General features: G+C 42.9%; 53 protein-coding genes and 1 other RNA gene (2 of these 54 only partly in view). 24 read left to right on the top strand and 30 right to left on the bottom strand.

The window, feature by feature from the left end:
• Positions 1 to 947: the 5' portion of a hypothetical protein gene (locus MCT08_RS11845; protein ID WP_274678472.1), read on the bottom strand. Its footprint begins 937 nt before the window's first position; only the first 947 of its 1,884 coding nucleotides appear in the window; its start codon is at positions 945 to 947; the stop codon falls past the left edge of the window.
• 808 nt (positions 948 to 1,755) lie between these two features.
• Here MCT08_RS11845 and MCT08_RS11840 point away from each other — a divergent pair.
• From MCT08_RS11840 to MCT08_RS11830, 3 genes are all read left to right on the top strand, one after another.
• Positions 1,756 to 1,941 (top strand): hypothetical protein, encoded by a 186-nt coding sequence (locus tag MCT08_RS11840; RefSeq protein ID WP_020197670.1) that lies wholly within the window; start codon positions 1,756 to 1,758, stop codon positions 1,939 to 1,941.
• 154 nt (positions 1,942 to 2,095) lie between these two features.
• On the top strand, positions 2,096 to 2,671 hold the full coding sequence (locus MCT08_RS11835; protein WP_274678471.1) for a recombinase family protein: 576 nt from the start codon (positions 2,096 to 2,098) through the stop codon (positions 2,669 to 2,671).
• Between the two features lie 1,054 nt (positions 2,672 to 3,725).
• Entirely contained in the window at positions 3,726 to 4,013 is a 288-nt protein-coding gene (locus tag MCT08_RS11830) for a hypothetical protein (protein WP_274678470.1), read from the top strand.
• Positions 4,014 to 4,474: 461 nt separating this feature from the next.
• Here the strand turns inward: MCT08_RS11830 and MCT08_RS11825 are convergent, their stop codons facing one another.
• From MCT08_RS11825 to smpB, 9 genes are all read right to left on the bottom strand, one after another.
• Positions 4,475 to 5,176, bottom strand: coding sequence for a YgjP family zinc-dependent metalloprotease (locus tag MCT08_RS11825; RefSeq protein WP_274678469.1), 702 nt, complete (start codon positions 5,174 to 5,176; stop codon positions 4,475 to 4,477).
• 5 nt (positions 5,177 to 5,181) lie between these two features.
• A complete protein-coding gene (locus MCT08_RS11820; RefSeq protein ID WP_274678468.1) occupies positions 5,182 to 8,553 on the bottom strand; it encodes a type I restriction endonuclease subunit R in 3,372 nt (1,123 codons plus the stop codon).
• Between the two features lie 99 nt (positions 8,554 to 8,652).
• A complete protein-coding gene (locus MCT08_RS11815) occupies positions 8,653 to 9,924 on the bottom strand; it encodes a restriction endonuclease subunit S (protein WP_274678467.1) in 1,272 nt (423 codons plus the stop codon).
• A complete protein-coding gene (locus MCT08_RS11810; RefSeq protein ID WP_274678466.1) occupies positions 9,921 to 11,612 on the bottom strand; it encodes a type I restriction-modification system subunit M in 1,692 nt (563 codons plus the stop codon). The genes MCT08_RS11815 and MCT08_RS11810 overlap by 4 nt, the downstream gene beginning before the upstream one ends.
• Positions 11,613 to 11,827: 215 nt before the next feature.
• The gene (locus tag MCT08_RS11805; RefSeq protein WP_274678465.1) at positions 11,828 to 14,239 is read right to left on the bottom strand and encodes a hypothetical protein; all 2,412 of its coding nucleotides are present in this window, start codon (positions 14,237 to 14,239) and stop codon (positions 11,828 to 11,830) included.
• Between the two features lie 138 nt (positions 14,240 to 14,377).
• Positions 14,378 to 14,653 (bottom strand): helix-turn-helix transcriptional regulator, encoded by a 276-nt coding sequence (locus MCT08_RS11800; RefSeq protein WP_263116367.1) that lies wholly within the window; start codon positions 14,651 to 14,653, stop codon positions 14,378 to 14,380.
• Positions 14,654 to 15,259: 606 nt separating this feature from the next.
• Complete coding sequence (locus MCT08_RS11795) at positions 15,260 to 16,489, bottom strand: integrase domain-containing protein (RefSeq protein WP_274678464.1); 1,230 nt, start codon at positions 16,487 to 16,489, stop codon at positions 15,260 to 15,262.
• Positions 16,490 to 16,670: 181 nt separating this feature from the next.
• Positions 16,671 to 17,038, bottom strand: a transfer-messenger RNA (tmRNA) gene (ssrA, locus tag MCT08_RS11790).
• Between the two features lie 67 nt (positions 17,039 to 17,105).
• Positions 17,106 to 17,591 carry an SsrA-binding protein SmpB gene (gene smpB / locus MCT08_RS11785; RefSeq protein ID WP_053310366.1) on the bottom strand — a complete coding sequence of 162 codons (486 nt, stop codon included), beginning with the start codon at positions 17,589 to 17,591 and terminating at the stop codon, positions 17,106 to 17,108.
• Between the two features lie 116 nt (positions 17,592 to 17,707).
• Between smpB and MCT08_RS11780 the strand changes: the two genes are divergently transcribed.
• Positions 17,708 to 18,142: an SRPBCC family protein gene (locus MCT08_RS11780; protein WP_053310365.1), complete on the top strand. Its 435-nt coding sequence runs from the start codon at positions 17,708 to 17,710 to the stop codon at positions 18,140 to 18,142.
• On the top strand, positions 18,139 to 18,438 hold the full coding sequence (locus tag MCT08_RS11775) for an RnfH family protein (RefSeq protein WP_053310364.1): 300 nt from the start codon (positions 18,139 to 18,141) through the stop codon (positions 18,436 to 18,438). The genes MCT08_RS11780 and MCT08_RS11775 overlap by 4 nt, the downstream gene beginning before the upstream one ends.
• 85 nt (positions 18,439 to 18,523) lie before the next feature.
• Here the strand turns inward: MCT08_RS11775 and bamE are convergent, their stop codons facing one another.
• The 3 genes from bamE to nadK all read right to left on the bottom strand — a co-directional run bounded on the left by bamE (position 18,524) and on the right by nadK (position 21,697).
• Positions 18,524 to 18,883: an outer membrane protein assembly factor BamE gene (gene bamE / locus MCT08_RS11770; RefSeq protein WP_261926533.1), complete on the bottom strand. Its 360-nt coding sequence runs from the start codon at positions 18,881 to 18,883 to the stop codon at positions 18,524 to 18,526.
• 141 nt (positions 18,884 to 19,024) lie between these two features.
• A complete protein-coding gene (gene recN, locus MCT08_RS11765) occupies positions 19,025 to 20,689 on the bottom strand; it encodes a DNA repair protein RecN (protein ID WP_274678463.1) in 1,665 nt (554 codons plus the stop codon).
• Between the two features lie 123 nt (positions 20,690 to 20,812).
• A complete protein-coding gene (nadK, locus tag MCT08_RS11760) occupies positions 20,813 to 21,697 on the bottom strand; it encodes an NAD(+) kinase (RefSeq protein WP_168523034.1) in 885 nt (294 codons plus the stop codon).
• A gap of 143 nt (positions 21,698 to 21,840) precedes the next feature.
• Between nadK and grpE the strand changes: the two genes are divergently transcribed.
• From grpE to dnaJ, 3 genes are all read left to right on the top strand, one after another.
• On the top strand, positions 21,841 to 22,440 hold the full coding sequence (grpE, locus tag MCT08_RS11755; RefSeq protein WP_053310360.1) for a nucleotide exchange factor GrpE: 600 nt from the start codon (positions 21,841 to 21,843) through the stop codon (positions 22,438 to 22,440).
• Between the two features lie 395 nt (positions 22,441 to 22,835).
• A complete protein-coding gene (dnaK, locus tag MCT08_RS11750; protein ID WP_053310358.1) occupies positions 22,836 to 24,743 on the top strand; it encodes a molecular chaperone DnaK in 1,908 nt (635 codons plus the stop codon).
• Positions 24,744 to 25,039: 296 nt separating this feature from the next.
• Positions 25,040 to 26,185: a molecular chaperone DnaJ gene (gene dnaJ / locus MCT08_RS11745; RefSeq protein ID WP_274678462.1), complete on the top strand. Its 1,146-nt coding sequence runs from the start codon at positions 25,040 to 25,042 to the stop codon at positions 26,183 to 26,185.
• Positions 26,186 to 26,261: 76 nt separating this feature from the next.
• On the opposite strand, the gene MCT08_RS11740 is transcribed toward dnaJ, so the two are convergent.
• The gene (locus MCT08_RS11740) at positions 26,262 to 26,693 is read right to left on the bottom strand and encodes a type IV pilin protein (RefSeq protein ID WP_274678680.1); all 432 of its coding nucleotides are present in this window, start codon (positions 26,691 to 26,693) and stop codon (positions 26,262 to 26,264) included.
• Positions 26,694 to 26,795: 102 nt separating this feature from the next.
• Between MCT08_RS11740 and MCT08_RS11735 the strand changes: the two genes are divergently transcribed.
• From MCT08_RS11735 to MCT08_RS11715, 5 genes are all read left to right on the top strand, one after another.
• Positions 26,796 to 27,296, top strand: coding sequence for a GspH/FimT family pseudopilin (locus MCT08_RS11735; protein ID WP_053310355.1), 501 nt, complete (start codon positions 26,796 to 26,798; stop codon positions 27,294 to 27,296).
• Positions 27,274 to 27,894 (top strand): PilW family protein, encoded by a 621-nt coding sequence (locus MCT08_RS11730; protein ID WP_254068132.1) that lies wholly within the window; start codon positions 27,274 to 27,276, stop codon positions 27,892 to 27,894. The genes MCT08_RS11735 and MCT08_RS11730 overlap by 23 nt, the downstream gene beginning before the upstream one ends.
• Positions 27,891 to 29,144, top strand: a complete 1,254-nt coding sequence (locus tag MCT08_RS11725) for a hypothetical protein (protein WP_274678461.1) — start codon at positions 27,891 to 27,893, stop codon at positions 29,142 to 29,144. Before MCT08_RS11730 ends, MCT08_RS11725 begins: the two co-directional genes overlap by 4 nt.
• On the top strand, positions 29,134 to 29,547 hold the full coding sequence (locus MCT08_RS11720) for a type IV pilus modification PilV family protein (RefSeq protein WP_261926535.1): 414 nt from the start codon (positions 29,134 to 29,136) through the stop codon (positions 29,545 to 29,547). The genes MCT08_RS11725 and MCT08_RS11720 overlap by 11 nt, the downstream gene beginning before the upstream one ends.
• A 345-nt stretch (positions 29,548 to 29,892) precedes the next feature.
• Positions 29,893 to 31,452: an AbgT family transporter gene (locus MCT08_RS11715; protein ID WP_168780629.1), complete on the top strand. Its 1,560-nt coding sequence runs from the start codon at positions 29,893 to 29,895 to the stop codon at positions 31,450 to 31,452.
• Between the two features lie 70 nt (positions 31,453 to 31,522).
• On the opposite strand, the gene fghA is transcribed toward MCT08_RS11715, so the two are convergent.
• Together fghA and MCT08_RS11705 are read right to left on the bottom strand one after the other, a co-directional pair.
• The gene (gene fghA, locus MCT08_RS11710; RefSeq protein WP_274678460.1) at positions 31,523 to 32,365 is read right to left on the bottom strand and encodes an S-formylglutathione hydrolase; all 843 of its coding nucleotides are present in this window, start codon (positions 32,363 to 32,365) and stop codon (positions 31,523 to 31,525) included.
• 63 nt (positions 32,366 to 32,428) lie between these two features.
• Positions 32,429 to 33,562: an S-(hydroxymethyl)glutathione dehydrogenase/class III alcohol dehydrogenase gene (locus tag MCT08_RS11705; protein WP_053310349.1), complete on the bottom strand. Its 1,134-nt coding sequence runs from the start codon at positions 33,560 to 33,562 to the stop codon at positions 32,429 to 32,431.
• 199 nt (positions 33,563 to 33,761) lie between these two features.
• Here MCT08_RS11705 and MCT08_RS11700 point away from each other — a divergent pair, with 199 nt between their 5' ends.
• Both MCT08_RS11700 and tadA read left to right on the top strand, forming a co-directional pair.
• The gene (locus MCT08_RS11700; RefSeq protein WP_274678459.1) at positions 33,762 to 34,628 is read left to right on the top strand and encodes a LysR family transcriptional regulator; all 867 of its coding nucleotides are present in this window, start codon (positions 33,762 to 33,764) and stop codon (positions 34,626 to 34,628) included.
• Between the two features lie 33 nt (positions 34,629 to 34,661).
• Positions 34,662 to 35,174, top strand: a complete 513-nt coding sequence (tadA, locus tag MCT08_RS11695) for a tRNA adenosine(34) deaminase TadA (RefSeq protein ID WP_053310347.1) — start codon at positions 34,662 to 34,664, stop codon at positions 35,172 to 35,174.
• A gap of 43 nt (positions 35,175 to 35,217) precedes the next feature.
• On the opposite strand, the gene MCT08_RS11690 is transcribed toward tadA, so the two are convergent.
• A complete protein-coding gene (locus MCT08_RS11690; RefSeq protein WP_255091331.1) occupies positions 35,218 to 35,352 on the bottom strand; it encodes a hypothetical protein in 135 nt (44 codons plus the stop codon).
• A gap of 203 nt (positions 35,353 to 35,555) precedes the next feature.
• A complete protein-coding gene (mltF, locus tag MCT08_RS11685) occupies positions 35,556 to 37,088 on the bottom strand; it encodes a membrane-bound lytic murein transglycosylase MltF (RefSeq protein ID WP_172532286.1) in 1,533 nt (510 codons plus the stop codon).
• A gap of 313 nt (positions 37,089 to 37,401) precedes the next feature.
• Here mltF and purL point away from each other — a divergent pair, with 313 nt between their 5' ends.
• Together purL and MCT08_RS11675 are read left to right on the top strand one after the other, a co-directional pair.
• The gene (gene purL, locus MCT08_RS11680; RefSeq protein ID WP_274678458.1) at positions 37,402 to 41,298 is read left to right on the top strand and encodes a phosphoribosylformylglycinamidine synthase; all 3,897 of its coding nucleotides are present in this window, start codon (positions 37,402 to 37,404) and stop codon (positions 41,296 to 41,298) included.
• Between the two features lie 266 nt (positions 41,299 to 41,564).
• Positions 41,565 to 41,798: a DUF3622 domain-containing protein gene (locus MCT08_RS11675; protein ID WP_053310344.1), complete on the top strand. Its 234-nt coding sequence runs from the start codon at positions 41,565 to 41,567 to the stop codon at positions 41,796 to 41,798.
• A 101-nt stretch (positions 41,799 to 41,899) separates the two neighbouring features.
• On the opposite strand, the gene MCT08_RS11670 is transcribed toward MCT08_RS11675, so the two are convergent.
• From MCT08_RS11670 to tsaA, 5 genes are all read right to left on the bottom strand, one after another.
• Positions 41,900 to 42,091 (bottom strand): DUF4250 domain-containing protein, encoded by a 192-nt coding sequence (locus tag MCT08_RS11670; RefSeq protein ID WP_171980241.1) that lies wholly within the window; start codon positions 42,089 to 42,091, stop codon positions 41,900 to 41,902.
• On the bottom strand, positions 42,091 to 42,297 hold the full coding sequence (locus MCT08_RS11665; RefSeq protein WP_053310342.1) for a YaeP family protein: 207 nt from the start codon (positions 42,295 to 42,297) through the stop codon (positions 42,091 to 42,093). Before MCT08_RS11665 ends, MCT08_RS11670 begins: the two co-directional genes overlap by 1 nt.
• A 108-nt stretch (positions 42,298 to 42,405) precedes the next feature.
• On the bottom strand, positions 42,406 to 43,047 hold the full coding sequence (locus tag MCT08_RS11660; protein WP_053310341.1) for a tellurite resistance TerB family protein: 642 nt from the start codon (positions 43,045 to 43,047) through the stop codon (positions 42,406 to 42,408).
• Positions 43,048 to 43,293: 246 nt separating this feature from the next.
• Positions 43,294 to 45,009 (bottom strand): proline--tRNA ligase, encoded by a 1,716-nt coding sequence (locus tag MCT08_RS11655; protein WP_274678457.1) that lies wholly within the window; start codon positions 45,007 to 45,009, stop codon positions 43,294 to 43,296.
• A gap of 123 nt (positions 45,010 to 45,132) precedes the next feature.
• Complete coding sequence (gene tsaA, locus MCT08_RS11650; RefSeq protein ID WP_172532289.1) at positions 45,133 to 45,828, bottom strand: tRNA (N6-threonylcarbamoyladenosine(37)-N6)-methyltransferase TrmO; 696 nt, start codon at positions 45,826 to 45,828, stop codon at positions 45,133 to 45,135.
• Positions 45,829 to 46,036: 208 nt separating this feature from the next.
• Here tsaA and ykgO point away from each other — a divergent pair, with 208 nt between their 5' ends.
• Both ykgO and MCT08_RS11640 read left to right on the top strand, forming a co-directional pair.
• A complete protein-coding gene (gene ykgO, locus MCT08_RS11645; protein WP_053310338.1) occupies positions 46,037 to 46,162 on the top strand; it encodes a type B 50S ribosomal protein L36 in 126 nt (41 codons plus the stop codon).
• 240 nt (positions 46,163 to 46,402) lie between these two features.
• Positions 46,403 to 47,989, top strand: a complete 1,587-nt coding sequence (locus MCT08_RS11640; RefSeq protein ID WP_168523002.1) for an AbgT family transporter — start codon at positions 46,403 to 46,405, stop codon at positions 47,987 to 47,989.
• A gap of 54 nt (positions 47,990 to 48,043) precedes the next feature.
• Here the strand turns inward: MCT08_RS11640 and MCT08_RS11635 are convergent, their stop codons facing one another.
• Both MCT08_RS11635 and MCT08_RS11630 read right to left on the bottom strand, forming a co-directional pair.
• Positions 48,044 to 48,487, bottom strand: coding sequence for a YaiI/YqxD family protein (locus MCT08_RS11635; protein ID WP_053310461.1), 444 nt, complete (start codon positions 48,485 to 48,487; stop codon positions 48,044 to 48,046).
• Between the two features lie 6 nt (positions 48,488 to 48,493).
• A complete protein-coding gene (locus MCT08_RS11630; protein ID WP_053310336.1) occupies positions 48,494 to 48,784 on the bottom strand; it encodes a hypothetical protein in 291 nt (96 codons plus the stop codon).
• A gap of 813 nt (positions 48,785 to 49,597) precedes the next feature.
• Here MCT08_RS11630 and MCT08_RS11625 point away from each other — a divergent pair.
• Positions 49,598 to 50,110, top strand: a complete 513-nt coding sequence (locus tag MCT08_RS11625; RefSeq protein WP_053310335.1) for a GNAT family N-acetyltransferase — start codon at positions 49,598 to 49,600, stop codon at positions 50,108 to 50,110.
• Here the strand turns inward: MCT08_RS11625 and MCT08_RS11620 are convergent.
• Both MCT08_RS11620 and MCT08_RS11615 read right to left on the bottom strand, forming a co-directional pair.
• A complete protein-coding gene (locus MCT08_RS11620; protein ID WP_274672887.1) occupies positions 50,070 to 50,369 on the bottom strand; it encodes a DUF3301 domain-containing protein in 300 nt (99 codons plus the stop codon). The genes MCT08_RS11625 and MCT08_RS11620 overlap by 41 nt on opposite strands.
• 10 nt (positions 50,370 to 50,379) lie before the next feature.
• Positions 50,380 to 51,420: a DUF3549 family protein gene (locus tag MCT08_RS11615; RefSeq protein WP_274678456.1), complete on the bottom strand. Its 1,041-nt coding sequence runs from the start codon at positions 51,418 to 51,420 to the stop codon at positions 50,380 to 50,382.
• A gap of 118 nt (positions 51,421 to 51,538) precedes the next feature.
• Here MCT08_RS11615 and MCT08_RS11610 point away from each other — a divergent pair, with 118 nt between their 5' ends.
• Together MCT08_RS11610 and truC are read left to right on the top strand one after the other, a co-directional pair.
• On the top strand, positions 51,539 to 51,859 hold the full coding sequence (locus tag MCT08_RS11610; RefSeq protein WP_168522996.1) for a YqcC family protein: 321 nt from the start codon (positions 51,539 to 51,541) through the stop codon (positions 51,857 to 51,859).
• On the top strand, positions 51,853 to 52,569 hold the full coding sequence (truC, locus tag MCT08_RS11605; protein ID WP_053310332.1) for a tRNA pseudouridine(65) synthase TruC: 717 nt from the start codon (positions 51,853 to 51,855) through the stop codon (positions 52,567 to 52,569). The genes MCT08_RS11610 and truC overlap by 7 nt, the downstream gene beginning before the upstream one ends.
• Before the next feature lie 115 nt (positions 52,570 to 52,684).
• On the opposite strand, the gene dxs is transcribed toward truC, so the two are convergent.
• Genes dxs through xseB form a run of 3 tightly spaced genes read right to left on the bottom strand, consistent with a single transcriptional unit; the run spans position 52,685 to position 55,771 of the window.
• A complete protein-coding gene (gene dxs / locus MCT08_RS11600) occupies positions 52,685 to 54,568 on the bottom strand; it encodes a 1-deoxy-D-xylulose-5-phosphate synthase (protein ID WP_274678455.1) in 1,884 nt (627 codons plus the stop codon).
• A 19-nt stretch (positions 54,569 to 54,587) separates the two neighbouring features.
• A complete protein-coding gene (gene ispA / locus MCT08_RS11595) occupies positions 54,588 to 55,472 on the bottom strand; it encodes a (2E,6E)-farnesyl diphosphate synthase (protein ID WP_274678454.1) in 885 nt (294 codons plus the stop codon).
• Positions 55,473 to 55,528: 56 nt separating this feature from the next.
• The gene (gene xseB, locus MCT08_RS11590; protein WP_053310329.1) at positions 55,529 to 55,771 is read right to left on the bottom strand and encodes an exodeoxyribonuclease VII small subunit; all 243 of its coding nucleotides are present in this window, start codon (positions 55,769 to 55,771) and stop codon (positions 55,529 to 55,531) included.
• Positions 55,772 to 56,126: 355 nt separating this feature from the next.
• Here xseB and pomA point away from each other — a divergent pair, with 355 nt between their 5' ends.
• Both pomA and MCT08_RS11580 read left to right on the top strand, forming a co-directional pair.
• Complete coding sequence (gene pomA, locus MCT08_RS11585; protein WP_053310328.1) at positions 56,127 to 56,891, top strand: flagellar motor protein PomA; 765 nt, start codon at positions 56,127 to 56,129, stop codon at positions 56,889 to 56,891.
• 12 nt (positions 56,892 to 56,903) lie between these two features.
• Positions 56,904 to 57,671, top strand: the 5' portion of a protein-coding gene (locus MCT08_RS11580) for a flagellar motor protein MotB (protein WP_053310327.1). Its footprint extends 180 nt past the window's final position; only the first 768 of its 948 coding nucleotides appear in the window; it begins with the start codon at positions 56,904 to 56,906; the stop codon falls past the right edge of the window.

The raw sequence follows: 57,671 nt of genomic DNA, 5'->3' as shown, positions 1-57,671 counted from the left end.
TTACCCTTGTCGTTTAGTGTGGTTGCAGTATATTTTTTCTCAATTGAAACCTCTTCCCTGTTCATCATGTATGCGATAACGGCTAGTGCATTATTTAAATAGAGAGTAGCTTTAGCATGAGCCGCACTAAAAGAAATAGCTTCTACTTTTATGTTAACTGCAACATTATTCTCTTTAGGATGTTCAATCAGTACAAACTCACACTTCTGAAAGCGTACTGATTCCTTTGAATTTTTTATAAGAGAAAACAATTTTTTGCTTACGAGTTTCAAGGAAATTGTAATGTCTTGATTACCCTGACTTACTTTTTCCATTAATTTATCAAAGCTTTTTTCAAATGAAATATTCTTAAATTCACCTCCTACTTCTTTTTGTCTTTTCATTAGGAAGCTTTTGTACAGCATGTAACACTCAGATAGTGGCATACCCATGGTTAATAAAGTTCCAATTAACATGTTTGTGTGATAATAAATGTCAGAGCATACATCATCATTAAATATGTTTTGGGTTATTAGCAGGTATCTAAGTTTTTCGACGATAACAGAAATGTAATACTTTTCTAAAAGAAACTTTAATTGGTTTAGGAAACTAAGAACAAGCGTTTTATTTTTCTCAAGTATTGAAAAGTTTACATTACCAGCTTCATCTAGAGGAAATAGACCCAAAATCTGTTCGGGTATGTTATGGAATTTAGGATCTTTAAGGCTAACGTCTTGCTTTAATAGTTCATTAAGTTCGGTTGTAATATGGACTCTTTTTTTATCTGCACTGAATTTATCTCCTAATGCATAAATATCAATGAGTTCAGCTACAGCACTCAATGGGTTGTTATATGTAACCCTATCACTATCAATATTGTTACGACCTGTTAAACTAGACCAACATTCAACAAAAAAAAGCTGTTGTTGATTCAAGTTGTCTCTGTTCAGGCTGTTATCTATGCGCATGTTGCCTCTGACAAGATTTCTGTTATACTTGCCTTATAGTAAATTATTTTAATCAGAGATTCACCTAAGTCTTTGATTCAGAAAAAAACGGTCTCCCCTCTTGACTGTGGCATGTTCCCGAAGAGGCTCGAGACCATACCTTACAAAGGGTGCCTAACAGTCAGGGCACCCTTTTTTATATCAAGCCATTTCTCCTCCTCCCTACTGGACTTTAATCTTTAGCTTGGTTAGCCAGCTCTTATGCCAGACTTGGTATAGAACGGTTATGGCGTATTCAAGTTATCCATTCTTTAATAGTCAGATCAATTGGTTAAACGTTCAGTTCCTACGCTGGAAGTAGGGGTAATAGAGAGTAATGTTAATGGTTGATTTTTGCACTGCATGAGTGCGGTGTAAAAATAGGCTCAATTTTAGGTCGCACTCTACCTTTGCCAAACTTGGCAGTGAATGTGCCAACATTGACAGTCGATGTGCCAAGTTTGGCAGAAGAAATTTATCTGGATTGGCTGCTGATTTCTTTAAGAGAATGAAATTTTTCAGTCACTCCTTATATTTAATTATAACTTTATAATAGTTATAACGGTTATAATAGTTATAACATAAAAAATAAAATTATTAAATATAAAATTGGATCCTAAATGTTTCATGTGCCGATCTTGTTTTATTACCTGATCAATATTACTAAATGAAGCTACTGTTTAGTTTAATTATTTAATTTATTGGCGGCAGAATTAAATGCTTTACTATTTGAATTTTATTTGATACTTATTTGTATATATTAACTATCACGTATTTTGGAATATTTATTATGTATAAAGGTCAAACATTATCTTTAAATAAAACAAATGGAAAAGAAGCTTTGAGAGGCTCTCAAAGCAGTAAACAAGATATTCAGGTTAAAGAGAGCCGTGTTCCTGGCTTGTATGGCTGTAATCGCTATAAGTCATCAAAGAGAAAGATTGAAGATAGCAACCTTACATTCAATCCATTTTAAAGTGATTCTTAGTGGTATTAACAAACATCCGTTTTTAGATACCAATTAGAGTTAATTGAAATAGGTATCAAAAACTACCCTAAAATAATTATTGATACTCTTTTACTTTTTGATACCACTTATGATACCAAATAAGAATTATAAAAGGTGATATATGTCTGAGGGACGTACATTCGCATATTGTCGCGTTTCAAAAAGCGAACAAACAACAGAAAACCAGATCCTAGCCATTAAGAATTTTGGTTATGATATTCCACACCATCGCGTTATTTCTGAAACGGTGTCAGGTAGCGTCCCAGCGATGGAACGTGGGCATTTCAAAATGTTGGTTGAGCATAAGCTAGAAGAAGGTGACAAACTGGTTGTTTTAAAACTAGATCGGCTAGGTAGGGATAGTATTGATGTTCAGCATACGATTAGTATGCTGTTAGAGAAAGGAATCAGACCTATATCGTTAGATTTACCAGCCGCTGATCTAAGCTCAGCGGAGGGGCGATTAATGCTCCAGATGTTTTCAGCATTTGCAGAGTTTGAACGTAATCGTATCCGAGAGCGCACGATAGAAGGGCAGGCACGAGCGAGATCGGAAGGAAAGATGATTGGTAGACCAGCAGCTAAAGACACAACGCTAAGAGTTCAAGAGTGCCGTGCACTTGGGCTAACACAATCAAAAACAGCGAAAAAACTGGATATCTCTCTGCCGACGGTTAAGCGCCATTGGAACAAGTGAGAGCTGCTCTAATGCCACAAAACAGTGTTCTTCACTTTTATTGCTACTGCGCGTGCTGGACAGCACACGCGGCATGGCTGATGGAAACCGCCCTGATAAATCACTAAGCGATTCGCCAGTTGTCAAATAATAAGGCACTCGATGAGGTTCATTACTGCGCGTGCTGGACAGCACACGCGGCATGGCTGATGGAAACCGCCCTGATAAATCACTAAGCAATTCGCCAGTTGTCGAATAATAAGGCACTCGATGAGGTTTATTACTGCGCGTGCTGGACAGCACACGCGGCATGGCTGATGGAAACCGCCCTGATAAACACTAAGCTATTCGCGAGATACTGAACAATAAGGTACTCAATGAGGCTCATTACTGCGCGTGCTGGACAGCACACGCGGCATGGCTGATGGAAATCACCCCCGATAAACCACCACTAAGCTATTAGCAAAATGCTGAACAATAAGGTTCTCGATGAGGCGCATTACTGCGCGTGCTGGACAGCACACGCGGCATGGCCGATGGACATTACCCCCCGAAAAATCACTAAGCTATTCGCCAGGTGCTGAACAATAAGGTACTTGATGAGGTTCATTGCTGCGCGTTCTGTCCAGCACATGCAGTTAGTTCATTGTCTCGATAGGTAATTACATGGTAGGTAAACGTGTAGAACGTATGACAATAAACACGATCAATTTTGTTTCATCTGAAAACGGAGCGTACTGTGGAAAACTCGTAATAATGTGAAAATTCGAAAAAATATGGTATGAAAATTTAAGGAAACTATAACTTATAATTAGCAATGCTTTGTCGAAGAACACTGTTCTTTGTTAATTAATGGATTCGAACAGTATGGTGAGGATTTTGATGTAAATCATTAATGGTGAAGATATAACTAATTTAATTAGGTTTTATTTTTGATTTTTGCTTATATATATCAACTGTATGAGTCTTGTTGGTTTTTATTATACATATATTAGTTTTAGTCAAGTTGTTGTAATTATTATCCAATATAATTAACATTGGATGCATATCAACTATTTAAATAAAGATACGTATAATGAAAAATTTTAAAGACCTACCAATAGCAATGCAATCGGAAATCCTTGATGATTACTATTTTGATTTGAGAGACAATACAGAGCTAGATCTTACTCCTTGTGGTTACATAGGAGTTAATATGGATCGAACCTTAGTAAGGCAATCTGCACTTTCTGATATGTTTAGTCTTACGGCTTTGTTTCGTAGTCATGCATCCTATCGTGTCTATTACTCAAGTGGTGCTAATTCATATAGGCTATATATTAGTAATTTATTTGTTCAGCATGTTTTAAAGGAAATGCAATGATGTGATTTTTATGAAGGTTAAATTTGGTTTTTATAAGCATGCTCACTTGAGTGTGCTTTTTTATAAGCAATAAAAAAGGCCGAGATTAACTCGACCTTCTTATCCAACGCTTGACCGCCTGTTGGCGCGGAAATGTAACCATCTATTAGCGGATAGATTAGTGTATTATTTACTACTAAAAGTATTTCTTTAAGCCACCTGTGAGATGGAAATTACATTTCCCTTAAAAAGGTCATGTATTATTAGTTGTAAATTAAATCTTTAAACCACTTTTTAGATTTTAGGTAAGCTTCTTGGCTACAGATTTAATATATGTAATCATGTCTCTTTAATCAAGATGTTTTTGAGCTTGACTTGAAAATAATTTATGTATAATCGTTAAAATAACGAAATTAAAGACTTCAATAAAAATTCACTCGGGTTGCTGGCTAAAAAAATCTAATTAAATTATAGCGTTACTACTATAGAACCATGCCAGAATGTTCGACTTCATCATGCAGCTCTTTCCATTTTGGACAATGTTTTGCAATAAGTTTCCAAAAGTTCTTGTTGTGACTCTTTTCAACCGTATGGCAAAGTTCATGAATAATCACGTAATCCATCGCTTTATTCGAAAATTCCATGCATCTAGGATGAAATTCAAGAACATTGTTCTCAGTACAATTTGCCCACCTTGCATCAAACCTCTTGATGCGAAATGTTGTCGCTTCCAACCCTGTTTCTTTCTGTAAGTAACGGAGACGAGCACCAATCTTTTCTTGTGCTTTGTGCTTGTAAAAGCGTTCTAATGCCGCTTTAAACAAATTACGACTCACATAAGTCCCCTCGGGTGAAAGAATCTTGAATCGGCTCTGAGTAAAGCTAATTTCAACCTTAGAGAGATCGGGGGCGGGGATTACTTCACAATAAAACGTGCGACCACGGTATGGTGCTCGACTACCCGTGACGATCTCTTCTTTGAGAGGTTGGTTTACCTCAGCTAGTCGTTGTTTGATCCAACGTGCTCTATAGCGAATTAACGCTTGTTGTTCCTCTTCAGGTACGTCAGGCCCACGTAGAAGTACCTTCTTACCACGTTCAACTGTGATGTAGTGATGGGCTAAGTTTGAATCTAACTTAAATACCCATTCGATCTCTGTTGTTCCGTATTGATAAATTGGCATAGTGATTAGTTATTCTTCATGATATTAAAAATTTCCGCAGAATGCTGTCGTGCTACCGTCATGTCCCAACCTCCAAGACCGCGTAATATGGTGCGAATCGTCTTTTTGATCTCATTATGAATATCGGTCTGTTTTTTCCAAATCGGTGACAGCATGACTTCAGCGATATCAGGATGGTTAAAGATACCTTTCGTCCAGGCCAGTGCTTCTGCTTCATCTACTTGTTTTTCAAGGTAGTTGAACACGGCTCGTTCGGTTGCTGTCGCTAAACCCATTTCAGACGGTTTGGCATCCTTGTCTCGAACACGTTGAGCGAATAGTTCTAGCTGTTCTAAGAAAAGTGCCTGTTCAATGCGTCCTTCACGCTCATCTTGGATGAGTTTATCTAATTCTTCCTCAAGATCACCAAAGAAAGCAGGGTCTTTACCTTTACCTGTTTTGATGGTGTGCTTGAGTTTATTCTTCATGACGAGTGCAGCACTGCCTGCGCTCTTTTGCTTACGCAGTAGATCCATATCGGCAGCATCTAGGATAGACACTTCACGACCTAGCAGGCTTTTTACTTCACTTGCCTCGATATGGTCGTCGAGCATCTTTTTCAGCAATTCTGATTCAGACGCGGTGATACGAACCGCATCCGCACTATCAGGCATTTTATTGCGTAATTGCAGTTTGATCTCATTGAGCACTTTGAAGTAAGGCTGATAAGGCGCTCCTCGTTCGTCAGGTAAGACGACATCTAAGCGGCTATTAAACTCCGCTAGAGCAACGAGAAAATCCTCAACAACATCTAAACGAGCGTCTGGGTCTAAGTAGAGATCGGCATCTTCTTTGTAAGGCTCAGGCTGTTTTACTGGGTGATGTTTTGTAGGCAGAATATCTACGACTTTAGTGAGAGCTGCTTGAAGCCTTGGTAACTCCGCTTCTACATCTGTCCATACCTGCTCTGGCTGCACATCACCACCGTACACTTTGAGTGCATCATCAAGATATTCAACAACACCGAAGTAATCGACGATATAACCCGCTTCCTTACCTTTACGAGTACGGTTAACGCGGGCGATAGCTTGGAGTAGGGTGTGCTCCTTTAATGGCTTATCAAGATAGAGAGTGCTGACAATAGGGGCATCCCATCCTGTGAGTAGCATGTCAGAAACGATGATTAGTCCGATATTGTTGAATTTGGTTTCTTCTTTGGTATTTTCTGATTCATCACCGTACGGCAGCTTAAACTCTTCGTTTACCAAGTTTGGAATATCTTCTGAGGGAACTGCAATTGGCGTTTTCCCTTCTTTGATTTCGCGCTTAATGCGTTCTTCGATGGTTTCGAGCTTTGAGGTTGCTCCAGCCGCGTAGTGAGCTTGCTGCTCGCTGATACCAGTACGCTTATCTGTCATGCTACCAAGCGAGATAACCACTCGGCTTTCAAAGGTCGGCAGACCTTTGTCTTTACGTTCTTGCATGATTTGGTTCAGAACATCTTTATAGCGAACAGCCATATCACGACCATCACATACCAGCATCGCTTTAAAGTCACGAGGACGCACACTAGATAAGAAGTGCTCAACCAAGTGAAGCGCATTCTCTTCAATACGACTGATAGCTCCTCGGCGTTTTTTTAATAACTCTTGTTTGAGCTTTTTCTTGCGAGCGAGAGGTTCTTTCCCAAACTGGTCTTCAAAGGCTTGTTTCAGCTTTCCGTCACTGCCCCATTGCGCCATGCCTTCAAGATACTTGATTGGAAGGGTTGCGCCATCAGCAACCGCCTCGTCGAGTCGGTAGGTGTCGATATAGTCTTTTCCACCGAACGTACCTAAGGTTTCTTTATCGTCTTTAAATAGAGGAGTTCCAGTGAACGCGATGAACTTGGCGTTAGGTAAAGAGGCACGCATAAATGCCGCTAAGAAGCCGTATTGACTGCGGTGAGCTTCATCAACCATTACGAAGAAATTTGGCTTGGTACTCAAAACACGAAAATCAACTTTCTCTTCGCTAACCAGTTCCCACTTGGCTTTTTTAGGATTACCACTCGCGTCTGTGTGACCGTAAAGAACATTGTTCTCTTTTAAGATCCAACACTGTTCATTGCCTGCATTATCTTTACGTAATACTCGTCTTACGCGGCTTTTTGAGTCTGCTGTGGCATCTTCATCTTCTGATTCTTTCGCTGCTTTAATTTGCTTACCATCACTTTCTTGAAACTTTTGCACTGTAGAAGTAAAGATCGCGCCGTAGTCGTTACTTAAAAGAGCTTCTAAGCCTGCAACAGAACTGGCTTTAGCAGATTCAAGACCGACATTGGTGAAAGTGTTATGAATTTGGCGATCGAGATCAGTACGGTCAGTAAGAACCAGGATACTCGGGTTATTAAAGCCAGAAATTTCCGCACGCATTAGGCGAGCTAATAGTGCCATCGTGAGCGATTTTCCGCTGCCTTGGGTATGCCAAACCACACCACCAATTTCTTTACCCAGTAGTTCTGGATCTCGACCTTGTAAGCGTAGCAAGGTTTTCTCTACCGCACGCCATTGTTGATAGCGCGGTAGCTTTTTAATCATGATGCCTTTTTCCACTTCATACATCGGGTAGAAGCAAACAAGACGAACGAAACGAGATGGTTCAAACAGTGCCCACAGCAGCTTGTCTTGCTCGGATGGTGTTTTGCCCAGCAGGTTTTCTAACGTTTCTAGAACAGTGTTCTCGTCAGGTTTTTTCGAATCAAACTTGTAAGTCAGATAGAACTGTTCTGAAGCACAAATTGCCCCGTATTTGGCTTGGCTACGATTAATGGCGGCACAGACCATGTTAAACGCGAAATGCTGGGTAAAAGAGCCTTGATAGCCATCGATTTGGGCTATGCCTTTGCTAAGTTTAATGGCGCTATTTTTACACTCAATAAGCCCGAGGGGTAAACCATTGATGAACAACAGTAGATCGGGCTTGAATTGCTCCTCATTGGCATTTTTGCCAATGTACTGATCGACGACATGGAATGCGTTACCCTCGGCACCAGCTTGATCAATGAAGCGGATGCTACGAGGCTGACCATGTTTATCTTTTTGTTGTAGGTTGGATTGGAAGAGTACATCTTTCCAGAATGCGTGGTTGGCAAGCATCAAGTCGTTATTATGCGTAAACCAGATATCACGCAGTTGCTTGATGGCCTTGTATGCGCCATTAGGCACTTCGGCAAGCCAAGGGTTAAGTGCATGCAGTCGATCAGTCAGTATCTCTTCTAAAATCACAGGTTCAGTTTTGTGTGCCTGTTCAACTTGGCTTCCTTTTATGTGGGTATAGCCGAGCTTTTTTAGCCACTCAATAGCAGGGCGTTCTACCCCAACGAGTTCTGGTTTTGATGATTCTGCCTGATCTGACATGGCGCATTCCTTTCTTTATTGTTATTGGTTTTTTATTGTTCTTATTAATTCGGTTTGTTAATGAGATGCCTTCTTTGGAAGGCATCATTACTCGAATGGTTAAGCTGCTTCTGGGTTATCTAACGGAACTCGCCATTCACCCGTTAACAGCTTTTGCATTAAGCCTTTTTTTAATTGCTGTGTTTCGGCTTTTTGTTTGGTTAGCAAATCAACTTTACGATCAATGGTAGTTAGTATCTTGACGATTTCTTTTCTTTCGTTTTCAGGAGGTATTGGGAACTCAAAACTATATAAATTCTTATTAGTAATTTGATTTATAGTGGCTCCGAGATTTTTAAGAATTTGCTTTCGATACATTTCAGTCTGGAATAGTTGGTAAATTAGCTCTGACAGTGGGGTACGAAAAACTGACATGAAAGCACCAAATGTTGTGTTTCTCATATCCTGACCGATAAGAGCACTTTTTCCAATGAGGGAGCGACTACCATTACGAACACAAATTAATATATCGCCTTTTTTAATTTGTATGCTTTCTGAGACCTTACATTTTACATATACATTGTTATTTAACTCGATTCTATTGTTTTGTACATTAGAAGAGCGCAATACTAAAGTGCCTGAGTTATCTGTTGTGTCTTCTGGTTTATAAGTTAGACCGATTAAACAATCACCGATTTGCTTTAAGCTTTGAGTTTTCCAAGATGATGGAATCTGACCAAATTTTGAATCCTGAAATTCTGAATGTGGCTGCCAAGTACCATCTGAATCTTGAACACCAACGCCTTCGGAAAACAGCTTTTGCATTAATCCTGTTTTGAGGTTTTCGGTTTCAGCTATCTTTTGGTCAATAAGGTCAATCTTCTTATCAACAGTGGATAGAATTTTTGCGATCTGATTTCGTTCTGAGCTATTGAGGGGGAATGGAAAACTGAAACTGTTTAAATTTTTATTGGTGATCTGATTGATTGTCGCCCCAAGGTTGTTGCGGATTTGACGATAATACATATCACTATGAAACAAGTGACGTACATAGTCATGGTGCTTTGTTCGATAAATCGACATAAAAGCCCCAAAAGTAATTTCTTCAGTTAGATGTTCTTGTTCAATGACTGCTGATTTACCGATTAAAGAACGACTGCCATTTCGCACGCACACAAGGATGTCACCGTTTTCTACAATTAGCTTACTTGGTACTTCGATGTTAACGAAAACATTATCGTTAAAAACAAGTCGGCTTTGTTGAATATTCGATGACCGTAGTACCAGTGTTCCGTCGCTTGAAACAACATTTTCAGGTTTATAAGTTAGTCCGATATGGCATGAACCGAGTTCTTCGAGTGTTTTCATTGCCCATTGATTTGGAAGGTTCATTTGATTCTCTCCAAACCGAGTAATGCCAATAGAGTTTCTAGCTCTTTGTTGGTTGCCGATAATTGTTCGTCAATAGTATCTATTTTTTCTAGACATCTATGTATGTCGACAATATCTTCTTCTTCTGAAGTATCGATGTAACGGCTGATATTGAGGTTAAAGTCATTCTGCTTAATCTCTTCGATATCGACCACTCGTAGGTATTTATCTACAGCGACGGAATCCAATAGCTCTGAAAGCTGATCTTCCGTTTGTTCCCCTGCGTCAACGAGTGTTTGCTTCGCCTTATCGTACTCAGTCGTAATGCGTTTGATATCAGCTTCACGTAGGAAGTTCATCGCTTTGCCTTCACCAAATTCAGCGGAAGCATCAACGAAGATAACCTTGTTCTTTAACGCCGCAGGCTTGTTTTTGTTGATGAGCAACACAGCCGCCGCGATACCCGTGTTGAAGAAAAGTGCTGGCGGCAAACCAACCACACCCTCAATCAAGTCACCTTTAAAATCATCTTTGCCAACTAGCATGCCTTTACGGATTTTACCTTCATCGCCTTCACGGAAAAGCACACCATGAGGCACCACCACACCGATTCGACCATCATCTTTGGTCGAGGCAATCATATGCTGAACAAAAGCCAGATCCGCTTTGGTGCGCGGAGCAATGCCTAGACCAAAGCGACCAAATTTATCTTTTAGTTCCTTTGCGTATTTTGGTGCAATTTCTTTTTCTTTGCCGTTTTTATCGATTTTGGTCTTTTTGTTTACTTCTAGTGGCTCCCACCACTCTTTGATTGAAAACGGAGGGTTTGCGATGACTCGGTCAAAGGTTTGTAAGCCTTCGCCACTTTTGTGTAATGGGTTAACCAAGGTATCACCACGCTTGATATCCCCATCAAGGTTATGCAAGAACATGTTTAGCTTGGCAATTGCCCACGTACCTAGATTTTTCTCTTGACCGTACAACTTACAGTTCGGTTTCCCCATCACTGTACCGTTGTCGTAGTTGTCTTTGATATGACGAGCAGACTCAACTAGCATGCCGCCACATCCGCAGGTAAGGTCATAGATTTCATGTCCTGGTTGTGGGTCAATCAGCTTTACGATCAGCTCTACTACTTCGTGCGGGGTATAGAACTCGCCGCCTTTTTTGCCAGCGTCATCGGCGAATTTACCAATCAGGTATTCGTAGGCATCACCAAGCAAGTCAGCTTTGTAAAGGTTCTTGTTGCCCAGTTTATGTTGGTTGAAGTGGCGAAGCAGACGCATGAGAAGTTCGTTGCTGAGCTTTTCTTTGTCACCGAATTGTATAGCTGTTAGCACTTTTTCTAAGGTTGGGTTTTGTTCTTCAATTTTGGCAAACGCTTCATCGATAGATTCACCAACGTTTTCCGATTTCTTGGTAAGGTTTGCCCAACGCGCATCCACTGGCACGAATTGCTCTGGGTTATCTTCTAGGATGATTTCCATTGCTACGTCAGCACTGCAATCTTCTTCATCCATCACGGCTTGTACGCGCTCGTCAAACACATCAGAAAGGCGCTTAAGGAAAATAAGACCGAAGATATAGTTTTTGAAGTCTGAGCTGTCTACAGTGCCGCGCATGATGTTTGCGCTGCCCCAAAGCCATGTTTTAAGCTCTTCTAAGCTGATCTTGTCTGCTGTTTCTACGTTGGTGGTATTGTCTGTCATCTGAATCTCTCTGGCGTTCTCGGCTGCCTTGTTGGTTAGTCGGCAAAGAACAAAATTTGCGGGCATTATAGCGCAACATAGAGCAATTGAGAGACAAAGGTCAGGATATTTGAGAGTCGCACGGAAACGTGCGTTTAGGAGCTTATTCCCTGCCACCTTTGCTTACAGATCGTAACTGTATAGGCAATAGCGATAGGTAGCAGGGATAGATGGCTTTATGCTGCGATGTCCACTGGGATGTATTTGTTGGTATCCATTTCTGCATATGTTGCAGCATGCTTGTGAAGGGTTACGCGTGCCTTATTGGTGTTGCCGCTGAACCTTGCCATTTCAAAGCCGAACGAGGAGAGCAGCTTTTTCAGGTACGATGTTGCTTTATTTAACTTGGCTTCTTTGTGCAAAGGTTTCGTGATGTGCAGTGCTTCATCTAAAACCCAGTTCAAATGTGTTCTTTGGTTGTAGCAGTGTTCAACGATGATACGAACGTCATCTTTATGAATAGACAGGCTCTTTTCGATTTCGCAGAAACCATGTTCTTTCAAAATGGTTTGAAAGAGAAAGTTCGCAGTATCTTGATGTTTTGGCTGTATATTTTGCTTAACTTTATGGAGTTTAACAAAAGGAAATGCATCAAAGATATCTCTGTGTTTCATAAACTCATAATGAAAAAGAACATCATCTTGTTCCACGTTAAGAAGCTGGTAATCTGTTCTGATTCGGCGTTTGGTTAAAGCCGCATTGTCGGATGATGTACGAGCGTTTGATTCGCATAGATTGACGGCTTGTTCGCTCGATAAATTCGGTGCGTTTACAATCGCCTCAATGAGCAATGTTCTGTATGTCTTTTGTTGTTCGTTTACACACTTTTTAGCTAAACACTGATCCATAAGAGAAGAGGGGGCTGATGCCGTAGTAAACCCTAGTTCTTCGAGTGTTATGTGCATGTGCAAAGCGAATGAAGAAAAGAACATGTGCTTTGAGTTTAAGAACTCAATATGAAGTGCGTCTGTCGCTTGATAGTGAAATCTTGAGTCATATTTGATTTTGTGGGTTTTCGGCGCTGAGAAGTCCGCAAAGGCATCAATCGCAAACCAAATCGTTTTTGCTGTGCGAAAGCGTCTTGCAAAGTTTACTAGTTCTGGCGGTGCTAGTGTTTTATCGCAGAATACGACAACTTTATCGGAAAAATGCGTTGTAATAGAAAAACCAGAACCTAGGCAAGGGGATGCCATAATGGCCTTGTACTTTCTGATTTCATCATTTGGGTTAGCTAAAAACGCACTCTGTTCTGGCATATCTTTGTTATCTCCATGAATAATCAATACACCGTCAGCAAGTGCTGATTTTTCGCAATCAAGCTTGTTTTCATTTTCATACCCTAACGACTTGGTGACGTTGCGCAGAGTATTTAGAGAGTCAAACAAGAAGATTTTATCTTGATTAAACTGCTTATCTAGGTGGAGATTAGATATGTATTGGTTTTTATCAGTAATAACGGCTTTGATGTTGGTGTATGGATTTGCAGTGCAGTTTAAAAGCGTCACTTCACCTCGCAACCCCTTGATATAACTCAAACCGATGTTTGATATGTCAGCATCGCCCACAATCAGTTGCGGAACATTGCGGATAATCTCAGACAAGCACTCGAAGACAAGCTGTCGAGGTAGTTTTTCGCTATCTTTAGAGCAAACAATCGCACTCAACACTTTTTCAAACTCATCAATGATAAGAATGTCAGTCTGCTTTAGAAAAGTAAAAATGTGCGTCTTCCAAATACTGTTGACTACGACTCCGATCGCAGAGGCTTCTTCTAACTTTGATAGCTCATCGTTGTAACTAGTTGCTAGGTTGTCAGTGCAGTATTGTTCAACTAAAGCTGTGAGGTATGACAAGTAAGTCACCTTTTTATTCTGCTTCTTTGCTGTTTGCGCCACAGGGCCAAAGACATGTTTGGTTTTCCCTGTTCCAGTCGCTGACTTAATTGCGAGGGTACGCGTGTTATTGATTAGCTTGGCGCACTCGGGTACATCTAGGCTTTTTACCGTTACGAGATCGGTTTGAACGGTCGGACACATAAATGTTTTAACCTGAGAGCGACAATGACTTAGTTGCTCATTGAGAGCATGACGTAAAACGGGCTGCTGTAGTTTATTAATTGCGTTTACGGCATGGGTCGCCAGGCATGAATCAACAGTGCTGTTGATCAGTGGCATCGTGCGAAGTAATTGAGTTGCTAGCGATGTGATAACATCATGACAAGAAGTTAATGAGCAGCATAAGCTAAGGTAGCTCACGATACCGTAGAAGTCGTTTAACGGGTGGATTGTGCCTGTTGTTGTATCTAACACAGTTACACGATCATTTTGATAGTTGTACGCCATTACTTTTGCTGTTAGCTCAGGCAGCATTTTTGAGTCAACAACAAGCAAAATGTCAAAGCCAGCATCTTTATAATAGCCGATCACTTCACCCGCATTGATGCTGTCGTTGCTTAATGCAACGACTCGGCGTTCTGTTGCCACATATTCAATAAATGGTGAGATCAGAATCGAAACAGACTTTACTGCTTTGTCTGATGGTTGGATGAGTGTGTGCTCTGCGGTTTGAGATTGTGCGATGACGTTCATTTATTCTTATTCCGTGGTCAACGCAAAGGTGCAAAATTCACTAGATAATATATATAACTAAGAAATTCTGCACTTTTGCTAGCATGCTAAAGCATGCAATAAACAATTGGTTTGATTGATTTTGTGCGAATTGCTTAGTTAAGCAGCTAGTGATAAGAAACTGTTGTCGAAGAGTGCTTGACGTTGTTCCACGAGAGTAGCGACCACTTGTTGTAGATCTTGACCGACCACGATCGCTGCAAGAAAAGTATCGATTTCGTGAGCGAGAAAACCCACAGAATTTGCGCCTAAAGGAATAGAAGGTGGAAAAGTGCCATCATTGATTTTACGGTGCAGAGTTGCACGAGAGAAAGGGACGCGCTTTAGTACGTCAGCTTTGCGTTCGATTTTGATTTGAATTTGAGTGTGGTTCATAACAGACATTACCTTCTACAGAGACGATCCGCACTAACTAGTTTTGCGCATCCCAAAATGTTATGGGATAAGCCATCTGGAAGATCAGATAACTTTCTGCGTCAGGAGTCACCGATACAATACATGCACCTAAGTGAACTTGATGTTGTTGCTGTAATACCTATCAGAGCGATATTAAGCGGGTTAGTTAATGCTAAATCAAAAAAATAATAAACAATTAGTCTCAGTAGACTGCCCTTTTGGCAGAAGGCTTTTAAGCCAGTAAGTGTCTGTTCTCCATCAGAAAAGGTATTTATTGGACGACGTATGTTTTAATTGAGATCCAGCGGATCGTCAATATTAAATTATTTAATTTGCTGTTTAACTGTGATCTTTGTCACTTAAGTGGTGCTATTTAGCTCCTTGCTGCCGCCAGCATTCTGAATACAGTTAAGAACTTGTAGAGGTATGGTGGAGATATCTGACTGATAGCATTCGATATTAATGTTCCTTCCTGATCTGGTGTAATTATCTTGATGTGCTTATTTATCGATCAGTTGCTTCTTAACTGCGTTGAGTAAGGAGAGCACTTAGTTTGCAATCTAAATGCTCTTATAATCAGACGGATTAGTGTTGTTCAGGCTTTGCTATGGTGTTAGCGTTTTTTGAGGCTTCAAGAATAAAGTCACTCCACCAGTTCATGATTTTTCGTCGTTCATCAAGGTATTCAGCATTGTTGTAGATGTCACGAATAGTGTTTTTGTCTACGTGTGCTAAACACAGTTCGATAGCATCTTTGTTGAAGCCCTGCTCGTTAAGAGCTGTACTGCCTATTGAGCGCATGCCATGGCTTACGAGCTTTCCTGACATCCCCCCGCGTTTAAGAGCAGCATTCACACTTTGGCTATTCATATGTTCGCCTGTCGATTTCCCGCTCGGGAATACGTACTTTTGGTCGCCCGAAATTGGCTTCATGAATTCTAAAAGTTGGATAGAAGCGTATGAGAGCGGTATTTTATGGTCTCGCTTCATTTTCATTTTCGTGCGACTGATGACCCAAAGTCGTTTTTCAAAGTCTATTTCTGACCACTCTGCACGAGCGCACTCAACTGGGCGAGTTAGGGTATGCAGTTGAAATTCAAACGCACAGCGAGTGATGTGTTTGATGTTTGCTAAAGACATTTTTTGCATTAACAGGTGTAAGTCTTCAGGTTTTATCGTGAGCATGTGCTCTACTTCTGGCTTTTTAAAAACTTGTCTAATTTTTGATAGTGGGTTTGATTGGAGTTTTCCGCAGTTAGTTGCGTAATCCATTATTTCGTTCAAACGTTGACAAACACGTTGGACAGTTTCAAGAGTGCCTTTTGCTTCAATCGGTCTTAAGACCTGAATTACGATAGGACAGGTGAGTTCATGGATCGGAAAATTACCCAGATTTGGAAAAACATGAAGTTCAAGAGAACGCCAAATATCATCTGCATAATTTGCAGATACTTTATGACTTTTTACTTCAAACCATTCTTCAGCAACTGCTCTTAATGTTGATGCTTGAGCGATCTGAGCATTGATGCGTTGATTATCTCTATATGTCTTTGGATCGATACCTTCAGCAACTAAGGTGCGCATCTCTCTTGTTTTTTCTCTAGCCGATGCAAGGGTGATATCGGGAAAGATACCTAAGCCAACGTTTTTACGTTTTTTAGTTATGGGGTGGATGTAATTGAATAGCCATAGTTTTGAACCGTTAGGCTTAATTCGTAGGTACAGACCATTACCATCAGCCAGTGAATATTCTTTTTCTGCTGGTTTTGCTTTACTGACTTGAGTTGTAGATAAGGGCTTGATTTGTCTAGCCATTTTATTGTCCTTTGCAATGTAACAACAGAATGTGACTAAATTCTGTGGTGTTGCAAAGGATGTTACTAAAGAAGAGAGATTAAGTGAATCACGATGAGATAGTGTGAGACGCTCAATGCTAGGTATTACAAGGCTTTAGAAAAGAAAACGGGACATCCTGAGATGTCCCGATACGCGTATTTGGTGGAGCTGGCGGGATTTGAACCCGCGTCCGAAAATCATTCATCATTGGTACTACATGCTTAGTCGATCTTTAATTTCACCATCAAACTGCGAACCGACACGCTATCTAATGGCTATCCTGAATTAATTTTAATGCTTTGTCTCTCAGGCGGGAGACGCGGCACGAGCTTGTTTGGGTTTGACTCTCTGTTATTCCCCGTCTTACGAGCGGAAGCTAGGGCAGAAAGGCTCTTGGCAGGTTATTAAGCTGCTAGTGCGTAGTTTTCGTCGTTTGCGACTATTTTTTTGCGGTTTGTTAACGAGGCCTACCGCACCTCGGCATGCACCTCAGACTGCAAAATTCCCGTCGAATCCTGAATCAGCCCCAAGGGTGTTGAAGCATAGTACCAGAAAAGCAGTGCCTGTCTAGTTCCATGCGTCTAAGTGGTCAAGATTAACGCAATGAACTCTTCATTACGCGTGCTTTCTCTCTTGCCCAATCTTTTTCTTTTAAATCATCACGTTTATCGTGAAGTTTTTTACCTTTCGATACGCCAATTTTAAGCTTGACCCATGAACGAGACCAATAAAGAGACAACGCCGTTAACGTCATACCTTCGCGGTTAATTCGCCCAGTGATATTGTCCAATTCGCGTCGGCTCAGTAATAATTTTCGAACACGAGTCGGGTTAGCGACAACGTGCGTAGATGCCTGTTGAAGAGGTACGATTGTCATTCCTGAGACAAAAGCTTCTCCGTCTCGCATGAAAACATAGCTTTCTGCAATATTAGCTTTGCCTTGACGAAGAGATTTTACTTCCCAGCCTTGGAGCTCTAGCCCTGCTTCTATTTCATCTTCGATAAAATATTCGTGGCGAGCTTTCTTATTTAAAGCAATGGTACTGCTACCAGCTTTTGAGTTTGATTTTTTCTTTACCATAATGGCGTCATTATACGGCTTGGTGTGAGCTTATGAAATCCTTTTATTTGCGTAGGATAAGAATAAAAGTAAAATTGTTACACACCTGACTCTTTAGGTGATGATGAGGAGTGAATATGAAGCAAGTCAGTCGTTCTGCTTTAGTGTCTTTTAGCGCAGAACAAATGTTTAATTTAGTGAATGACGTTGCTCGTTATCCTGAATTTTTACCTGGGTGTTCAGGTTCTCGTGTGATTGAGTCTTCTGAGCAGTCAATGGTCGCTTCTGTTGATGTGTCGAAAGCAGGGATTAGCAAAACATTCACAACGTCAAATGTTTTGGTCACAGGTGAAGCGATTGTGATGCATTTGGTTGATGGTCCTTTTAAGACATTAAGAGGCGGTTGGTACTTTACGTCACTTGATGAGCAAGCGTGTAAAGTCGAGCTGAAACTAGAGTTTGAGTTTTCGAGCAAAATGATTGAGTTGGCTTTCGGAAAAATCTTTCATGAATTAACGAGCAATATGGTCAATGCGTTTACAAAACGAGCCAAGCAGGTGTATCAAGCATGAGTATTGAGTCTGACATGATCCATGTTGAAGTTGTTTACGCACTACCTCATGAGCAGCGAGTGCTGAATTTAGTGGTGGATAAAAATTTAAATGTTCAGGAAATTATTGAAAAATCTGGAGTACTTGAATTATATCCAGAAATTGATTTAGCGAAAAATAAAGTTGGTGTATTTAGTCGCAATGTAAAGTTAGATGCACTGGTTAGAGATCGCGATCGTATTGAAATTTATCGGCCACTGCTTGCTGACCCTAAAGAGATTCGCCGTAAGAGAGCCGAGCAGGGTAGAGCGTCATAGCTACCCTAAATTTAGGTGAGTAAGATAGATATAAAAATAGGGTTCACTGTGAACCCTATTTTTATATCTATCTTATCAATCCGAGTTAGTTTATGCCTTCGAAAAACTGTTCGCTTGGGGAGAAGTCTCCAGCGACGTTAACCAAGGAACCAGAAGGGTTAAAGTTCACAATCAGGTTTTTCTGTATAGAAGCTTTGTGGCCTTTGGTATGGTGATAAATGTAATACCACGTATCAGGGTAACCATTTTCAACCAACATTGGAGAGCCCATGACATATCGAACTTGTTCCTTGGTCATTCCGAACTTAAGCTTATCTACCGCTTGTTGCTCTACATAATTACCTTGGTTAATGTCGATACGATATACCAGTTTTTCTGCCAACGAACACCCAGTTAGCATTGTGATAGCGAGTGGTACTGCTATTAACCATTTCTTTAACTGCATACTTAAATTCTTTGCTAATAAGTTTTAAAACTTGGCTGATAATAAACAAGCTCACGGCAGAAGTAAAAAGCTGACTGAACTACGAGCTAATTGAGACCGTGAATTTTGAGTTTAGTTGCAAACCGAGAAGAAAAAACGAACTTAAGCTGCGATCAATAGCTCTTTAGCATTGGCTAGGGTTGACTCCGTAATTTTGCTTCCCCCCAATAATCTCGCAAGTTCTGTAATGCGTTGTTCAGTGTCTAAACGTTTCATTTGGGTTTCGGTTTTTCCTGCCTTGGCTTGCTTACTCACAAATAATTGCTGATGGCCGCAACCAGCGACTTGTGGCAGGTGAGTAACGCACAGTACCTGTGTTGATTCACCTAGTGTTCTTAACATTCTTCCGACAACGGCTGCCGTTGGGCCGCTGATACCCACATCTACTTCATCAAAAATTAGACTTGGCGTGTCCACTTTTTGAGCGGTGATCACTTGGATAGCTAATGAGATTCGAGATAGTTCACCACCTGATGCCACTTTGGCAATGGGTTGCAACGGTTGCCCTGGGTTGGTTGAAACTAAGAAGGTCACAGTATCAAAACCTAATGGTGATGGATGTGTCGTTTCATGTTTAACTTCGATGCAAAATTTAGCTTTTTCCATGCTCAATTCATGCATACTTTGGCTAATGAGTTTATCTAACTCTTTAGCGTAACGGCTACGAGATTTATGCAGTTTGTCAGCAACGACAACAAAGCTTTGGTAGTGTTTTTCGACGTCCATTTCTATTGCTTGCAATTTTTCTTCAGAGCAATCGAGTTGTTCGATCTGCTTTAAAAGATCTTGATGATGCTGATACAGATTTTCTGCCGCAATATGATGTTTACGAGAGATAGACATGACTTTTGAGTAACGTGCTTCGACATAAGCCATACGTTCAGGGTCTACGTCGATGCTGTCTAAATAATGTCTTAGCTCGCTATTGGCTTCTTCTAACTGGATCATCGCTTCTGCCACCATATTAGGTAGTTGGGCGAGTTTTGCGTCTAAACCTGCAAGTTCATTCAATGAGCTGATTGTTGACTGTAGTATGCCAAGCGCATTCACTTCTTCACCTTCGTAGATGAGTTCGATCGCTTGTTGGCAAAGCGTGGCTAGGTCACCACTGTTAGATAAGCGTTTATGCTCTTGCTCTAATTCATTGAACTCTTCTTCGCCGATAGCCAATTCGTTTAGCTCTTTAATTTGGTATTCCAAAAGTTGTATTTGAGCTTGATTTTGCTGACTATTTTCTTTGAGTTGGTTAAGTTGATTATCGGCTTGACGCCAAGCTTGATAGGCTAACCTTGTTTCTTTTAACAAGCTAATATGGCCTGCATACTGATCAAGCATGACCATTTGATGTTCACTTTTCATTAATTGGTGGTGAGCATGTTGGCCATGGATATTGATCAACAGTTGTCCGAGTGCTTTTAGTTGAGAAAGCGGAACTGGGCTACCGTTAATGAAAGCGCGTGAACGCCCTTCTTTGGTGATAATTCGACGTAAAATACACTCTTTATTATCGAGCAGATCATTGTCTTCTAACCAACGCGTAGCATGTAGATTATTATCCAAAATAAAGGCAGCGCTGACTTCGGTTTTTTCTTCATCTTGTCTGACCATGCCGGCTTCTGCGCGGCCACCAAGACAGAGGCTAAGCGCATCAATGGCAATCGACTTCCCTGCACCGGTTTCGCCAGTAATGGTTGTCATTCCTTTGGAAAGCTCTAACTGCAATGATTTAACGATAGCAAAATTATTCACACTTAAATGAGCCAGCATTTTATTACCTGTATAATTGAACAATACTGTATAAGAAAACAGTATAACCTGTTTTTTTATACAGTAAAGTTGCTCAGGTCATTTTATTTTTGCTAGCAAGAGAATTGTGAAGTACTTCTTAATTTAAAATAGCTTACTCGACCAGCCCAATTTTTCCCGTAATACATGGTAGTAACTGTAATCTTTAGGGTGGATCAGCCTTAAGATATTAGGGCTTTGATAGATATGAATTTCGTCACCTGGCGAGACAGGTAAAGAGACTTGCCCATCACAGCTTACTTCTTGTGTGCCCCTGTTATCTGGTGACACGATAAGCTTAATTTTACGGTTACCATCGACAACCAGTGGGCGGCTAGAAAGTGTATGCGGGAACATTGGCACTAAAGTGATGGCATTAAGGCTTGGCGATAAAATTGGCCCGCCTCCGGAAAGTGAATAAGCCGTTGAGCCTGTTGGGGTTGAGATAATGAGACCATCAGAACGTTGTGAGAAAGCAAAGCTATTGTCAATATAGACCTCAAATTCAATCATTCGCGCAACTTGCCCTGGGTGAAGTACTGCTTCATTAAGTGCGGTGTTATGGCTTTTCACTTGCCCGTGGCGATGAATTTCCGCTTCGAGTAAAAAGCGCTGCTCTTCTAGATATTCGCCATTAAGCACCGCTTGCAGCCGTTGCTGAAAATCTTCTGGGTTTAGGTCTGTTAGAAAGCCTAAATTTCCGCGGTTGACACCAATAACCGAAATATCAAACCGTGACAGTACTCGAGCAGCACCAAGCATGTTGCCGTCACCACCGACGACAATGGCTAAATCTGCTTTTTTACCAATATCCAATAAGCTTGCGAAATGCTCGGCAGGGACACCATCTAAAATGTCACTCAGTCTGTCATCGACAAAGACTGGATATCCGATTGAAGTTAACCACTGGTAAAGCTCTTTATGCGTATGTATGGCTTGTTGATCGCGCGGTTTTCCAATGATAGCTATCACTTCAAATGGTTTTTTCATAGGTTTTCCCAACTAATTAGGCTTGAATCAGGATTCATCATCCCCATAATAAAGGCAAGTTATGCCTTTGTGCGAATTTTTGTGTGTTTAACGTGCGGATACTTGCCGTGTTAAGCGCAAAATAGTTGGATTCTGGAGATATCATGAGCAACGAAAAAAACACCATGAAAGAAGAAGAGCTACAGCAAGATGTAGTAGAGCAAGAAGCTGAAGCTGTGGGTACTGAAGCTGATATCGATTGGAACGAAAGCGTTGAATTGGATGAGCAAGAAGCCAAAATTGCTCAATTAGAAGCCGCGTTACTATCGAGCGAAGCAAAAATTCAAGAGCAGCAAGATACGGTTCTAAGAGCAAAAGCTGAAGTTGAAAATATGCGTCGTCGCTCTGAAGCCGAAGTTGATAAAGCGCGTAAGTACGCCTTGAGCCGCTTTGCAGAAGAGTTATTACCAGTACTGGATAACCTAGAGCGCGCTATTCAAGCGGCTGATGCTGACAATGAAGTGATCAAGCCATTGGTTGAAGGTGTCGAGCTTACGCATAAAACGTTTGTTGGCGTAATTGAAAAATTTGGTCTGAAAGAAATTAATCCAGAAGGCGAAGTATTTAATCCTGAATTCCACCAAGCGATGTCGATCCAAGAGAGTCCTGATCACGAGCCGAATACGGTGATGTTTGTGATGCAAAAAGGCTATGAACTTAATGGGCGCGTTGTTCGTCCGGCAATGGTGATGGTTTCGAAATAATCATTTTTAATTCATTGGTGCGCAATTTAGTTATTGTTTCTCCATGATGTTATTTAAGAGTGATGATTTGCAATCAAGTTTTGGCTTGTTTGCTGTACAAGGGAGGCTAAGGCCTCTCTTTTTAATGAGTAGATGTTTGATAGAAGAAAACTCATGGTTTATGTCGTTATGCCTAGCGCGTATTCCTGTATTCATCGGCACGAAGAAGAGTTTAGATATAAAAATCGTAATTTTTTTCAAATTTGCCCTTGAAATGGTTTTTAGCGCCCCTATTTATTGGGCATACGAGAAACAAACATCCTTGTTTAGTTTGTGAGCCAGGGTTGAAACCCTGTTCTCCAGCCCCATATTGGGGATAGTGAAAAACAAAATAGAATTTATTTGGAGATAGCCAGATGGGTAAGATCATTGGTATTGACTTAGGTACTACTAACTCTTGTGTTGCTGTTTTAGATGGCGACAAACCTCGCGTAATCGAAAACGCAGAAGGTGAGCGTACAACGGCATCGGTAATTGCATATACAGATGGTGAGACGCTAGTAGGTCAGCCTGCAAAACGTCAAGCGGTAACAAACCCAACCAACACGCTATTTGCAATTAAGCGTTTGATCGGTCGTCGTTTTGAAGACGAAGAAGTACAACGTGACATCGAAATCATGCCTTACAAAATTGTAAAAGCTGATAACGGTGATGCTTGGGTTGAAGCAAAAGGCCAGAAAATGGCGGCTCCTCAAGTTTCAGCTGAAATTCTTAAGAAAATGAAGAAAACAGCTGAAGACTTCCTAGGTGAAGAAGTCACTGGCGCAGTAATTACTGTTCCTGCTTACTTTAACGATGCTCAACGCCAAGCAACAAAAGATGCTGGTCGTATTGCTGGTCTAGACGTTAAACGTATCATCAACGAACCAACGGCTGCTGCTCTAGCATACGGCCTAGACAAGTCAGGCGGCGATCGCGTTATCGCAGTTTACGACCTTGGTGGTGGTACATTTGATATTTCAATCATCGAGATCGATGAAGTTGAAGGCGAGAAAACATTTGAAGTTCTAGCAACTAACGGTGACACACACCTTGGTGGTGAAGACTTCGATAACCGCTTGATCAACTACCTCGTTGATGAGTTCAAAAAAGAACAAGGCATCAACCTGAAAACTGATCCGTTAGCAATGCAACGTGTTAAAGAAGCGGCAGAAAAAGCGAAAATTGAGCTTTCTTCAGCTTCTCAAACTGACGTAAATCTGCCTTACGTAACGGCAGATGCAACGGGTCCTAAGCACATGAACGTTAAAGTAACGCGTGCGAAACTAGAATCTCTAGTTGAAGACCTAGTACAACGTTCACTTGAGCCTCTAAAAGTTGCTCTAGCGGATGCTGACCTATCTGTAGGTGACATTACTGATGTTATCCTCGTTGGTGGTCAGACTCGTATGCCAATGGTTCAAGCGAAAGTGGCTGAGTTCTTCGGTAAAGAAGCTCGTCGTGACGTGAACCCTGATGAAGCAGTAGCGGTTGGTGCGGCAATTCAAGGTGGTGTACTAGCGGGTGATGTTAAAGACGTACTATTGCTAGACGTTACTCCTCTATCTTTCGGTATCGAAACGATGGGTGGTGTAATGACTAAACTGATTGAGAAAAACACAACCATCCCAACCAAAGCGGATCAAGTGTTCTCAACAGCTGAAGATAACCAAAGCGCAGTAACGATTCACGTTCTTCAAGGTGAGCGTAAGCAAGCGACTTACAACAAGTCTCTTGGTCAGTTTAACCTAGAGGGTATTCAGCCTGCGCCACGTGGTATGCCGCAAATTGAAGTAACTTTCGACCTTGATGCTGATGGTATCTTGAAGGTATCAGCGAAAGACAAACAAACTGGTAAAGAGCAGAAGATTACGATCCAAGCTTCAGGTGGTCTGTCTGATGAAGAAATCGAGAAAATGGTACAAGAAGCAGAAGCTAACAAAGAAGCGGACAAGAAGTTCGAAGAGTTAGTGGTTGCACGTAACCAAGCTGACCAAATGATTCACGGTACACGTAAGCAAATTGAAGAAGCGGGTGATGCGCTTCCTGCTGACGATAAAGTGAAAATTGAAGCGGCGATTACAGAGCTAGAAGAAGCGAAGAAAGGCGAAGATAAAGAAGCTATCGACGCTAAAGTTCAAGCTTTAATGGCTGCTGCTCAGAAGTTGATGGAAATCGCTCAACAGAAAGCTCAAGCACAGCAAGCCGGTGAAGGCCAGCAACAATCAGCAGAAGATGATGTTGTAGATGCTGAGTTTGAAGAAGTTAAAGAAGACAAGAAGTAATTCTCTTTACTAGAGTTGCCTAATTTAGGTGTTAGAAGTGCGATAGAGATAACGCACTTCCTCCTAAATCAAGCTATCTAGTTTTGAATCAAGATCCTTGTCTGGACTATTCTTGCGGGCGTTTGAGGTAACTCTTACGCCCGTACGTTTGTAAGTCATAATCAAAAACATTGGTGTCTATCTAACTAAAAGTGTCTTTTTAATTTTAGTTCATTAGAATCTAGAGCCATTAGTTAGATTGATATAAACACCGAACGATATTTGTCGTTTGCAGTAATAAATTGGTGACGAAGAACATGTCAAAACGTGATTTTTACGAAGTATTAGGCGTTGGCCGAGATGCCTCTGAGCGCGATATTAAAAAGGCGTATAAACGCTTAGCAATGAAGTTTCACCCTGATAGAAATCAAGGGGATGCAAGCGCTTCGGATAAGTTTAAAGAAGTAAAAGAAGCGTATGAAATTTTAACTGACCCACAAAAGAAAGCCGCTTATGATCAATATGGTCATGCAGCCTTTCAACAAGGCGGCATGGGCGGTGGTGGCTTCGGTGGCGGTGGTAGCGCAGACTTCGGCGACATTTTCGGTGATGTCTTTGGTGATATCTTTGGCGGTGGTCGCCGTGGTGGTGGCCAAGCTCGTGCACAACGCGGTGCAGACTTACGCTACAACATGGAATTATCGCTAGAAGAAGCGGTTCGTGGTTGTTCGAAAGAAATTGAAATACCAACACTAGTGCATTGTGACAGTTGTGAAGGGACGGGTGCTAAGAAGGGCACGTCGGCTCAGACTTGTGGCACTTGTCATGGGCATGGTCAAGTTCAGATGCGTCAGGGTTTCTTCGCTGTTCAGCAAACCTGTCCAACCTGTAATGGTAAAGGTAAGATCATCAAAGACCCATGTAATGTGTGTCATGGCCAAGGTCGCAAGCAAAAATCGAAAACGCTGAGTGTGAAAATTCCAGCGGGCGTAGATACGGGCGATCGCATTCGTCTGTCCGGTGAAGGTGAAGCTGGGGAAATGGGCGCACCAGCTGGCGATTTGTACGTACAAGTGCATGTCAAAGAGCACAACATTTTTGAGCGTGATGGCAATAACTTGTACTGCGAAGTTCCTGTTAGCTTTACGATGGCAGCGCTTGGTGGGGAAGTTGAAGTTCCAACATTGGATGGCCGTGTTAGCTTAAAAGTACCTGAAGAAACGCAAACTGGACGTATGTTCCGTATGCGCGGCAAGGGTGTGAAAGGCGTTCGTGGTGGAGCGGTTGGTGATTTGATCGTTAAGTTAGTCGTTGAAACACCGGTCAAACTTAGCGCACGCCAAAAAGAGCTATTACGTGAATTTGAGGATACTTGCGGTGGGGATGCAGCGAATAAGCATAAACCTAAATCGGAAGGTTTTTTCAATGGCGTTAAAAAGTTCTTTGATGACTTAACTAGCTAATAGCGCGTTAACAATATGATATTTCAAGGTTCGCAATTGCGGGCCTTGTTTGTTTTTGGCATTCACAAACCATAAGCTATTTCCAACACGTTTTCGGCTCGGCTTCATTATTGGCTGTGAGTGTCATTTTCTTATCACTGAGCAAACATGGGTCTTTATCTTGCCCCTTAGTCGCTTGTGCCGTTGCGGTAATGATATAAGCATGGGTTGCAGAGCTCGCAACAGCAAATAGATAGCGCTCGCTATCACTATCACAAATTAGACATGTTCCTCCTGACATGATCTGACTCCAGTTATAACCATTGTCGTAGTGATGCTCTAGCGTGAGCTGAATTTTCGCCATATCTGCCAATGCGGTTGTCCTATGTCCTTTCAATACATGTTTGCTGTAACTGGGGTAGGCGATAGCCGCTAACAGGCTAATGATTGATACGACGATCAATAATTCGATCAATGTCATTCCTAATCGTCTTATTTTGTTGCCGTTGCAGAGTGAATTTCGAATCATCACGTGGAGTTCCTTATCGATTTCCCGCTCATTTTTATTAGGTGTTAGCATTCGCGCAAGATGAATTTTGTTTCATATTTTATTTACATGGGAGTTTGGGAAATGGCTCGCGGATTTACTCTGTTAGAACTGCTGATCACTGTAATGGTACTTGCCGTTTTACTGTCGGTTGCCGCTCCAAGTTTTACGCGTGTCAGTGAGAGTCAAAAAATGAAGCGCTTAGCTAATGAATTGAATGGATTTGTGATGAATGCTCGTTCAGAAGCGGTGAGAAGAAAAACAGAGTTATGGGCTCATATCGCTATTTCTGGCGCAAGTAATAACAGTGGTGATTGGTCTATCGTGTTAACGGATTCTGCCACAAATCCTGGAGGAACCGTTCTTTCATCCCTTTCTGGAGAGGCTTATAACAATATCGAGGTATCGACAACGTATGTTTCAGAACAGATTAATTTCGATGCAATTAATGGCCGAGCGACTAGCGGCAGTTTTATTTTTACCAGCAGTGGTGGTGCTTTAAAATTAGGATCATTTCGCCTTTCGGGAAAAATGAGAATATGCGCTGTTGGAGGAGACCACTTTGGTTTCAAGGCGTGTTCTTAATTCATTGCAACAAGGCGGGGCTACGTTGATCGAATTTATGGTCGCGTCAGTTATTGGTTTAATGGCTATTGGCATCATTGGTTCGGTATTTGTCACTAGTCAGAGCAGCGCAGCAGAAAGAGGTAAAGAACTACTGCTGCTGCAACAAGTCTATGGCACTTTACAATACTTAAAACAAGACATTCAGCGAGCGGGCTACGCTGGTGATAGTCGCTCCCCTTTACGGCTGCAAGATAGTGATGATCTGGTTTATATTTCGGCGGATGCCAAAACGATTGCTTACGCTTACTTAGATGACCGCCAACCGCCTGAACAAATTCGTAATGTATCACTGAGCTGGGTTTCTGGTGAGTTGAAAGTGTGTGATAGACCGTCGTCAATGGTGACAAAAACAGTGTCAGCTGCGACATCGGGTTGCTCGGCTATTTTTGAACCGCAGCAAATCATGGTGACTAAGTTTCATGTGCAGCAAGTAAGCTTGGCATCATCGGGTGTCAGCTCTGCTTATCTCACTATTTCGATGGCCGCAGCACTAGTTGGTGATCCTAGTGTTTCCCATGCACTTGCAATCAATATTAAGCAGAGGAATTGGCAATGAGGCGAGCGAAGTGGCGAGGGGCAATTACGCTATTAGTCACAGCATTGCTATTGGCTATTACCTTGATGCTGGTTTTGGGCAGTTATCGCGCGACCCTTTATCAAATCAAAAGAGCGCAAAATGAAATTGAAGCAAGGCAAGATCACTGGCGAGCAGAGGGGGGACTTGAGTGCGTTTATACGCAATTTAAACTGGCAGATGGGTTACCTGGCACACTTCAACCTTGTCTATTTACCACACCTGTCGCATTGACCTTAGAACCATTGGCGAACGGCTATTTAGTTTCAGCTCGTTCTCATTACCTTTCTCTTTCCAAAACAATTTTAACGTCTGGTGCCTTACAACCGGGCGCGATGCAATCCAGCGCCGATCTCTATTTTCATTCAAGTGCGACATTTTCAACGCCAGATCCCGGAGCATTAACCGCAGATGGATGGCAATGTATTGCACTTAGATATCGCAGTCGATTTTATGCGGCCGTGGTCGACAACAAGGGTATTGTTCATGGAGTTCCTCCCTACGCCGATTTTAACAATCCGGATGGTAAGGAGTGTATTAACCTTCAAGGTAATGACCATTTATCTTCATTAATTGGTGGTATTGGTGTTGGGCGAGATTTCGTGTTGGATCCTGATGTATCGCCATTTGAAGCATATTTTGGTGTACCTGTTACTGAGCACAATACAGTAAGAGATAGTGGTGAATTTACAGTGATTAGCGGCAGCGGTTCGCCAAAAACTGTTAGCCATTGCGGGACTAAATTGGCAAGTGAAATTGACGCTGGTAATACTCGGGTTTGGTTAGAAGGGGGCTGTGAAATAGAGAGTTCAGAATATAACGCTCTTGTCGATGCTACTCAAACAACGCAGGGGGTGACTATTTTGGTGCATGATGGGTTAATGTCGATAATGGGTAAGCCCGAGTTAGGTGCTTCTGCCCATCCATTCAAAGGTGTGCTATTTCATTTTAATGTAGATTACCAACCGACGGTGGCAGACTGGGCGGCTTTTGCCGCCAATGCTTATTTAAACCATGCATCTAGTCCAATTGAGAACAGTTATCGCACGGCAGCTTCTTATTATCAGCATGGTGCATTTGCAGTGTCGGGTGGGCAGTTTTTTGATGCTGAAGGGCAAGCGGCTATTTTCTTTAATTCGCTAGATTTTCGTTTTAATAAAGATGTGATTGATGAATCAAGGAAACCTTTTAATACCGTCAAATGGCGCAAGGGGTCGTGGAATGATCTCTAAACAAAAAGGTTTTAGCCTTATCGAAGTGATGATTGCTTTTCTATTGATTGGTATTAGTAGCCTAGGGTTAGTGAAACTGCACATTTATGTTGAGCAAAGAGCAGACTTTGCTTTGCATAGTATTGAAGCGCTTCATTTGGCTGAAAATAAACTGGAGTGGTTTCGTACTCGTGGTGCGTCCTCAGCGTTATCTTCAATGACATTAGCAGATTTCTCTGCCGATATTATTGATGGGCAAGATACCTCGCATTCTTTTTATACTTTACGTTGGTCTGTTCCCTCTGTGAGCTTATCGGGCGCATTAAAGAGTATTGATATCGAAGCATCATGGTTTGATCGTCAAGGGGAAAAGCAGTCTGTGAAGTTGCAAACTATGCTCTCAGCATTCAGCGAATTTGATTAATCATTTCCTACTTGGCTGTTATTAAGGTCAACACGCTCTCATGTTTTTTTATGAGGTAACACCGATTGATTCGAGTATTTAATTTTTTGTTAACTCAGCGTTTACTCATAAATGGAATCAATGTTTTTGCGCTAAAGTTATCTATTTGTAGCGCTAATTGATATCTGCTTGTGTGTGGATTGTTGTAGTGTGGTGCTGTTTTTGCAAGTTATGTCTCCATTTTTGCAAAAACACATAGGGTGTTGTGTTTTAGCTTTCACTTTTTTATAGAATTATCGCTAATTATTGGGTCGAAAAACTATTTTACGAAGACCTGCAAATGCAACATCACATATGGAGTTACCAATGAGTAACCAAGCGACACAACAAGCACCATCGCCGAAGCCGAGCGGTATGGATCGCTTTTTAAACTTTATTGAACGAGCAGGTAACAAAATCCCAGATCCTGCTATTTTGTTTTTCTGGGCACTGGTTATTGTTTGGGTTTCATCTGCACTTTTGTCGAATGTTACATTCGATCTTATCAATCCTCGCACGGGTGAAGCACTGCAAGTTAACAACTTACTGACTGGCCAAGCGCTTGCGAGTTTCTTGGCGAATATGGTCACCACATTCACCAGTTTTGCGCCGTTAGGCATCGTTTTGGTTGCCATGCTTGGTGTTGGTGTTGCTGACTCTTCAGGCTTTATCACCACGGGTTTGAAGAAAATGCTGAACTTCACACCCGCTAAGCTTCTTACCCCAATGCTGATTTTAGTGGCTATTGTTTCCCATACTGCCGCTGATGCTGGTTATGTACTGGTCATTCCATTGGGCGGTATTATCTTCCATGCTGCGGGGCGTCATCCATTAGCTGGTATTGCCGCGGCTTTTGCTGGTGTATCGGGTGGTTTTTCAGCGAACTTTATTCCTTCAGGTATTGACCCGCTACTGGCTGGCTTTACTCAAACGGCTGCTCAAGTACTGGATCCTGACTATGTGGTTAACCCGTTAGCGAATATTTTTTTCACCGGCCTTTCATCGATCATCATTGTGGCGATTGGTTGGTACGTGACAGAGAAAATCATTGAGCCACGTTTGGCTAAAATGCCTGTTGATGAAGATGCAGAAACCGCACCCGATTTAGGTACTTTTACTGCGATTGAATCAAAAGCATTTAAGTATGCGGGGTGGGCAATGATTGTTGGTATTGGTTTGCTTGTGGCAGCACTGATCCCTGAAAATTCAGCGCTCCGTTCACCTGATGGTGAGCTCACCGCATTCTCTGCACCAGTGATGAAATCTATTGTGCCACTGATTTTTATCCTATTTATTATTCCGGGCATTGTTTATGGCCGTGTCGCTGGTACTTTTAAAAACAGCAATGATGTCATTAAAGCAATGTCTGCAACGATGGCAACGATGGGCGCGTACATTGTTATGTCGTTCTTCTGTGCTCAGTTCTTATCAGCATTTGGTCAATCGAATATCGGTACTATGTTGGCGTTGTATGGCGCTGAAGGTCTCAAAGCGATGGATCTACCTGGTCAGGCTACGATTGTTGGTATGATTCTACTGACAGCGTGCGTTAACTTGTTGGTAGGCTCGGCGTCAGCTAAGTGGGCATTAATTGGTCCAATTCTAGTACCAATGTTAATGGCGGTGGGGATCTCTCCTGAACTCTCGCAAGCGGCTTACCGTGTAGGTGATTCAGTTTCTAACATTATCTCTCCGCTAATGGTGTTCTTCCCACTGGTTGTGGTTTATTGCCAACGTTATGTGAAATCAACAGGTATTGGTACATTAGCGTCATTGATGATGCCGTTCTCAATTGCAATGCTTATCGGTTGGACGGTTTTCTTGCTGGCTTATTGGGCTTTCGGTATCCCTCTAGGCGTGCAAGCACCATATACTTACAGCATGTAAGTGATGCTTCAAATCAAGTAAAGAAGGCCCGTGATACTGTTCACGGGCTTTTTTGTGGACGATTCGAAGCTTATGGATTGAGATGTTGTACATGGAAGGCTAAATGCTCATCAATGAAACTTTGAATAAAAAAGTAACTATGATCGTAGCCTTTATGCATTCTTAAAGTGAGTGGGCTATTTGAAGCTTGCGCTGCCGCTGCGAGTCGTTCTGGTTTTAACTGCGCGTGTAAAAAAGTATCTTCTTCTCCCTGATCAACCAAAATTGGCAGCTTGGGCGTGTGTGAACTTAAGAGCTCAACCGCGTCATAAGCTTTCCAAGCTTGTTGATCATTACCAAGGTAATGTCGAAATGCTTTTTGTCCCCAGGGACATTGCATAGGGTTACAGATAGGACTGAAAGCGGATATTGATTGATAGCGTGTAGCATTTTTAAATCCAATGGTCAGCGCTCCATGGCCTCCCATGCTGTGTCCTGATATGGCGCGTTTATCATTGACTGGAAAATGTTGCTCAATCAAATCTGGCAGTTCTTGTACGATGTACGAGTACATTTGGTAGTGCTGAGACCAAGGCGCTTGGGTTGCATTGAGATAAAACCCCGCGCCTAAGCCTAAGTCGTAGCAACCTTGTGCATCATCAGGCACTCCTTCTCCTCGTGGGCTAGTATCAGCCGCGACAATCGCGATACCTAACTTGGCCGCCTCTTTGAAAGCGCCTGCTTTTTGCATGAAATTTTCATCGTTACAGGTTAAGCCGGATAACCAATACAGAACCGGAACGGGGTGATGGTCAGCTTGCGGGGGAAGGAAAATGGCGAAACGCATGGTACATCCCAACGCTTGTGATCGATGTGTGTACTGTTTATGCCAGCCACCGAAGACTTTGGCTTGGCTAATATTTTCAATATTCATAGTATGACCTATCAAGCACCTCATTGAGAGGTGCTTGCTGACTGAAGGTGTGAACTGAAGCCGTTATTTATCAAAATGAACCACAGAGCGGATACTTTCCCCTTTATGCATGAGTTCAAAAGCATGGTTGATATCTTCTAAGCCCATCGTATGAGTAATGAACTCCTGCAAACCAAACTCGCCAGCCATGTAACGTTCAACGATTTCTGGCAGTTCTGAGCGACCTTTAACGCCCCCAAATGCACTGCCTCGCCATACTCGACCGGTCACTAATTGGAAAGGACGGGTTGAAATTTCTTGCCCAGCACCTGCAACGCCAATAATGACAGATTCCCCCCAGCCTTTGTGACAACATTCGAGTGCTTGACGCATCACGTTGACGTTACCAATACACTCAAAAGAAAAATCAACACCGCCATCAGTCATCTCAATGATCACATCTTGGATTGGTTTATCGACCTTTCGCGGATTAATGCAATTGGTCGCGCCTAGCTGAGTCGCCAATTCAAACTTACTTTCGTTGATATCAATCCCAATAATGCGGCTCGCACCAGCCATTCTCGCCCCAATTATTGCCGAAAGACCAATGCCGCCTAAGCCAAAGATCGCCACGGTATCACCTTGCTTAACTTTGGCGGTATTAAGTACTGCGCCCATACCAGTAGTTACGCCACATCCAAGTAAACAGACTTCTTCTAATGGCGCATCTTTATTGACTTTGGCTAATGAAATTTCCGGCAATACGGTGTACTCAGAAAAGGTAGAGCAGCCCATGTAATGGAAGATGGGTTGGCCGTCTTTATAAAAGCGGGTGGTGCCATCGGGCATCAATCCTTTACCTTGAGTTTCACGCACCGCTTGGCAAAGGTTAGTTTTACCTGATTGACAAAACTTACACTCACCACATTCTGCGGTGTAGAGAGGAATGACATGATCACCGACATCGACGCTTGTTACACCCTCGCCAACCATTTCGACAATACCACCGCCCTCATGTCCTAAAATGGCAGGAAATATGCCCTCTGGGTCTTCACCTGAAAGGGTAAAAGCGTCGGTGTGGCATACTCCGGTCGCCACAATACGTACCAACACTTCGCCTTTTTTAGGCAACATGACGTCAACTTCTTCGACTTTCAGAGGTTGATTTGGTCCCCATGCAATAGCAGCACGAGATTTAATGAATTGAGGTTGTGACATAATGTTTTCCTTTTCGCCTGAATGGTTGTATCCACTGAGTCATTCGTGTGGCTTTATTAAGCATCACTGATTCAGTCGATGGGCTTTGATATAGGTATAACAGCGAATGTCGCTGAGTGTTAATGACAGTATATTTATTTCTAAAATTTTATAATCAGTATAAAATAAGAATTACTTTTACGTATCAGTAATAATCAAAATGGCGAATTGGGAAGGCATCAATGAATTTGTAGCGGTCGCTGAGACTGGTAGTTTTACATCTGCGGCACACAAACTGGCGACTTCAGTGGCTAATGTAAGTCGTCGTATTGCGACATTGGAAGCGCGTTTGGCGGTTAAATTATTGCAACGAACAACGCGAAAGGTCTCGCTGACTGAAGCGGGGCAACTTTATTATCATCAATGTCGTCAGTTGGTGGAAGGGTTAGAGTTAGCAGAGCTTACAGTAACCCAAATGCAGCAAACGCCCTCTGGCTTATTAAAGGTCACCGCGCCCGTGACGTATGGTGAACAAAAAGTGGCGCCATTACTGAATCAATTTTTACAACAGTACCCTCGACTGGAATTAGACTTGATTCTGACTAACCAAAAGCTCGATCTTATTGAACAAGGGGTTGATGTTGCGGTGCGTCTTGGGCAATTAGAGGATTCGAGCTTTATTGCTAAAAAATTGAGTAATCGGCAGTTGTTTGTTTGCGCAAGTCCTGACTATTTGGCTCAGTATGGTACGCCACATACTTTGTCTGAACTGACTCATCATCAATGTTTACAAGGAACGATGGGATATTGGCGCTTTAAAGATAATCAACGTTCTCGTCAGATAAGTGTTAAAGGTAAAATTAAGTGCAATAGCGGTGTGGCGTTACTTAATGCCGCGTTGCAAGGTATTGGAATGGTACAATTACCAGATTATTACGTAGAGGCATATTTAGCATCAGGTGAGCTGGTGGAAGTGCTATTGCCGTATCGTGATGATCGCGAGGGTGTGTGGGCACTCTATCCTCACAATCGTCATTTATCATCTAAGGTGAGGTTGCTGGTCGACTTTCTTGCTGATGCGCTATAACCCTAACAACGATAACAGAGAAATACGCGAACTATGAATACGAGTTTTACTCCTCAAGATCATCAATTTATGCGCCGTGCTATCGAGTTGGCCGATATAGCGGAACAAGCCGGTGAGGTGCCGGTAGGGGCCGTACTTGTCAAAAATGGTGAGATCATTGCTGAAGGATGGAATTGTTCGATTGGCAGCCACGATGCAACCGCTCATGCTGAAATTCAAGCATTGCGTCAAGCTGGCCATGTGCTCAGTAATTATCGTCTGTTAGACACAACGTTGTATGTCACTTTAGAGCCGTGCCCTATGTGTGCAGGAGCGCTGCTGCATAGCCGAGTAAAGCGCATTGTTTATGGTGCGCCAGATCTTAAAGCTGGGGCTGCAGGTACAGTGCTGAATTTATTTGAAAGCCAAGCATCGTATCACTATGCAACTATTGAAAAAGGGTTGTTAGAAGATGAGTGTCGAACTCAGTTACAGAGTTTTTTTAAGAGAAGAAGAGCAGAGATCCAAACAGCGAAGAAGTTAAAAAGAGAACAAGAGAAAGAGTGAGTTTTTAGCAAACATCTAGCGATGTAGATGTTTGCCGATTGATCTAAGAAGCGAGCAATTGCATAAATGCACGATTACGCCAAATAATTTTCTTTTTATTATTGGCCAGCATGCGCTTACGGCGGTTCGCTGATACGGTTTTACTAAGGTGTTTTGACTGCGTTCTACGTTTAAGCATAAAACAACCTCCTACTGCTAAGTTTTGACAATAATCCCTAACCTTTTAGGGTGCCTTTTGACAATGTAAGTCTGTCTTTATAGAGCCTGATTGTTACCGTAATATGAAACTTGTGAAACGATCTGGCTCACAATTTGATGTATGGGTTGCACACCTGAAAATCAAGTGCGCATTTTTCGTCCATACGAAGTAATCAGAATACATTATTGCGGAGCGCTATTCGCCTCTTTTGCATCTTGAGCTGCTTCTCTTTCGGCATCATCAAGCAGTGTTTCATCTTCAATATTGATTACGACTAAATCAGCGGTGTCAGATTCTGACTGTGACGCATTTTGTTGATCAACGTGGCCGATAATACTTTGATAATAACGACGAATGTTTTCCACATATGCTTTTGCTTCATCGCCCCTTGCGTACCCATAACGCGTTTGGCTGAAGTATTTTTTCTGTCTCAGCAGTGGCAGGCGTTCTTTAACCTCGGTCCACGAATCAGGGTTAGCGCCTTGCAACTTGGTTAAGCGTCTGGCATCCATCATATGTCCATAACCGACATTATAAGAGGCAAGAGCAAACCAAATCTTTTCATGCTCTGAAATTGAATCAGGAATTCGTTTGACCATTCTACGTAAATATTCGACGCCACCTCGCACCGATTGTTCAGGATCGAGTCGATTGGCAACATCAACACTTCTTGCGGTGGGCTGAGTCAACATCATCATGCCTCGCACCCCTGTTGGTGATTTGGCTCGTGGATTCCAATGTGACTCTTGGTAAGCCAGTGCGGCTACTAAGCGCCAGTCAAATTCATCTGAATATTTCTGGAAAAGAGGAGACCACTTAGGTAATCGGCTATCTAAAGCACGTATGAAAGCGCGAGTATCGACATAGTCGAACGTGCCAACGTGTCCAATGTATTTCTCTTCCAAGGCGGCTAAATGGCCTGATTGTTTTAGGTTGCCAAAAAATTCAATCATTAAAGCGTAAAGGCTTTCATCTTCGGAACGTTTAACGTACCAAGCAATCGGCTGATCTTCGGTTAATTCGAAAGCAACCGCTAAATCGGGGTTCACTCGTTGCGAAAGCGAGACTTCAACCGAGTCGGCCATGGTGAAGCGCAATTTGCCTTCAGAGACCTGTTTGAGTAGATCTGTGACATCTGCGTTGCGATCAACGCGGTATTGAAAGTCTGGATGAGCTTGCTTTATGGCATTTAAGGTATTTTCAAAATGAGACTCCTCGACGATAGAAAAAATATCGTTGCCCTGATTCTCTGCTATTAGCTCAGCCTGCTTTGCCAGTAACTGGTCTAGGTTTCTTGGTCGCCACAAGCCTTTTTTATACACCACTTGCTGGCTGACATAGTAGTAGGCTGGCCCTGCCCTAAACCCTTTTAAGTGCTGAGTTGATTGACTTAAACCCGCGGCGATCATGTCTATCTCGCCATTTTTGAGTGCAGGGAACAGGCTCGATAAGCGATAAGCCGGTTTCATCTCTAATTTAACGCCGAGCTCGTTAGCAAAATCACGAGCCAATTCGTAATCTAACCCTGCTGGGCCATCAGGACCAATATAGTAAGAAAGCTGATTGTTAATCGTACCAACACGTAATACACCACGTTCGCGAATATGATCGAGTTCGCTTTTCGGATCGGAATCAATTTGGCAGCCAACGATCAACAAAGGGAGTAGTAACAGAAGTAGTGAGCGATGAAGCTGATTTAAATAATAGTTGGGCATTTAAGGGAGATCTCTTACATCAATTGATACCTTTATATCAAAGGCCGCCATATTGGCAAAGTTCCAGATTAAAAATGGCTGCAAAAGTGTCGGTTGCCGCCTGAATATGGGTGTATTTCAAATTTGACAAAAAAAATGACGCAAACGGTTGCTTTTGGTGTTACGTCACAAAAAGAATTCCTTTATAATGCGCTCGAAAGTTGGAGGTTAAATTGGTATGAATTCAAGTTTGTTGTTTTAACTTATTGTATTTTAAGTTTTTGTGAGTTCATTCCAATTACACCTCAACCCACTGTATAAGAGACCTAAGCACATGAGAATTTTGCGTGGCTCCCCAGCTCTTTCTGAGTTTCGTGTTAACAAACTCGTTGAACTTTGTCGTGAACAGCAATTACCTGTTTCTGGTATTTACGCGGAGTTCATGCATTTTGCCGATCTCTCAGCAGATTTAGACGCTCAAGCACTTGAAAAGTTAGAGAAGCTTCTTACTTACGGCCCAACCATTCAAGAGCATGAACCACAAGGTCTTCTCCTGCTTGTTACTCCTCGCCCAGGCACAATTTCTCCTTGGTCTTCGAAAGCAACAGATATTGCTCATAACTGTGGTTTAGCTAATGTAAAGCGTTTGGAACGCGGTACCGCTTATTACATTGAGTCTGAAGGTGAGCTTTCTGCTGAACAGATCAACGCCATTCAATCGTTGATTCATGACCGCATGATGGAAGTGGTATTTACAGAATTTGAAGCGGCCAATGCACTATTTAAAGTGGCACAACCTGCTCCGGTTGCGGATGTTGATCTATTAAACGGTGGTCGCGCTGCGCTTGAACAAGCAAACGTTACCCTTGGCCTTGCATTGGCAGAGGATGAGATCGATTACTTGCTTGAAAGCTTTGTCTCTAAACTAAAGCGTAATCCAACCGACATCGAATTGATGATGTTTGCGCAAGCGAACTCTGAACATTGCCGCCACAAAATCTTTAACGCTGATTGGACCATTGATGGTGTAAAGCAAGATAAATCACTGTTCAAGATGATCAAAAACACCTTTGAAGTGACGCCAGATCACGTTCTATCGGCTTACAAAGACAACGCTGCGGTGATGGTCGGGTCAGAGGTAGGACGCTTTTTCCCAAATCCAGAAACTCGTCAATATGGTTACAGCCATGAGAAAGCACATATTTTGATGAAGGTGGAAACACACAACCACCCAACAGCTATCTCTCCTTGGCCTGGTGCTTCTACTGGTTCTGGCGGTGAAATTCGCGATGAAGGCGCAACCGGTATTGGCGGTAAACCTAAAGCGGGTCTGGTTGGTTTTACCACCTCTAACCTACGTATTCCAGGTTTTGAACAGCCATGGGAAACAGACTTTGGTAAGCCAGGTCGAATCGTTAATGCATTAGATATCATGCTAGAAGGCCCACTAGGTGGCGCGGCATTCAACAACGAATTTGGTCGTCCAAACCTACTTGGTTACTTCCGTACTTACGAAGAGAAAGTAAACTCTCACGCGGGCGAAGAGGTACGTGGTTACCACAAGCCAATCATGATCGCTGGTGGTATGGGTAACATCCGTGACGAGCACGTACAGAAGAAAGAAATTCCAGTCGGTGCAAGCCTAATCGTGCTTGGTGGTCCGGCTATGAATATCGGCCTTGGTGGTGGAGCGGCTTCGTCAATGGCGTCTGGTCAATCAGCAGAAGATCTTGATTTCGCTTCAGTACAACGTGAGAACCCAGAGATGGAACGTCGTTGTCAGGAAGTGATTGACCGCTGTTGGCAGTTAGGTGATGCAAACCCAATCGCGTTTATCCACGATGTGGGCGCGGGCGGTATTTCTAATGCACTTCCAGAGCTTGTGGATGATGGCGAACGTGGCGGTATTTTCCAACTGCGTGATGTACCAAACGATGAGCCGGGTATGAGTCCGTTAGAAATCTGGTGTAATGAGTCACAAGAACGTTACGTAATGGCTGTTGCTCCTGAAAATATGGCTGTCTTTGATGCAATTTGTAAACGTGAACGTGCACCATATGCAGTGGTTGGGGTAGCGACAGAAGAACGTGAGCTCAAGCTTGAAGATTCACACTTTAACAACACGCCAATCGATATGCCAATGGACATCCTATTAGGTAAAACGCCTAAGATGCACCGTGATGCGAAAACGCTAAAAGCAAACAACCCAGCCATCGATCGCAGTGGTATTGAAATTAACGAAGCGGTTGATCGTGTTTTACGCCTACCAACGGTTGCCGAGAAAACTTTCCTTATCACCATTGGTGATCGCACGGTAACGGGGTTAGTTGCACGTGACCAAATGGTTGGGCCATGGCAGGTGCCAGTGGCAAACTGTGCAGTCACCGCAGCCAGCTACGATACTTACCATGGTGAAGCGATGTCGATGGGTGAGCGCACGCCAGTAGCTTTGCTTGACTTTGGTGCATCAGCTCGTTTAGCCGTTGGTGAAGCGATTACTAATATTGCTGCAACCAACATCGGTGATATCAAACATATTAAATTATCAGCAAACTGGATGTCTCCCGCCGGTCACCCAGGTGAAGATGCTGGTCTTTACGAAGCGGTGAAAGCGGTCGGTGAAGAGCTGTGTCCTGCACTTGGTCTGACGATTCCTGTTGGTAAAGACTCGATGTCAATGAAAACCAAGTGGGATGAAAACGGTGAGCAGAAAGAAGTGACTTCGCCACTTTCTCTTGTCATCACGGCGTTTGCTCGTGTTGAAGATGTACGTAAAACCATTACGCCACAACTTCGTACTGATAAAGGTGATACATCGCTGGTTCTTATCGACCTAGGCAATGGCAAAAACCGCTTAGGTGCCACGGCACTGGCGCAAGTTTACAAGCAGCTTGGTGATAAACCCGCAGACGTTGACAACGCAGCCCAGCTAAAAGGCTTCTATGAAGGCATTCAAGCACTGGTCGCTAATGATCAAATCGTCGCTTATCACGATAAAGGCGATGGTGGTTTGTTTGTTACTCTGGCTGAGATGGCATTTGCCGGTCACTGTGGTGTGAAAGCCGACATTGCTGCACTAGGCGATGATGCATTGGCGGTGTTATTTAATGAAGAGCTAGGTGCAGTCCTTCAAGTTAAGAACGACGACTTAGATGCTGTTCTTTCTACTCTGGCAGTAAACGGCTTAGAAGCATGCTCACATGTTATCGGCAGCGTTGGAGCGTCTGATGAGCTAGTGATTACCTCTGGCGACACAGTAGTTTTAGAGCGTAATCGTACTGAGCTACGTACTATCTGGGCAGAAACTACGCACAAGATGCAAGCTCTACGTGATAACCCAGCATGTGCAAACCAAGAGCATGAAGCGAAGAAAGACAACTCTGACCCAGGTCTAAACGTTAAATTGAGTTTTGATGTAAACCAAGATATTGCCGCGCCATACATTGCTAAAGGTGCTAAACCGAAAATGGCGATTCTACGTGAGCAGGGTGTGAACTCTCATGTCGAAATGGCGGCGGCGTTCGACCGTGCTGGTTTTGAAGCGACCGACATCCATATGAGCGATATCTTAACTGGTCAAGCGGCGTTAGAAGAGTATCAAGGCCTTGTGGCATGTGGTGGTTTTTCTTACGGTGATGTATTGGGTGCGGGTGAAGGTTGGGCTAAATCCGTGCTGTTTAATGCACAAGCACGTGATCAGTTCGAAAACTTCTTCAAGCGTGAAGATACGTTCTCATTAGGTGTGTGTAATGGCTGTCAAATGCTATCTAACCTCAAAGAGTTGATACCAGGTGCAGATTTGTGGCCGCGTTTTGTACGCAATGAATCAGAGCGTTTCGAAGCTCGTTTTAGCTTAGTCGAAGTACAAAAATCAGACTCATTGTTCTTCAATGAAATGGCTGGTTCACGTATGCCAATTGCGGTTTCTCATGGCGAAGGTCGTGTCGAAGTGCGTGATACGGAGCACCTTGCAGCTATTGAACAATCAGCTACTGTTGCACTACGTTTTGTCGACAATAATGGTCAAGTTACTCAGCAATACCCGAATAACCCGAATGGTTCACCAAACGCGATTACGGGCTTAACCACAACCGATGGGCGCGTTACTATTATGATGCCACACCCAGAGCGCGTGTTCCGTACCGTCGCTAACTCTTGGCATCCGGATTCATGGGGTGAAAACAGCCCTTGGATGCGTATGTTCCAAAATGCACGTAAAAATCTGGGTTAATGGTGTCATTCATTTCGTGATTTGACTGATAAGATTAAAGCCGCTGCATTTCAGCGGCTTTTCTTATTTATGCTGTGAGCGAAAATTTTGTAAAATATGCGGAAAAGATCTGTGATTTATGCTCTAATGCCGCGCTTACCAAGGGATGGTGTTCAACATACTCTACAGAGTGGAGTGATACCAATCGTAATCAATATCTGGCTTACAGTGATGATTATGGTTAACGTTGATGAGTAATCCCTTATTCTTCCCTTAGGAAAACGAAAATGTCTGAAAGTAAAAAATTCACTATCCGTGTGACTGAAAAACGTAATGGTTGGGCGGCTGAAATTGTTCGTCAAGTAACCGCTCATAGAAGCACAGTATCAAAGCGTGAAACTGGTTTTGAAAGCGAAGAGCTTGCGAAAACTTGGGCTGAGAAAGAGCTAGCAGGTTTTATTGAAAATCAAGTGAAGCGTAATGAACGCAAAGCAGAATCAAGAAAAGAGAAAAAAGCGTAATTCTTTATTAAAAAGATAATGCTGTACTAACAATGAAGAACCCCGCTCGATGAGCGGGGTTCTTTTTTTCGTTCAGTTATAAGCGCCGATTTAGTCAGTAGCTATCTGAATTGACCAACCTCGGTTAGAAATTCAAAGCCAGCACTGGCAAGACGAGCCTCTAATGCGGCGCGATCAATATCAAAGTAGCTGGCCAGTTTGTCAAGATCACCACTAAAGTCATCACGCAGTTTCATGTTTACGATACTCATCAACATGATGGGATCCATCGAAGCAAAATTTGCTAAGTTCATTACTTATCCTCAAAGTCTGAAATTAACAGATTCGCAGCAGCAAAGGCTGCTTGCTCTCGCACTTCCTTCGGTAACGATTGGTTGGCTGCTACATCATTAAGTGCTTTAACAGCGCAAGAAATAGCTTGAGGAATATAGGCTTGATCACCACTGCCAATTTGAGCGTAAAGCTCACGTACTAAATCACAACAACCGTAAACTTGCATGGTCTGAATCCTAATAAATGATAACTGCTCTCAATATACACATTGATTTTAGGAAAGACAAAACCAGAACTTGCTCTTGCGCAAGCTCTGGTTTTAAATGGCGAAAGTTTAAGCGTTGACTTGCTGCTCAAGAGCTAAGACAAGATCATCAGCCAAGCGAAGCTGTTTAGCTAACTCATTTAAGTATGCTTTTTCCATGAAGTTTTGTTCATCAGCAATCAGTAGTGAAGCGAGATAAAGTTCACTGGCTTGCTCTGGTGTTGTGGCTAGCTGAGCAATAGCCGCAGGGTCTAATGGCTTGTGTAATTCATTTTTAACGAGTTGTTGAAGCTGAGCATCAGCTCCCATTTCAACTATCGCTTGCTCAATTTTACTCATCTCTTGTTCGTCAACGTGACCATCGGCTTTTGCAGCGGCAATCATCGCTTTTAAAATGAGTACGCTGTGGTTTGAATCATCGGGATCAAATGTGGCTTGAGGTTGAGTTGTCGTCTGCTTTGCTTGCCAGTCGTTGTAGGCTTTATAAGCCAGCGCCCCAAGTGCTGCTGCGCCACCAATACCAAGTACTTTTTTGCCTATTTTTTTGGTTTTCTTTGAACCCATTAATAAACCTATCAAGCCCCCACCAACGGCTCCTGCGCCTAAGGTTTTCAATTTACTGCTGTCTTGGGTGATAGAACTAAGTTGAGTTGACCCTTGCTTAACAATATTTGAATTGAGTGCTTGGTTGAGAAGACTTTTTAGATCCATATGACACCTCCTTTATGAATATCCCCTTCCGACTTGAAGTTGCAGCGGTGTTGGCTACGTTCGCTCACCCCAATCACATAGTTTATCTATGCTCATGAGGATGAACTCATTTGCCGCCTACCTGCGACTTCAAGTGGTTTGGGTATAGAGAATAGAATAAAGTGGCAATGATGAATCTAAGATTAATAAATGGCGCAAATAAAAAAGGTTGCCATAAAGGCAACCTTTCAAGTAATGACGACGCTGTTAGGCAAGTTGAGATTTGATAAACTCAACCGCACCATCCATCGCAATGGCAGATTTCTCGCCCGCACGGCGATGTTTGTATTCGAAGTTACCTTCGTCCATGCTGCGGTCACCAATAATGATGGTATGAGGAACACCGATCAATTCCATGTCTGAGAACATCACGCCTGGGCGTTCTTTACGATCATCAAACAATACTTCAATCCCTGCCGCTGACAGTTCTGCGTATAGTTTTTCAGCCGCTTGTTGAACTCGCTCAGACTTGTGCATGTTCATTGGTACGATCGCGACTTGGAAAGGTGCGATCGCATCAGGCCAGATAATGCCGAATTTGTCGTTGTTCTGTTCAATAGCAGCAGCAACAACACGTGAAACACCGATACCGTAACAGCCCATTTCTAGGATGACATTCTTACCGTTTGAATCTAGTACGCCACAGTTCATCTTCTCAGAGTAGTTAGTACCTAACTGGAAGATATGACCGACTTCGATACCACGTTTTAGCAAGATGGTGCCTTGGCCACATGGGCTTGGGTCGCCTTCAACAACATTACGTAAGTCTTCGACTTGGCCTAGTTCGGCGTCACGACCCCAGTTAATCCCGAAGTAGTGTTTACCATCGATGTTAGCACCAGCGCCAAAGTCGCTCATTACCGCTACAGTACGGTCAACAATAAATGGAAGCTCTAAACCTACAGGGCCTAAAGAACCAGGGCCTGCGCCGATCAGTGCGCGGATCTCTTCTTCTGTTGCCATTTCCAAAGGTGAGGCGACTTCGGCTAAGTTTTCCGCTTTCACTTCATTAAGCTCGTGATCGCCACGGATGATTAATGCGATGATGTCGGCATCGATTTCATCTGACGCTTTAACGAATAACGTTTTTACTGTTTTTTCGATAGCAAGGCCGTGCTGTTCAACAAGCTCTGCAATTGTCTTAGCATTTGGTGTGTCGACTAATTGCATCTCTTGCGTTGGAGCGGCACGTTCAATGGCTGGTGCAATTGCTTCTGCTTTTTCGATGTTCGCTGCGTAGTCAGACTCGGTTGAGAAGGCGATGAGGTCTTCGCCGCTTTCTGCCAGTACGTGGAACTCTTGAGAGCCGCTACCGCCAATAGCACCGCTATCAGCCAACACTGCACGGTAATCAAGCCCCATGCGGTCGAATGCTTTGCAGTAAGCATCAAGCATGATGTCATACGATTTTTGCAGTCCGTCTTTGTCGATGTCGAAGCTGTATGCATCCATCATCGAGAATTCACGTGCGCGCATCACACCAAAACGTGGGCGTCTTTCATCACGGAATTTTGTTTGGATCTGGTACAGGTTCAGTGGCAGCTGTTTGTATGAATTAACTTCATTACGCACAAGGCTGGTGATCACTTCTTCAGCTGTCGGACTAAGTACAAACGGGCGAGTATGGCGGTCAGTAAAACGAAGTAGCTCAGCGCCCATTTTTTCAGAGCGGCCTGTCTCTTCCCATAGTTCAAACGGCTGAACAACGGGCATCAAGGTTTCAATTGCACCTGCATTGTCGATCTCTTGACGAACGATGTTTTCGACTTTACGCAGCACACGTAGGCCAGTAGGTAGCCAAGTATATAAACCTGAAGCTAGCTTACGGATCATACCTGCACGTAGCATTAGCTGGTGGCTAATGACTTCTGCGTCGTTTGGGGTCTCCTTCAAGGTTGAAAGAAGATATTTACTGGTACGCATTAATTATATCCGTCCATCATAAATTAACTGCTTTGTTTGGTTGGAAAAACCAAGCTCTGCATAGGGATACCCCAGAAAAGGGGATTCGGTTTAGCCGTGTATAATATCAGCCAATCGCCTTTGTCAAAAGTGTTCTATTGCGGTTACTGACACTAAGTTGTTTGTGATGGTGAATTTTACGTTCAGATCGAACAGATTTACCGCATATTCTTTGTCATCTTGCTTGTTTTTTTTATAAGCGGGGCGAGGATCTTGCGAGAGCACTTGCTCAATGACCGCCTTGACCATGTGATAGTTTGAGTGTTTTTCAAGTACTACCGATGCGGGTGTGCTAAAAGTGACGTTGATTTTATCGGGCGCTTTTTCTGCATAACCACCCACCGCGTTCTCAATCGAGTCAGAATAGGGAATATACGGTTTGATATCGATAATTGGCGTGCCATCGACTAAATCAACACTGCCTAATTCAAGGTAAACATGTTCACCTTGTTTAATCACACCTTTTAGCTCAACCGCGGACATACCAATACCATTGGGTCGAAAGGTCGCTCGCGAAGCAAAAACTCCCATCCGTTCATTGCCCCCTAATCGTGGCGGGCGTACGGTTGGTTTCCATCCTGCGTCTAAATTCCGATCAAACAAGAACAGGAGCCAAATATGGCTGAATTGCTCAATTCCTCTTACGGCCTCTAAGCAGTTAGCATCGCCCGTTAGCTTAACTCTGGCGGTGGCACTAGGCACCAAGCGCGGCTGACGAGGAACTGCAAATTTTTCTTTATACGGGCTTTCGATTATGCCAATTGGGTCGATGGTATACATGCAAGTCATTCACGTTTGTTTGAATAGAAGAAGAAAATATCACATTTGTACTTGCATTTCTTGTTGATAATTATTATTAATTAATATGTTATAACATAACAACTAATGCTCAGTGCCAGTTATCCATATCGTTCAGCCATAAAGCGTTTTAGGTTAAGAAAATAAATGGTTGATAAAACGAGTTCGTTCACAAAGTAAGGAATCCACAATGAAAGTTCTAAGCTCACTCAAAAGTGCAAAATCGCGTCATCCTGATTGTCAAATTGTACGCCGTCGTGGTCGTATGTACGTCATTTGTAAATCGAACCCACGATTTAAAGCAGTGCAACGTTAGAGTGTACTGACCGGTCGTATTTTTTCAGCAAGTGATTGGTGCTGGTTATCCATTTGTTTGTATTTATATATATTGGTTGTTGAATTATCTGAAAATTGACGTGAAAATAGTTAATATAGGTGGTTTTGTAAACTTTTGTAACACCTTCAATTTCAATTGCGCGCTTCTCTCGAGTAATCTTCTGCGGCTTTTTGATGTTTTTATCATGAAAGCACAGGGATAACTACAAGGAGGGAACTGATGAGCTCATCAGCTTCAATTAAGCAAAATGCGCCTAAGAAACCGTTATTTACTCGTTTCTTGGATAGCGTCGAATATTTGGGGAATTTATTACCTCATCCAATCACTTTATTTGCCATTTTTTGTGTGGCAATACTTATCTCGTCAGGTGTCGCAGGATACTTTGGTGTTTCGGTTGTTGACCCTCGCCCAGAAGGTGCTGCGGGTCGAGCGGCTGATGGTATGATTCATGTGGTGAGTCTTTTTAATGCTGAAGGCTTACAACTGATCGTGACTAATCTAGTTAAAAACTTTGTTGGTTTTGCTCCTTTAGGCACGGTATTGGTGGCTATGCTAGGTGTCGCGATTGCGGAGTATTCAGGTCTATTGTCTGCTGCAATGCGTGGTTTGGTGATGGGTGCTTCGAAGCGTATGGTAACCGTCACAGTTGTCTTCGCTGGTATTATTTCAAACACTGCATCTGAGTTAGGTTACGTGGTGTTAATTCCACTTGCAGCGATGCTTTTCCATTCTTTAGGTCGTCACCCATTAGCGGGCCTCGCGGCTGCTTTTGCGGGTGTTTCCGGTGGGTATTCAGCGAACTTGCTGATTGGTACTGTGGATCCGCTGCTGTCAGGTATTACTGAAACCGCTGCACAAATGATAGATCCAAATTATTCAGTTGGCCCTGAAGTAAACTGGTATTTCATGTTTGTTTCTACCTTCTTTATTGCAGGTATGGGAGCTTTTGTTACTGAAAAAATCGTTGAGCCCAAGCTTGGAAAATACAGTGATGAAGAAGCCTCTGAAGATCTTTCACAAGATAAAATGGGCGCTTTGACTGCTGTAGAGAAGAAAGGGCTCAAGCTGGCGGGTATTGCGGTATTGGTTGTCAGCGCTATTTTAGCTTGGACAATTGTCCCTGCTGATGGCGTGCTGCGTTCTGCGGCAGGGACGGTTTCTGGCTCTCCATTTTTGAAGAGTATCGTGGCGTTTATCTTTGTTTTCTTCGCGATTCCAGGCTTTGTATATGGCAAGGTCGTTGGCACCATGAAGAATGATCGTGATGTCATTGATGCAATGTCTAAATCGATGTCTTCAATGGGCATGTACATCGTGTTGGTATTCTTTGCCGCTCAGTTTGTTGCTTTCTTTAATTGGACCAACTTTGGCCAAGTCGTTGCGGTTGCTGGTGCTGACTTCTTGCAAAATATTGGCCTGACTGGTCCCATGCTGTTTTTTGCCTTTATTTTGATGTGTGGCTTTATCAATCTAATGATTGGTTCGGCTTCTGCTCAGTGGGCGGTAACTGCACCAATTTTTGTACCTATGTTGATGCTAGTGGGGTATGCGCCAGAAACTATCCAAGCGGCGTATCGTATTGGTGATTCAACCACCAATATTATTACCCCAATGATGAGCTACTTTGGTCTTATTTTGGCTGTCGCGACGCGTTACATGAAAAACTTGGGCATTGGTACTTTGATTGCCACCATGTTGCCATATTCAATCTGCTTTATGGTGGGTTGGAGCTTGCTGTTCTACATTTGGGTGTTCTTATTGGGCCTTCCTGTTGGACCTGGTGCGGCAACGTTTTATACCCCTTAACTTAATGTACCTAAAAAAACCTGCGATTATCGCAGGTTTTTTTAGATGTATGATTCATCGCTTGGCTAAAATACGGTCAAGGTGGTTCGCAAATTCACGCCTATCGGTTTGAGAGAGCGCATTCGGTCCACCAGTTTGAATACCACTTGAGCGCATGGTTTCCATAAAATCACGAATGTTCAAGCGTGCTTTGATGGTATCTTTGGTGTAGAGCTCACCCCGAGAACTTAACGCTAAACCACCTTTGGTGATGACTTCATCGGCGAGAGGGATGTCGGAAGTGATGACTAAGTCTCCCACTTCAACTCGTCTTACGATTTCATTATCGGCAATATCAAAACCGCTTGGAACTTGCAATGAATGAATGTTGGCACGCTTAGGGACTGGTACAACGTGGTTAGCGACAAATGTACATTCAACCCCAGTTCTTTCAGCAGCTCGCACGATGGTTTCTCGAATCACTTTCGGACACGCATCGGCATCCACCCAAATTTTCATCATTATTTACTTCTCTTTATCGGCTAATTGAGCTTCAAGTGTGGCAACTCTAGCTAAAAGATCAGCCACTTGCGACTCTAATTTTGCCACTCTATCGCTATCACTCTGCTTGGTTGCCACTTCAATCTTAGGAATGCGTTGTGCGTTCTTCCAACTTTTGATTGCAGCAATAATCGCAGGCATCGGAATGGATGTGGTTAAACGAGCTTTAACCAGCGCAACTGTCGGCTCTTTTCCTTGTTGATGTAAGCTTGCGAATACGGTTTCTAGTTCTTGCGAAACATCTTTTGTGAGCATATTTTGTCCTTATCGTGGGTTGTGGCAATGTTACCTTTTATTTGAGCATCGCAAAAGTAGCTAAGTGCTGTAAGAGATCGCTTACATTCAGTGTGAGAAATTACGTTTTCAAATGGATATTTAGCTATTTTTGTTTTGTTAACTCATTGAATTTAAATGGATTGGTGTTTTTTTGTTTAGGTTGTTTAAAAATATATAGTTAGGCGAGCATTGTTTCTCTTTGGTAAACGGGTAAATTTAACTTCGTCGAAGGGAGTTTGACGCAGAATAGGAAAGCATCTGGGAAGGATGCACTTCAGGATGAAGATCAGTTACTAAGGATAAGTAACCGAGCAGGATGCTGGACGAATATGGATATGACAATCTACAGGGTGTAGATTGCAATGGATTGATTAGGAACGCCTCTAGCTTGAGGTAGGACGAACATCAGGATGATGTCAGGGACACCGCTCAAGGAACAAGTGATGTGTGCTTGCTAGGACAGTAAGTGCTCAGGAAGAATAGGACACCGCTAGGACGGCGAAGCAGGATACGCTGAGGAATTCAGCCACTATTATGGATGATGCATGGAGCAGATATTAGTAGCCGGACTGCTGCGAGTAAGATCATAAGCCTCGACACCTATGTGTTGAGGCTTTTCTTATACATGTGATACTGCATCAAAAACGATTACTCTTATAGATACATCATAATAATAACGATTAAAAAACAATCTAGATCAATTACTTCATCGTCCGCTTGGTTTAATTTTCGGCTTCTTTTGCAAAGTATCAATATCGATAACTTCCGATGCTATTTTGCTGCTAACAAGGATTGTACGTGACGACCGCAACCCGAAGGACACTACTTCTTCCCTATACAGATTCCTTAGAATCTGATTTTTTGATGCTTAATTGTTGTGCTAAAAACCGAGCTCAGATGAATGGTCCTAAAACTGTCGCTTCCGCTAAGCAACTTTTCCAACGTGTTTTACATGATCCCAATTTATATGCGATGGCGGTGCTTGATGGCTACAACCGTGAATATATGGGCCACATATTTGTTGAGTTAGAAGAGGGTGGCGCGGAGCTTGGGTTTCTTTTTGACAAAATGTACTGGGGCAAAGGTATTGCCACTGAGGCATTGAAAGCGTTTGTTCCTAGCGCATGTCATCAGTTACAGCTCAGTCGGCTAAAAGCGATGGTCAATATTGACCATCGCGCATCGATTGAGGTATTGAAAAAAATCGGCTTTACATTGAAGGGTGAAAAAGAAGATATTTTTGGCCCTTATTTTGTTTTTGAATTTACATCCGATGTGGCGGTAAATGAAAGGCTGATGGTGTAAAACCAAACATCTTCAGTTCACCTTGATAACAGTCATCGCCTAATGCTGAAAACTCAAATAAATATACCGTATGCCAACGCCAGACTCCTTCTGGCGTTTTTAGTTTGTGGCGGCCAAAAGCAACACTCACAAGTTGCAAGTCGAGCTGTTTACATTTTCGACTGATCGCTTCTTTGGCTAGCTCCGCTTGGCGGCGCTGTTGCCAAAATAAAAAACAACCAAAACTGAGTAATACGATTGCAAATAAATCGCTTAGCATGAACATACCTTTACTGGGCCTTCGTTGCTTGTTGCAGAAGAATTAAGGCGTTCGCTAACTCTTCTGTCGGGCTGGAGTGAAGTAAAGGTAACAGTACCATTCTCAACTCAGGAAGCATCACCAAGTCTGCAAACAGTTGGTTGAACAGTGCTTGATTTCCCGTTTGAGCCAAACGCAGTAAAAATTGCTGCGCAATGTTAGGGTCTTGAAGTACTTGCCATGCGCGCCCAGCAATACCAATTAGAACCTCCTGATGACTCAAGCGGGGACTGCGCAAGATAGCATTCACCGTTGTTTGTAAGGTTTTATTATCCGCACCAGATAAAGCCCGCACTAACGCAGAGAGTAAGAACAGATCGGGTTCGGCATGGTTAATTTGTTGCTCTGCCATTTCAGCAACACGTTGTGCAAGTTTTTCTGGCAGTTCGGTGTGCTCTAATGCCCCCAATAAGGCATACAGCGGTTGTGATGGTAATGCCGTTATCGCTTTACGCACTAATACGCCATTTTGCTCTTTGTTTAAGCGTGCGCAAATATCGGTAATGCCTTGTAAGCCAACCGTCTGCCAATTATCCCAGCCAAGGTCTCCGCTAAAGTAATGTTGAGCGTGTTCATAATATTGGCTAGCTGCTAAAGCTAATTGAGAACGAATCTGGCTATGAAAGACAGCCATTTTGTCTTCTGAGGGTTTGAATGTGTAAGGGTTGTTGGCTAATTTTTGTTGTTGATCTTCGCTGAGATCGCCTTGTAGCCGAGAGCCCATCGCTTCAAGCACGTACTTAATGAAATTGCCAATGTCAGTTTGTTTCAGTAACCCACGCTCGTCTAAAGCAAACTTTAAAAACCAGATCCAGGGCTGTTTTTCTTCATTCCAATAAGCAATGGCCAAATGTGCATGGCGCTGAAGTGGATAGGGGTATGGTTGTTGGCCTTTTTCTACCAACTCAAATTGCGTATTATCGATGTTTTTGATGCGGCGACCCAAATCAAACACTCGGTATTGATTGCCACTATTGTTGAGCAGTTGAGTTAGGGTATGAATGGTGTCCATGACTATTGGGTCCTCATCATCGGCTTTGAACTTGCCTTTTGTAATCACTTTGTTGTGACAATAAATGGTACTCTATGGCCAATTTTCAAGGTCACAGAGTGAATTAACGCGGTAAATAATGACAATAAATACAGAACTTGCCAGAGCATTAACACAATTAGAAACAGAATTGCGTCAATGTGGTGTGTGGCAACCACAATCACCTTCACGAGAGGCATTAATGAGTAACGAGCCTTTTGCGATTGATACTTTAGCACCAGAACAGTGGTTGCAATGGGTGTTTATTCCGAAAATGTCGGCGTTACTTGAGCAGCAAGCAACGCTGCCAAGTGATTTTTCTATTGCGCCTTATTTTGAAGAAACTTGGAAGCACCAGCCTGAATTCTCTAAGGTGATTGCTTTGGTCACGTATATCGATGAGGTGTGTAAAGCGTGTTAGAGATTATCTATCAAGACGAGTATTTGGTTGCCGTGAATAAACCTGCGGGGATGTTAGTTCACCGCTCGTGGCTCGATAAGCATGAAACACAATTTGTCATGCAGACGCTACGCGATCAAATTGGTCAACATGTTTTTCCTTTGCATCGTTTAGATCGCCCAACCTCTGGTGTATTGGTCTTTGCGCTCTCAAGTGAGGTTGCCTCACAAGTGATGCCAATGTTTGCCAATCATGAGATGGAAAAAACCTATCACGCTATCGTACGGGGTTGGATTGAAGAGGGCGATGTATTGGATTACCCGCTCAAAGTTGAGTTGGACAAAATCGCTGATAAATTTGCTAAGCAAGATAAAGAAGCCCAAGAAGCAATTACTGCTTATCAACCTATAGCTAGTATTGAAGTGCCTTATTCTACTGGGCGTTTTCCAACCAGTCGTTATTGTTTGCTAGAAATGAAGCCGAAAACAGGACGTAAGCATCAACTGCGTCGTCATATGCACCATTTGAGTCACCCTATCATTGGCGATACTACTCATGGTGATGGTAAGCATAATCGTTTATTCCGAGAGCATTATGATGCGCAGCGACTCATGCTTCATGCATCTGAACTGTGTTTTACTCACCCCTTTACGGGGGAAGCATTAGTGCTTAAAGCGAACTTTGATGAAGTCTGGCAGCGGTTATTTACTGAATTTGAGTGGTCACTGTAAGTTTTAAAAGAAAACCCTCGCATTGGCGAGGGCTTCTACAATTGAACTTTTAGCTGGTTCTGTACAGTTTAATCTGATGTTATTCAGAGAGCTATTACGGCTCATTCAACGACAGTTACTTCGCTACATACTCTTGAATTGAAGCAATAATGCCTTTGGCGTCTAAGCCTAATTCTTGATGCAGCTCTTCTTGTGAACCTTGAGCAATAAATTCATCCGGCAAACCGAGATTGAGAACAGGCTTTAAGAGCTTCTCTTTCATCATAAATTCAAGTACGCCAGCGCCAGCGCCGCCAGCGATTGCATTTTCTTCGATAGTGACCAATACATCATGATCGGTAGCAAGTTGACGAATTAACTCTTCATCAAGTGGCTTAACAAAGCGCATATCTGCAACGGTTGCATTGAGCTGTTCGGCCGCTTGTAATGCGTTTGCTAGGAAAGTACCAAAGCTTAGAATGGCGATTTTTGTACCGGCAATATTCTCATCGCGCTGACGTAATACACGCCCTTTACCTATTTCTAGCGCACTAAACTCGGTTTGAATTTCAACTCCCATGCCGTTACCGCGTGGGTAGCGCACCGCACTTGGCCCAGAGTGTTGATGACCAGTATAGAGCATTTGACGGCATTCATTTTCATCGGCAGGAGCCATAATGACTATATTAGGGATACAGCGCATAAAGCTAAGGTCAAACGCGCCTTGGTGTGTTTGACCATCAGCACCGACAAGGCCAGCGCGGTCTATTGCGAACATAACTGGCAAATCCATGATCGCTACATCGTGGATTAATTGGTCATAGCCACGTTGCAAAAAGGTAGAGTAAATCGCGACGATAGGATGGTTACCAGCAATTGCCATACCGGTTGCCAGTGTCACCGCGTGCTGTTCAGCGATCGCAACATCAAAATATTGCTTAGGAAATTCCTTAGAGAAACGTACCATACCAGAGCCTTCACGCATGGCAGGTGTGATCGCCATCAGTTTTGGATCTTGAGCGGCCATATCACATAAGAAATCGCCAAAGATTTTAGAAAAGGTCGGTTTATCGTTACTGCTTTTTGGCAAGCTTGAATGGCTTGGGTCAAACTTTGGTACGCCATGATAGCCGATTGGGTCTTTTTCTGCGGGTTCATAACCTTTACCTTTTTTGGTCATGATATGCAGAAATTGTGGACCTTTGAGCTCACGCATATTCTTTAAGGTTTTGACCAGTTCATTGACATCATGCCCATCAACCGGGCCTATGTAGTTAAACCCTAGCTCTTCAAATAAAGTGCCTGGCACAACCATGCCTTTTAAATGCTCTTCTGTACGGCGTACCAACTCTTTAATTGGCGGGATGCCCGAAAGCACTTTTTTGCCACCTTCACGAATCGAGGTGTAAAGGCTGCCCGAAAGAACTTGCGCTAAATGGTTGTTCAATGCGCCAACGTTTTCGGAGATCGACATTTCATTGTCATTGAGTACCACTAGCATATCTGGGTGAATGTCACCCGCGTGGTTCATTGCTTCAAATGCCATACCTGCGGTGATTGCGCCATCTCCAATCACGCTGACTACTTTGCGATCTTTCCCTTCATGGCCTGCGCTGATTGCCATACCGAGCGCTGCGCTGATCGACGTTGAAGAGTGCCCAACCGATAAGGTGTCGTATTCACTTTCTTCACGCCAAGGAAATGGATGCAGTCCGTTTTTTTGACGAATTGTCGGCATTTTATCGCGACGACCAGTGAGGATTTTATGCGGATAGGCTTGATGGCCCACATCCCAAATTAATTGATCGAAAGGAGTATGGTAGACGTAATGCAAAGCAACCGTTAATTCGACGGTACCTAAGCCGGAAGCCAAATGACCACTTGACTGACTCACCGAATTGAGCAAATAGGTTCTCAATTCATCACACAGTGCTGGTAGCACTTCTTTAGGGAGGCTACGTAATTCATCTGGTGTGTTTGCTAAAGCCAGCGTTGGGTATTTTGATATATCAAGAGTCATAATTATGCGCGCTTATAGTTTAGTTCTTGCGCTCGACGACGTATCGGGCGAACTCTTCGAGTGATTCTGTATTGTAGGGGATTGCTTGCAAGGCTTGAAGTGCTTCCTGTAACAGAGTATGTGCTTTATTGATTGCGCCTTCCAACCCTAACAGCGCAGGATAGGTGCTTTTATGCAACTGTTGATCAGAGCCTTGCGGTTTTCCTAAGGTTTCAGTATCGCTAATGATATCCAAAATATCATCCTGAACTTGGAATGCGAGACCAATAGCGTCGGCGTACTGATCTAGCTGGGGAAGAATCGCTACCCCTTTTTCACCAGCTGCTAGAGCCCCTAAGCGAATCGCGCAACGCATCAATGCACCGGTTTTATTACGGTGAATCTCTTCCAACTCTTCAAGAGACACGCAACGATTTTCTGCTGCTAAATCTAATGCTTGCCCCATGCACATCCCTTGAGCACCAGAAGCTTGTGCGAGTTCTTTAACCATATTGATACGCTGTGGCTCAGCTTGTTTGGCGAGCGAACCTTCCGCCAAAATAGTAAAGGCCAAGGTTTGTAGGGCGTCACCCGTTAAAATAGCGGTCGCTTCATCGAATTGAATATGACAGGTTGCTTTGCCACGACGCAGCTCGTCGTCGTCCATTGCCGGTAAATCATCATGAATTAATGAATAGGCATGAACGCATTCAATAGCAGAGGCTGGAGTGTCAAGTTGCTCTGGGGTACAACCCAACATTTGGCCTGTAATGTACACCAAATAAGGTCGGGCTCTTTTTCCACCTAACAATAAGCCATAACGCATGGCGTCTATTAACGGCAGTTTTTGGTTGGGGAATTGGCCTAACCATAGATCAAGTTGTTCGTTATTTCTTTGTTGATAGGAGCTGAGCGCTTCAATCATAGAGCAATCTTCTACTAGTTTATTTTTGACAGATAAAGGGTTGTGGCAGATAAAAGTTATTCTGGCTGTTCAGCAAAGTCGGACAGTGGGGCATCATCACTTGCATTTAAGAGAATGCTCACGCGTTGTTCTGCTTCGCTGAGTTTACCTTGCCCAGCACGAGCAAGAGCAATACCACGTTCGAATTTTTTTAGTGCATCATCTAAAGCGAGGTCGCCATTTTCTAGTTGTTCCACTAAATGATCGAGTTCTTCAATGGTCGCCTCGAAGGACATGTTTTCAGGTTTCTTGCTCGCCATAGTATTTTCACTTAAGGAAAGATGCACGAAAGTTACATTAGGGCGTAGTGATGGTCAAATTTAACCAGTCACTTTTGTCAGAAAAGCCCACCTTTTTTCTTATAAAATACACTCTAGCGAAGAAAGCGGATCACATCTCTGTGCGATAATTCTTATCGCTTTATGATAATTGTGTTTGTTACTTTGAATCTAGACCACAACTGCGCGCCCACAATCGTGCATATTTTTGTTATTTGGGTATAAACTGCATAGAGATAATTTCTGTATGATCCAATAATTTACTTAAAGATTTTACGCGCATGCCGATAACGAGTTTAAACTCATTGTCGCAAATGGATAGCATGAGGAGTGCTTTGTGGATTTAGCAACGCTGATAGGCCTGATTGGTGGCATAGCTTTTGTAATCATGGCGATGATCTTAGGTGGAAGTTTGATGATGTTCTTCGACGTCACTTCTATTTTGATCGTAGTCGGTGGTTCAACATTTGTTGTGTTAATGAAATTCACCATGGGGCAGTTTTTTGGTGCAGCCAAAGTGGCAGGAAAAGCGTTTATATTCAAAGCCGATGAACCTGAAGATTTGATCGCTAGAATTGTTGAAATGGCCGATGCCGCACGTAAAGGTGGTTTTCTTGCACTCGAAGAGATGGAAATATCCAATAGCTTTATGCAAAAAGGGATCGACCTACTGGTCGATGGTCATGATGCCGATGTAGTTCGCGCTGCGCTACAAAAAGATATTGCCCTAACCGATGAGCGTCATGAACAAGGTGCTGGTGTATTTCGCGCGTTTGGTGACGTGGCACCAGCCATGGGGATGATCGGCACACTGGTTGGTTTGGTGGCAATGTTATCTAACATGGATGACCCGAAATCTATCGGCCCTGCGATGGCGGTTGCTCTTTTAACCACACTGTACGGTGCCGTTCTGTCTAACATGATTTTCTTCCCGATTGCCGATAAATTATCGCTACGTCGAGAGCAGGAAAAGCTCAATCGCCGCCTAATCATGGATGGCGTATTAGCCATTCAAGATGGTCAAAACCCAAGGGTGATTGACGGCTATCTGAAAAATTACCTCAATGAAGGTAAACGTGTGCTTGATGTCGATAGTGAATAACGGGAGTTAATAATGGATGATGATGAAAAACCGAAATGTCCTCCTCCCGGTTTGCCGCTGTGGATGGGAACTTTTGCCGATTTAATGTCACTACTGATGTGCTTCTTCGTACTGCTTCTTTCGTTCTCGGAGATGGATGTACTGAAATTCAAACAAATCGCTGGTTCAATGAAATTTGCCTTTGGTGTGCAAAATCGCCTTGAAGTCAAAGATATTCCCAAGGGAACGAGCATCATTGCTCAAGAGTTCCGCCCTGGTCGCCCAGAGCCAACGCCTATTGATGTCATTATGCAACAAACCATTGATGTGACCCAGCAAACGCTGGAGTTTCAAGAAGGGGATTCAGATCGAGCCGGTGGCAATCAACGTGATCAAGGCCAGTTAACGGGTGGGCAATCACCTGAAACTTCAACGCAGAACAACCAAAATACCGAATCTGAAGAACAGCAACAGCAGCAGTCTGAGGCGATGTCACAAGAGATGGAAGTGGTTGAGGAAAATATCAAAAAAGCACTCTCTAGAGAAATCGAACAAGGTGCGATTGAAGTCGAAAACTTAGGCCAACAACTTGTAATACGGATCCGAGAAAAAGGCGCTTTTCCGGAAGGTTCAGCATTTTTGCAACCTAAGTTCCGGCCATTGGTGCGTCAAATTGCTGATCTGGTTAAAGATGTGCCGGGGATCGTGCGTATTTCAGGTCATACCGATAACCAGAGAATTGATTCAGAGTTGTATCGCTCAAATTGGGATTTATCTTCCCAACGAGCAGTATCTGTAGCA

Origin of the sequence: Vibrio aestuarianus, from assembly GCF_028858425.1 — a bacterium.
In the GTDB taxonomy this organism is placed as follows: domain Bacteria; phylum Pseudomonadota; class Gammaproteobacteria; order Enterobacterales; family Vibrionaceae; genus Vibrio; species Vibrio aestuarianus.
This window is presented reverse-complemented; position numbering and strand designations above follow the sequence as displayed.

Bases quoted from the DNA above. Each gene is read 5' to 3' on its own strand.
- dnaK (WP_053310358.1), top strand. From the start codon at position 22,836: ATGGGTAAGATCATTGGTATTGACTTAGGTACTACTAACTCTTGTGTT.
- MCT08_RS11715 (WP_168780629.1), top strand. From the start codon at position 29,893: ATGAGTAACCAAGCGACACAACAAGCACCATCGCCGAAGCCGAGCGGT.
- MCT08_RS11740 (WP_274678680.1), bottom strand. From the start codon at position 26,693: ATGATTCGAAATTCACTCTGCAACGGCAACAAAATAAGACGATTAGGA.
- xseB (WP_053310329.1), bottom strand. From the start codon at position 55,771: ATGGCGAGCAAGAAACCTGAAAACATGTCCTTCGAGGCGACCATTGAA.
- MCT08_RS11805 (WP_274678465.1), bottom strand. From the start codon at position 14,239: ATGAACGTCATCGCACAATCTCAAACCGCAGAGCACACACTCATCCAA.
- tsaA (WP_172532289.1), bottom strand. From the start codon at position 45,828: ATGTATACCATCGACCCAATTGGCATAATCGAAAGCCCGTATAAAGAA.
- MCT08_RS11800 (WP_263116367.1), bottom strand. From the start codon at position 14,653: ATGAACCACACTCAAATTCAAATCAAAATCGAACGCAAAGCTGACGTA.
- MCT08_RS11810 (WP_274678466.1), bottom strand. From the start codon at position 11,612: ATGACAGACAATACCACCAACGTAGAAACAGCAGACAAGATCAGCTTA.
- MCT08_RS11725 (WP_274678461.1), top strand. From the start codon at position 27,891: ATGAGGCGAGCGAAGTGGCGAGGGGCAATTACGCTATTAGTCACAGCA.
- mltF (WP_172532286.1), bottom strand. From the start codon at position 37,088: ATGCCCAACTATTATTTAAATCAGCTTCATCGCTCACTACTTCTGTTA.
- MCT08_RS11690 (WP_255091331.1), bottom strand. From the start codon at position 35,352: ATGCTTAAACGTAGAACGCAGTCAAAACACCTTAGTAAAACCGTATCA.
- purL (WP_274678458.1), top strand. From the start codon at position 37,402: ATGAGAATTTTGCGTGGCTCCCCAGCTCTTTCTGAGTTTCGTGTTAAC.
- MCT08_RS11820 (WP_274678468.1), bottom strand. From the start codon at position 8,553: ATGTCAGATCAGGCAGAATCATCAAAACCAGAACTCGTTGGGGTAGAA.
- MCT08_RS11610 (WP_168522996.1), top strand. From the start codon at position 51,539: ATGACAATAAATACAGAACTTGCCAGAGCATTAACACAATTAGAAACA.
- MCT08_RS11660 (WP_053310341.1), bottom strand. From the start codon at position 43,047: ATGGATCTAAAAAGTCTTCTCAACCAAGCACTCAATTCAAATATTGTT.
- dnaJ (WP_274678462.1), top strand. From the start codon at position 25,040: ATGTCAAAACGTGATTTTTACGAAGTATTAGGCGTTGGCCGAGATGCC.
- MCT08_RS11615 (WP_274678456.1), bottom strand. From the start codon at position 51,420: ATGGACACCATTCATACCCTAACTCAACTGCTCAACAATAGTGGCAAT.
- MCT08_RS11835 (WP_274678471.1), top strand. From the start codon at position 2,096: ATGTCTGAGGGACGTACATTCGCATATTGTCGCGTTTCAAAAAGCGAA.
- MCT08_RS11635 (WP_053310461.1), bottom strand. From the start codon at position 48,487: ATGAAAATTTGGGTGGATGCCGATGCGTGTCCGAAAGTGATTCGAGAA.
- MCT08_RS11670 (WP_171980241.1), bottom strand. From the start codon at position 42,091: ATGAACTTAGCAAATTTTGCTTCGATGGATCCCATCATGTTGATGAGT.
- grpE (WP_053310360.1), top strand. From the start codon at position 21,841: ATGAGCAACGAAAAAAACACCATGAAAGAAGAAGAGCTACAGCAAGAT.
- MCT08_RS11655 (WP_274678457.1), bottom strand. From the start codon at position 45,009: ATGCGTACCAGTAAATATCTTCTTTCAACCTTGAAGGAGACCCCAAAC.
- MCT08_RS11780 (WP_053310365.1), top strand. From the start codon at position 17,708: ATGAAGCAAGTCAGTCGTTCTGCTTTAGTGTCTTTTAGCGCAGAACAA.
- MCT08_RS11815 (WP_274678467.1), bottom strand. From the start codon at position 9,924: ATGAACCTTCCAAATCAATGGGCAATGAAAACACTCGAAGAACTCGGT.
- MCT08_RS11675 (WP_053310344.1), top strand. From the start codon at position 41,565: ATGTCTGAAAGTAAAAAATTCACTATCCGTGTGACTGAAAAACGTAAT.
- MCT08_RS11630 (WP_053310336.1), bottom strand. From the start codon at position 48,784: ATGCTCACAAAAGATGTTTCGCAAGAACTAGAAACCGTATTCGCAAGC.
- nadK (WP_168523034.1), bottom strand. From the start codon at position 21,697: ATGAAAAAACCATTTGAAGTGATAGCTATCATTGGAAAACCGCGCGAT.
- tadA (WP_053310347.1), top strand. From the start codon at position 34,662: ATGAATACGAGTTTTACTCCTCAAGATCATCAATTTATGCGCCGTGCT.
- MCT08_RS11700 (WP_274678459.1), top strand. From the start codon at position 33,762: ATGGCGAATTGGGAAGGCATCAATGAATTTGTAGCGGTCGCTGAGACT.
- dxs (WP_274678455.1), bottom strand. From the start codon at position 54,568: ATGACTCTTGATATATCAAAATACCCAACGCTGGCTTTAGCAAACACA.
- ispA (WP_274678454.1), bottom strand. From the start codon at position 55,472: ATGATTGAAGCGCTCAGCTCCTATCAACAAAGAAATAACGAACAACTT.
- MCT08_RS11830 (WP_274678470.1), top strand. From the start codon at position 3,726: ATGAAAAATTTTAAAGACCTACCAATAGCAATGCAATCGGAAATCCTT.
- ykgO (WP_053310338.1), top strand. From the start codon at position 46,037: ATGAAAGTTCTAAGCTCACTCAAAAGTGCAAAATCGCGTCATCCTGAT.
- MCT08_RS11720 (WP_261926535.1), top strand. From the start codon at position 29,134: ATGATCTCTAAACAAAAAGGTTTTAGCCTTATCGAAGTGATGATTGCT.
- fghA (WP_274678460.1), bottom strand. From the start codon at position 32,365: ATGAATATTGAAAATATTAGCCAAGCCAAAGTCTTCGGTGGCTGGCAT.
- MCT08_RS11825 (WP_274678469.1), bottom strand. From the start codon at position 5,176: ATGCCAATTTATCAATACGGAACAACAGAGATCGAATGGGTATTTAAG.
- MCT08_RS11620 (WP_274672887.1), bottom strand. From the start codon at position 50,369: ATGCTAAGCGATTTATTTGCAATCGTATTACTCAGTTTTGGTTGTTTT.
- recN (WP_274678463.1), bottom strand. From the start codon at position 20,689: ATGCTGGCTCATTTAAGTGTGAATAATTTTGCTATCGTTAAATCATTG.
- bamE (WP_261926533.1), bottom strand. From the start codon at position 18,883: ATGCAGTTAAAGAAATGGTTAATAGCAGTACCACTCGCTATCACAATG.
- MCT08_RS11735 (WP_053310355.1), top strand. From the start codon at position 26,796: ATGGCTCGCGGATTTACTCTGTTAGAACTGCTGATCACTGTAATGGTA.
- smpB (WP_053310366.1), bottom strand. From the start codon at position 17,591: ATGGTAAAGAAAAAATCAAACTCAAAAGCTGGTAGCAGTACCATTGCT.
- MCT08_RS11665 (WP_053310342.1), bottom strand. From the start codon at position 42,297: ATGCAAGTTTACGGTTGTTGTGATTTAGTACGTGAGCTTTACGCTCAA.
- MCT08_RS11640 (WP_168523002.1), top strand. From the start codon at position 46,403: ATGAGCTCATCAGCTTCAATTAAGCAAAATGCGCCTAAGAAACCGTTA.
- MCT08_RS11840 (WP_020197670.1), top strand. From the start codon at position 1,756: ATGTATAAAGGTCAAACATTATCTTTAAATAAAACAAATGGAAAAGAA.
- MCT08_RS11795 (WP_274678464.1), bottom strand. From the start codon at position 16,489: ATGGCTAGACAAATCAAGCCCTTATCTACAACTCAAGTCAGTAAAGCA.
- MCT08_RS11705 (WP_053310349.1), bottom strand. From the start codon at position 33,562: ATGTCACAACCTCAATTCATTAAATCTCGTGCTGCTATTGCATGGGGA.
- MCT08_RS11775 (WP_053310364.1), top strand. From the start codon at position 18,139: ATGAGTATTGAGTCTGACATGATCCATGTTGAAGTTGTTTACGCACTA.